We start from the raw sequence: 54,390 nt of genomic DNA, 5'->3' as shown, positions 1-54,390 counted from the left end.
CAGCCGCTGCGGGCTGCGCCTGCTCGTTGAACACCGGGATGTTGCCCAGGGTGTGGAAATGCTCCCAGGCGATCCCCTGCGGGTCCGTGATCCAGTGCTTTTCGCTGCGTGCATAGCAGCAGGTGGTCTCGCCCTCGTCCTGGAGCGCGAAATCGGCGGCCTCGGCGCGGGCCTTCAGTTCGGCCAGTTCCTCGGCGTTGTCGGTCTGGATCCCCAGGTGGTCGATGCCGGCGGCGTGGCCGCGCGTGGAGATCGCGAAGTTCACCGGCGGGTCCTGCAGCATCCACTTGGCGTAGTCGGCCTCGCGGCGCGCGGGCTCGGCCGCGAACAGCTTCGAATAGAAGCCGATGCTCTTGTCCAGGTCGGCGACATGCAGGTGGACGTGGAAGCGCTTCATGGGGATTCCTTCGTTTTCAGCAGTTGGTGCAGCCGGGAATGGCCAGTTGCTCGCAGCCCGCGCCCAGGCAGCAGTGCGCCGCCAGGTAGTCCATCAGCTCGGACATGCGTTCCAGCGAGGCACGGTAGATCAGGTTGCGCCCCTCCCGCTCCTGGCTGACCATGCCGGCGTGGACGAGCTCCTTGAGGTGGAAGGACAGCGTGGAGGCCGCGATGCCCAGCATCTGCGCCAGTTCGCCCGGGTTCATGCCCTGCGGCCCGGCGCCGACCATCGCCCGGAACACGCGCAGGCGCAGCGGTTGCGCCAGGGCGGCCAGCGCGGCGACGGCATCCTTTTCTTCCATGATTCGACTTTAGTCGAATGATCGAAGCGTGTCCAGCGCCGGGGGCGCGACGGGCTTCGGCACAATCGAGGCCATGACCCGGATCGACACCCTCGTGCAACGCCTGCGCCGCGCCGGCGCCGGCCCCGAGCACGAACGCCGCATCCTGCGCCTCTGGACCAACGCCCTGCCCATGGACAGCGGCAAGCGCCGGATCGAGGACTTCCTGCCCGCTTCCCTGCGCGCCGAGCTTCCGGCGCTCGAGCGCGACCTGGCCGGCCTCGCCCGCGTGGTCTCGGCGCATCCCGGCGCCGACGGCTCCGAGCGGCTGCTGGTGGAACTGGCGGACGGCCAGACGGTGGAAAGCGTGCTGCTGCCGCGCGACGGCCTGTGCATCTCCTCGCAGGTGGGCTGCGCCGTGGGCTGCCAGTTCTGCATGACCGGCCGCACCGGGCTGCTGCGGCAGCTGGGAAGCGCGGAGATGGTGGCGCAGGTCGCCCTCGGCCGCTCGCGCCGCGCGGTGAAGAAGGTGGTCTTCATGGGCATGGGCGAGCCGGCGCACAACCTCGATGCGGTGCTGGAGGCGATCGATTTGCTCGGCACCGCCGGCAACATCGGCCACAAGAGCCTGGTGTTCTCCACCGTCGGCGACCCGCGCGTGTTCGAGCGGCTGCCGCGCGAGCGCGTCAAGCCCGCCCTGGCCCTGTCGCTGCACACCACCAAGGCAGACCTGCGCGAGCGACTGCTGCCGCGCGCGCCGCGCATGACGCCCGAGGAGCTGGTCGAAGCGGCCGACGCGTATGCCCGCGCCACCGGTTACCCGATCCAGTACCAGTGGACGCTGCTGGAAGGCGTGAACGACGGCGAGGACGAACTCGAAGGCATCGTACGGCTGCTGGCCGGCCGCTACGGCGTGCTGAACATGATCCCGTTCAATCGCGTCGACGGCATCGCCTTCCGCCGCCCGAGCCGGGAGCGCGCGGCGGAGATCGCCCGCACGCTGCACCGGCGCGGGATCCTCACCAAGCTGCGGCAGTCGGCGGGGCAGGATGTGGAGGGCGGCTGCGGGCAGTTGCGGGCGCGCACGCTGCGCCTCGTGCCGGCGCCTGCCACGGCCTGAGCGTCCTGGCGCACCTGTCGCCCGCCGGCAACAGGGCCGGCCCGCCTGGCGGACAGGTCCTTGCGTGCCATCAATAGGCCCCCTCCCTGCGGCGCGCACACTCGGCGTGTCGGGCCCGTCCGGGTCCGGCCGGCCCCCAACACAACGGCATGACGCCGAAAAGCCTCCAGTTCAAAGTCAGCCTCTACCTGACCCTCGTGCTCGGGGCGGCCATGGTGCTGCTGATCGTGCTGCTGGTGCGGCAGGAACGCGGCGAGCAGTTGCGCACCATGGTCACTCACATGTCGCAGCTCTCGCAGGTCATCGAGCGCAGCACCCGCTATGCGATGCTGCTGGACGAGCCGGACATCGTCGACAAGATCATCGAGGACATCGGCAAGCAGGAAGGCATCAACCGCGTGCGCGTGCTGCGCAAGAACGGCACGATCGCGCACTCCAACGTGGCGGGCGAGGTCGGCCAGCACATCGACAAGGACGCCGAGCACTGCTCGCAATGCCATGAAGGCACGAAGAAGGTACTGGGCGACTCCCCGCACGCGATCAAGTGGCGCATCTTCGACACGCCGGACCGCCACCAGCTGCTCGGCAACATGGAGGTGATCCGCAACGAGCCCTCCTGCGCCAGCGCCTCGTGCCACGCCCACCCGGCCAGCCAGTCGGTGCTGGGCGTGGTGGACATCACCTACTCGCTCGACGAATTCAACAGCACGATGAAGGACCACGTGCTGAAGATGGTCGCGTTCTCGGTCGGCTTCGTGCTGCTGGTCGCGATCAGCGCCGGCTGGCTGCTGCGCCGCCTGATCTACCGGCCGCTGCGCGACCTGGCGCGCGGGGCGGAGCGCATCGCCTCGGGCGATTTCGGCCAGCCGATCCCGGTGCGCGGGGACGACGAATTCGGGCGGCTGGCAGCCTCGACCAACGTGATGATGGCCGCCGTCAGCAAGTCGCACAAGGAACTGCAGGACTGGGTCGACACGCTGGAGGAAAAGGTCAAGGAGCGCACCGAGGAACTGCGGCTGGCCGAGGCCGAGGTCGCCCGCGGCGAGAAGCTGGCCTCCATCGGCCAGCTCGCGGCCGGCATCGCCCACGAACTGAACAACCCGCTGACCGGCGTGCTCACCTTCACGTCCCTGATGCGGCAGAAGGCCCCCGCCGGCAGCCAGGACGCCGAGGACCTGGACCTCGTGATCCGGGAGACGCGCCGCTGCGCCAGCATCATCCGCCGCCTGCTGGACTTCGCGCGCGAGAAGCCGCCGGAGAAGTCGGTGGTGAACCTCAACGACATCGCGCAGGAGACCGTGCGCTTCGTCGAGCGCTCGGCGGCGCTGCAGCAGGTCGACATCCTGATGGAGCCGGATCCCGACCTGCCGCCGCTGCACGCCGACGCCGACCTGATCAAGCAGGTGCTGATGAACCTGCTGGTGAACGCGCAGCAGGCCATCGACGGGCCCGGGCGCATCACCGTGCGCACCCGGCTGCACCCCGCGCGCAGGTTGCCGCTGCGCTCCGAACCCGAGCCGGTGGTGGAGCTTTCCGTCACCGACACCGGCTGCGGCATCGAGAAAGCCAACCTGCAGCGCATCTTCGATCCCTTCTACACGTCCAAGGAAGTCGGCAAGGGCACCGGCCTGGGCCTGTCCGTCAGCTACGGCATCGTCAAGGCCCACGGCGGCCAGATCGAGGTCGAGAGCGCGGTCGGCGCCGGCAGCACCTTCCGCATCTTCCTGCCGGCCGCCCTGCCCGTGCGCGAGCCGCACGGCACGCCGGAGACCACCGCATGAAAGCACGCATCCTGATCGTCGACGACGAGGACATCGTCCTGCGCAGTTGCACCCGCATCCTGGCGGGCGACCCCTACGAGGTGGAGTCCGTCCTCGATCCCTGGGAGGCGCTGCGGCGCATCGACGAGAACGGCTACGACGTCGTGGTGCTGGACATCATGATGCCCAACATCGACGGCCTGCAGGTGCTGCAGCACGTCAAGGAGCGGCACCCCGACATGGACGTGATCATGATGACCGGCCTGTCGCAGATCCAGACCGCGGTCAAGGCGATGAAGCTGGGCGCCTTCGACTACCTGCCCAAGCCCTTCGACCCGGACGAACTGAAGATGGTGGTGGACCGCGCGATCGAGCGGCAGCGGCTGCTGCGCGAGAACCGCACCCTGAAGTCGGAGGCCGGCTCCAAGTACCGCTTCGAGAACATCGTCGGCGCGAGCCCGCAGATGCAGGCGGTGTACCGTCTGATCGCCCAGTGCGCGCCGACCAACTGCACGGTGCTCGTCACCGGCGAGAGCGGCACCGGCAAGGAGATGGTGGCGCGGGCCATCCACTACAACAGTTTGCGCCGCGACCAGCCCTTCGTGCCGGTGGACTGCAACACGCTGTCGGAGAACCTGCTGGAAAGCGAGCTGTTCGGCCACGTGAAGGGCGCCTTCACCGGCGCCGTGGCGCACAAGCGCGGCATGTTCGAGATGGCCAACAACGGCACGCTGTTCCTCGACGAGCTGGGCAACATTCCGCTGTCCACCCAGGCCAAGCTGCTGCGGGTGCTGCAGGAGCACGAGTTCAAGGCGGTCGGCGACACGCGCACGCAGGCGACCAACGTGCGCATCCTGGCCGCGACCAACTCGGACCTCAAGGCGATGGTGGCCGACGGCAGCTTCCGCGAGGACCTGTACTACCGCATCAACGTGTTCCCGATCCACGTGCCGCCGCTGCGCGAGCGCCGCGACGACATCCCCGCCCTGGCCTTCCACTTCCTCAAGGCCTTCTGCGAGGAGCTGGGCCGGCCGGTGCCCAGGATCTCCGACGGCGCGATGAGCCTGCTCGTGAACCACGCCTGGCCGGGCAACGTGCGCGAGCTGCAGAACGCGATCCAGCGCGCGGTGATCCTGGCCTCCGACGACATGATCCGGCAGGCGCATCTCGCCAGCATCCTGGACAGCGCGCCCAAGAGCGAGCTGGAGGTTCCGCGCACCGCGGAGGAACTCAAGCACATCAAGAAGCTCGCGCGCGAGCGGTCGGTGGAGGACATCGAGAAGCTGTTCGTGCAGGAGACCCTCAAGCGCAACGTGTGGAACGTCACGCGCAGCGCCGAGGCGGCGGGCATGCAGCGGGCCAACTTCCAGGCGCTGATGAAGAAGTACAACATCCGCGTGCGGGACACCGAGCCCCACGCGGACCAGGAACAGCCCGAGTAGCTCCCTCCCCGTCCTTCCAACGAGAAAGGGGCCCTGCCGCCGACCCCCGTCGCGGCTGGGCCCCGAAAGATCCTGGCGGCCTTACCCTACTGCGCCAGGACCCACTGCACCAGATTCTTGATCTGGGCAGTGTCCTTCGTGGCGACGGCCTTGTGTTCTTCTTCGCTGCCGTCGTCCAGCTTCACCTTCGGGCTCTTCGTCACGAATTCCACCAGCTTGGCTTCCGCGTCCGCCTTGCCCTTGTACTTGGCCGCGACCTTCTGGTAGGCCGGGCCCTTCTTCGCCTTGTCGACCGAGTGGCACTTGGTGCACCCGTTGTCCTTGGTCAGCTTCACCGCCGCGTCCGTGTCGACGCCTGCCGTGGCCGGCAGCGCGAACGCGCACAGGACGGCCGCAGCAGCCGCGCAGGTCTTCAACTTCATCTCTCTCTCCTTGCTAAAAGTCATGGTTGCGAAAAAGCGGTGTCCTTCACGACGCCACCGGCGCCGCGGGCTCCTCCTCGACGTCCTCGTAGCCGGTGACCATCGCCTTGATGTGCGCCGTGGGCGTGTGCCCCAGGGTCGCCAGGTAGGGATGGAAGAACAGGTAGAAGACGAAGAAGATGAAGATCAGCACGTGCACCGTGGAGACGACGCGGATGCCGCCCACCATGTCCACCACCGCCTGGAAGCGCTTGATGTCCCACATCAGGATGCCGGTGGCGAACTGCAGCGGCAGCAGGAACAGCATCAGGATCTGGTACAGCGTGCGCTGCAGCGGGTTGAACTTGTGGTACGGGTCGATCCGGTGCGGGTTGTGCTCGCCGCGGAACATGCCCCAGCCGTAGTACTTCGCCTGCTCGAACGAGGCCTGCGTGAGCTTCACGATGTTGAATTCGGGGTGGTAGGCCTGGTTGCGGTCGGAGAACAGGTAGAACAGCAGCCAGATGCAGAAGTTGGCGATCAGCGCGAAGCCGACCCAGTTGTGCAGCGTCACCGCGGTGCCGAACGACATGTAGTCGAACAGGTCGAGGTAGCGGACCTGCACACCCGTCACGATCAGCCCGATGAACAGGATGACGTTGGTCCAGTGCCAGAAGCGCACCGGCAGGGGATGGACATAGACCTTGCTCATGGTGATCTCCTCAATCGGTGTCGGACGTGTTGCGCTCGGCGGCGGCCTTGCGCCGGCGCTCGCTCAGCAGCTTCATGGTCAGGTGCGCGCCGGGCAGCAGCACGCCGCCGGCCAGGGCCATCAGCAGCAGCACGTCGAGGATCTTGATGCGCGTTCCGCCGACGGCGTAGAAGCCGCTCACGGAGCCGATCGATTCGGCGGAGCTCAGGATGCCCTGCGTGGCGCCCTTGCGCACCGGGCGGCCGTCCGCGCCGACCATGCTGACCGTCACGGCCTGGAAGGCGGCGGCACCCTGCTTGTGGCAAGTGGCGCAATCCTTCACCGCCTTGCCCTTGGCGGCGAGCGCGTGGGCTTCGACGCCGGTCTGCACCTCGAGGCGGCCGCGCACGAAGCTGCGCTTGTCCCAGCCGTTGCCGCGGCTCAGGTCCTGCAGCAGGCTCCAGAGGGCCCGGCCGTCCAGGCCGTTGTCGGTGCTGGTCAGGGTCACGAACTGCGGCACGCCGATCTTCTCGGCGGCGGGCTTCTGCTCCCCCTTGCCTTCGTAGATGCGCAGGTCGACCCGCCGCGCCGCGGTCGGGTTGTGGCACGCGCCGCAGGAGACGGCTTCGAGGTGGTGCTCCGCGTTGGGCAGCCACTTGGCGTGCGAGGTCGCGACTTCCTTGTGGCAGGAGACGCACTGGCCGCGCAGGTGGTCACCGACGGTGGCCGCCTTCACGTCGTGCGTGCGGTGGCAGTCCTTGCATTCGAGGTTCTCGCCGTCCGTGCCGTGCACGCTAGCGGTGAAGGCCTTGGAGATGTCCTTGTGGCACTCCTGGCACAGCACGTTGTCCGCCGGGTTGGCGTCCTTGAGCGACTTCGTGGCGTGCGGGTTGTGGCAGTTCGCGCACAGCGGCGCCTTGGCGCTGCCGGCCTTGACGAGCGCCCAGTGCACGCTGTCGTCGTACTTCTTCATCGTCTTCTGGTGGCAGTCGCGGCAGGTCTCGGTCGCCTCCACCGCGTGGCTGCGCTTGCTGGCCATCTTCTGCTCGTTGCCGGCCTTGCCGTGCGTGGCCGTGTCGATCTGCGAGTGGCAGCCTTCGCAGCCTTCGCGCGCATGCTTCGAAGCCGCGAACGCGTCGGCGGCGATGTACAGCGACAGGGTCTCGCCGTTGCCCAGCGTCTTGCGCGCACCGGGCTTGGCATGGCACTCCAGGCAGGCCTGGTCTTCCTTGGACAGCTTGGAGTCGGCCGGGTCGGCGGCATGCGCCGGCCCCGCCACCAGCGAGAAGGCCAGTGCCAGGGCCGCTGCCGCGTAGGCGGCGAGCTTCGATCCTTGACTGATTTTCATGGGTCCTCCGGGGGTCGTATCAATGTGTCGAGGGGTCCTCAGCTCGCCCGCTCGAACACGGTCTTCATTCCGATCCAGGCCAGCGCGGCGAGTCCGACGAAGGGCGCCACCACGATCCAGGCCAGGCCGAGGAACGGGGCCGCGACGATGCCGACAGCGACCTTGGCCGCGCCCGCAACACCGCGGTTCGGGGTTTCGGTGGCCACCGGGGCCATCGCCTCGGGCGCCGCGACGGCCGCTTCGGCCACCGGTGCCGCGGCGGGCGCGGCTTGCGCTGCCTCTTGCGCGGGCGCCTCGGCCTTCTTGCCCTTCACCGCCACCCAGGCCAGCATCCCGAGGCCGACGAAGGGCAGCAGCACCGCATACAGCAGGCCGATGAAGGGCGCGGCGAGGAACAGGGCCATGTTCCTGAGCATCCGCAAGGCGCTGAACTTCGCCGGCGCTTCGGCGGCAGGCGCCGCGAAGGTCACGGGGGCGGCGAGGGTAGCCGCCGGTGCCGCTTGCTCGCGCGGCGCCGTCACGCCTTCCATCACGGTGCGCACGGCCTTCTCGGCGCTGTCCTCGATCATCTCGGGCGACAGCGGCTTGTTCAGGAATTCGCTCACGCCGCAGGCGCGGGCCCGCGCCTCGCTGGCGGGGGAGCCGTAGCCGGTGACGATCACCACCGGCGTCCAGGGTTGGGCGGCGCGGATCTTCTCGGCCACCTGCAGTCCGTCCATGCCGGGCATGCGCAGGTCCGTGAACACCGCGTCGAATTTCTCGGCCTTCAGCTTGTCGAGGGCCACCTGGCCGTTTTCCGCGGCTACCACGAGGTAGCCCTTGCCGGAGAGGACGCGCTTGAAGCTCGCTCCCACCACCGGATCGTCGTCGACGACGAGAAGTTTGCGCAGTGCTGTCATGATGATTCCCCTAGTGAATCGGGTTGGACTGAACCGTGGAGGCCTTGCCCGCGGCGTCGTCGTGCAGGGCCCAGAGCTTGTGCAACATGGCGGCGTTGGCCGCGGCGATCACCTGCGCCGGCCCCACGGGCTTGGTCAGGTAGTCGTAGGCACCGAGCGAGACGGCTTCCTTGGCGGAAGCGAGGGTGGGATAGCCGGTGATGATGATCACCTCGCTGTCCGGCCACTTCGCCTTGAGCTCGCGCAGCACTTCCAGTCCGTCCATGCCCGGCATGCGCAGGTCCAGCAGCACGAGGTCGAAGGGTTCTTCTTCCATCGCCTTGTCGACCTGTTCCCAGGTCCACACTGCCTTCACCTGGCAATCGGCGCTGGCCAGGATGCGCATGTAGCTGAGGCGGACGACTTCTTCGTCGTCGACGATCAGGATCCTGGTGGCGGGCTTCATGGTGCGCTTGCCGGTTGGTTTGCTTGCCTTTCTCACAGCATCAGTCGTGCCACGTGCCGTGCGCGTGGCGTTTCTCCTTTCATGACAGGCACTTGCGATTCGAGGGGGGCTTGCGTGCGGCCCGCGCGGGAGGGCGCGAAGTACAGGCGGGATATGCACCCCGCCCGACGCGGCCACAGGATCTGCAATGGAATCAAGGACTTCCGCGGCGGCGCGGGTGCTGCCCGCAGACATGCACCCTGCTGCGCGTGCATGCCGTCGTTGCGAGAGGTCCCGTTGTTCCACGCCTGACATCGTCGCGCCGTGGTTGCGCAATGGACAGGCGCGCGTGCGCAGGGTGAAGGAACGTTGACGGTCATCAAGGGCCCATGCGGCGCAAGGGCATCATTCGCTCACCCTCGGGACTGACCCTTAGGCCGAAAGCAATCTTGAGGCACGTCAACGTTGCCGCGGCGCGCCGGGGGTTTACTGCGAGCGCAGCGAACTACAAGAAAAGCAGGAGACAAAGTCCCGAACCGCGCCCGCTTCGAGCGGGCCTTGCCGCGCCCTGCTGCGGCCGCACCGCTGCGTGTGGAGAGTGCACATGGTCCGCATCGCGCAAGACACCGGCACGGCGTCCTCCTGCTGCGCCAACGCCCCGACGCAGTGGCACTGCCCCGACTGCGGCCGCATCAGCGTGGGCTTCGCCTTCCCGTACGGACGCTGCCCGCATTGCGGCGGCCAGATGGCGCTGCTGCACGAGCCGCGGCGGCTCGGGCCGGACCAGACCGCGCAGGACGCCGTGCGGCTCGCCTTCGAGATCGAACTCGGCGGTCGCGCCTTCTACCAGCGCGCCGCCGCCGAGAGCGAGGACGCCGACATGCGCGCGCTGTTCGAGCGCTTCGCCGTGATGGAAGGCGGGCACATGGAGACCCTGAGCGGGCGCTACCGCGTCGAGGTGCCGCCGCCCTCGCCTGCGTTCCGCGTCGAGCTCGCCGCGCTGTTCGCGCACGTGGAGCACCGCCCGCGCGATCCCGAGAACCTGTTCCGCATCGCCATCGCGCTGGAGGAGCGCGCCGCCGCCTTCTTCCGCATGCGCGCGGCGGTCGCGCCGGCCGGCTCCTCCGAGCAGCACCTGTACCTGGAGCTCGCCGCCGAGGAGCGCGAGCACGCGGAGCTGCTGGCGAAAGCCTACGAGGAGTGGCGCGCGCGCCAGCCTTCGGTGGAGGCACCGCCGGCGCCGCAGGCGCCCGCCGCGCAGGCGCAGGATCGGCTCAACGCCGCGGCCCTGCTGCTGGCCGCGGGCGAAGCCGAGCGTACGGCGCTGGTCTGCGGCGAGCAGCACCTGACCTACGCGCAACTGCGCGAGCGCGTCGCCCGCGCGGCTGGCGCCTGGAAGGCGCGCGGCCTGCGCCCCGGCGACCGCGTCGCGATCAAGCTGCCGGACGGCATCGACTGGGTGGTGGCCTTCCTCGGCACGATCTGGGCCGGCGGCGTCGCGGTCGCCGTGAACCCGCAGATCCCGCCGGCCGAATGGAGCTACATCCTCGACGAGGCCGGCTTCGCGATCATCCTCGCGGAGCACGCCGACGACACGCCGGCGCCGTGGAACAGCCGCGTGATCCTGCTGGAGCCGGGGCGGCACGAGGTGACGGCGGCCGAGCCGCTGCCGCCGCAGGAGGTGGAGGACGAAACGCCGGCCTTCTGGTGCCATTCCTCCGGCACCTCGGGCAAGCCCAAGGCCGTGGTGCACCGCCACCGCTTCGCGCGCGAGATCGAGCGCGTCTCGCGCGAGCGGCTCGGCATCACCGCGGACGACCGCCTGTTCGCCACCTCGCGCCTGTTCTTCTCCTATCCCCAGACCAACAGCCTGTTCGCCGGCCTGAAGATCGGCGCCACGGTCATCCTCGATCCGCAGTGGCCCACCGCCGCCTCCGCCGCGGAAACGGTGCAACGGCAGCGCCCCACCGTGTTCTTCAGCGTCCCTTCGCTGTATCGCAACCTGCTGCATGCGGGGCTCGCGCCGGCGCTGGCCGCGGCGGGCGTGCACAAGTGCGTGTCGGCGGGCGAGACCTTGCCGGCGAGCCTGCGCGAAGCGTGGCGCAAGGCGACGGGGCTCGAGATGGTGGACGGCTACGGCGCCTCCGAAACGCTGGTGCTGGTGCTGACGGCCAAGGGCGACGACGACGGCCTGCAACCCTCGCCCGGCGTGGACGTGCACCCGCTCGATCCCGAAGCGGCGATCGCGGGCCTGCCGACGCGACTGAGCTTCCACGTCTCGACGCTCGCGCGCGGCTACCTGGATCGGCCCGCGGCGCAGGCGCAGTCCTTCCGCGGCGGCGCCTTCTGTCCCGCCGACCTGTTCGTGCACACGCAGGGCGGCGGCTGGCGCTTCGCGGGCCGCGAGGATTCCCTCGTGAAGATCCGCGGCCGCTGGGTGAACCTGGTGGAACTGGAGGAGAAGATGTCCGCCGGCGTGGCGGGGCTGCTCGAGGCGGCGGCCATCTGCGTGCCGGACGAGGATGGCGTCGATTCGGTGGTGCTGTTCTACGCCGCCAGGCCGGGCGAAGCCGCGCTGGCGGAAAAGGCGCTGCGCGAGCGGGCCGCCAGCCTGCGGCCGCACGAGCGCCCGCGTTCCTTCCACGAGGTGCCTGCCCTGCCCCGCACGGCCACCGGCAAGCTGCTGCGGCGCAAGCTGGCCGACGCCTTCGTCAACGGCGTCGCGGCCGCGTAGGCTGGCCCCGCGGCAGCGGGGGAAGGTGAGCAGCGCGAACCCCAGCTTGGCGCTGGCGATCGCTGGGGTTCGCGGGGCTCACCGCCAGCCTACCCAAAGCTGGTCTAACGCCCCTCGACCTTCAGGATCGCCAGCTTCGCTCCGGGAGGCAGCGCCGCCTGCAGCGCGAGCACGGCCGCCTGCGCCGACTGCTGCTTCGGATCGAGCACGAAGGACACGGCCGAGGGCGCGGCGGACACGCGCACGCTTTTCGGTTCGACCCCGCGCAGGCGCGCGGCGGCCTGCCGTGCCCGCTGCACGTCGGGCAGGCCCGCCAGCTCGCAATACACCACCACCCGGCCGCGGGCGAGCGCGTCCTGCACCGAGCGGTAGTCGTAGGTGGCCGCCACCTTGTCTTCGGCGCAGATGCCGCAGGCCTGCGCCTGCGCGGCCGCGACGAGCAGGAGGGCGGCGGCCAGCGCGGGCTTCATCGCCTGGCCCCGGAGGCGCCGCTGGCGGGCCCGCTGGCGGATGCGGCCGGCGGGGTCGCCGCGCCGGCCGGCGCGCTCGCGCCCGGCGTGGCGGCCGCCGCCGTCCTGGTCGGCTGGATGTTCGCGTCGGCCCACTTGAAGTACTCGATGTAGCCCTTGATCTCCTCGTCGCTCAGGCCCTGGTTCGGCATCGGGATCTTCCAGCGTTCCAGCAGCGCCTTGGCCGTGGGATCGGTCTGCAGCATCTGCTCGGGCGACTTGAGCCAGCGCGTGAGCCAGGCCGTGTCGTGCCGCCTGGTCGTGCCCAGCAGGTCGGGGCCCAGCTTGTCGCCGCCGCCCAGCGAATGGCAGGCGAGGCACTTGGACTGGAAGGCGAGCTGCGCGCGCTGCGCGATCGGGTCCGTGGGCACCAGGGTGGTGGCCGGGATGTTGTGGTGCTCGGGGTCGCCGCCCGGCACGCTGCCGGCGGCGATGAAGCCGATCGCGCCCTGCGAGGCATTGGCGAAATGGTGGTCCACCATCACGTAGTTGCCGGCCTCGGGCACGACGAACTCCACGATGGCGCTGTTCGACGAGCCGAGCAGCACCGTCTGCGAGCCGCGCAGCTGGTTGTCCGGGTTGCCCTCCAGCCAGACGCGGTCGAAGATGGTGCCCACCACGTGGAAGCTGGAGGTGTTGGACGGCCCCACGTTCAGCACGAACAGGCGCACGCGCTCGCCCGGGTTGGACGCCAGCGGCTTGTCCACCATGCCGTTGTAGCGACCGTTGAAGACGGTGTAGGTCGGTGCCTTGGTCCGCACGCGCTCGCCGTCCAGCACGTACAGCGGCGCGCCGTCCACCTTGCGCTTGTCCGGGTCGAGCTTCGTATAGAACTCGCTCTGGATCACGGCGTACTCGCGCTCCACCTTGGTCGGATAGCCGCCGCGCGGCTCCACGATCATCATCCCGTACATGCCCGAGGCGATGTGCTCCAGCACCATGGGCGTGCCGCAGTGGTACATGAACACGCCCGGATAGTTGGCCGTGAACTCGAAGGAGATCGTCTGCCCCGGGGCGATCGACTTGTACTTGTCCTGCGGCGACACCATCGCCGAGTGGAAGTCCATCGAGTGCATCATCGGCGCCGCGTGCACGCCCACGCCCGGCATCACCTCGTCGGAGCGGTTGGTCATGGTGAACTTGATGCGGTCGCCCACGCGCGCGCGGATCACGGGACCGGGCACCTGGTCGCCGAAGGTCCAGGCGCTGAACTTCACGCCGGGCGCGATCTCGATGATCTTGTGCGTGGTGTCCAGCCGCACCTCCTTGACCGGCGACGGGTCCAGTGGCTTGACGGCGGCATCCAGGCTCAGGGCGTTGCCGAGCGCGAAGGAGCCGGTGTGACGTTCGGCGGACAGCACCGAGGGCGTGGGCTTGAGGTCCATCCTGGAGACGTCGTAGCTGTCGGCGGGACCGTTGCCGGCCGCGGCCGGTGCCGGGGCGGGCGCGGACGCGGCGGTGATGGCGGGTCGCTCCGGCACGCGCTCGCTGCAGGCGGCGAGCAGGACGAGGCCGGCGAGGGCCAGGGAAGGCAAACGTGGCTGCATGGATACGTCTTTCTCGTGCAAGGGCGCGCGGCGAGTCTAGCGAGCCTCGGCACTTTCGGGGTGCGATGCCCTCCTCACAGCACGGCCGTAGTGTCCTTGCGCGAAAACGCGAGCGACACTCGCGTGCCGAATGGATCCTTTCGTGTCACAGGCGGCTGCCCATAATGGGCGGATGACGACTCCGTTCGCGCTCGAAGAGGCCACCATCGCCAGCGTGCACGCCGGCTTTCGCACCGGCGGCCTCAGCGCCGTCGAACTCGTGCAGGCCTGCCTGGCGCGCATCGAGGCCTACGACCGCCGCGGCCCGGCCCTGCGCTCGCTGCTCACCGTCAACCCGCGCGCGCTCGACGAGGCCGCGCGGCTGGATGCGCAGTGGCGCGCGGACGCGCGCAACACCGGCCCGCTGCACGGCATCCCGGTGATCCTCAAGGACAACTTCGACACGCACGACCTGCCCACCACCGGCGGCAGCGTGGCGATGCGCCACTCGCAGCCCCGGCGCGATGCCTTCACCGTGGAACGGCTGCGGGCGGCCGGCGCGCTGGTGCTGGCCAAGGCCAACCTGCAGGAGTTCGCGCGCGGCGGCATCTCGATCAGCAGCCTGGGCGGCCAGACGCTCAATCCCTACGACCTCACGCGCACGCCCGGCGGCTCCAGCGGCGGCACCGGCGCGGCGATCGCGGCGAACTTCGCGCTGCTGGGCACCGGCAGCGACACGGGCCAGTCGATCCGCTCGCCTGCGTCGGCCTGCTGCCTGGTTGGCGTGCGGCCCACGCGCGGCCTCGTCAGCCGCTCGGGGCTGATGCCCAACAGCTTCACGCAGGACGAAGCCGGCCCCATTGCGCGCACCGTGGAGGATGCCGCGCGCATGCTGGACGTGATGGCGGGCTGGGACCCGCGCGATGCGGTCACCGCGCTGGGCATCGGCAAGGCGCCGGCGAGCTACGCGGCGGGCCTGCATGCCGACGCGCTGCGCGGCGCGCGCATCGGGCTGCTGGAAAACCTCTGCGGCGGGGAAGAGCGGCATGCCCCGGTCCAGGCCGTGATGGAGCAGGTGCTGCACGTGATGGAGGCGCAGGGCGCGACGGTGCTGCGCCTGCGCATCCCCGGGCTGGAGGAACTCACGGCGCACGTCAGCACGGACCGCTGGGAGGCGCGCGCGGCGTGCGAGCGATACTTCGCCGGGCTGGGCGCGGAGGCGCCCGTCACCAGCTTCCGCCAGCTGGTGGAGACCCGGACCGCGACGCCGGAGGTCCAGCAGGCGATGGAGGCCGAACTCGCGATCGAGGACGGCCTCGCGCAGCCGGACTACCTGCGGCGCCTGGCCAACCGCGACCGCCTGCGCGTGCTGCTCGCCTCGCGGATGGCGGAACTACGCCTCGACGCCCTGCTCTACCCGCTGCAACGCATCCTGGTGGTGCCCACCGGCCACACCGAGCAGGCCGAGCGCAACGGCGTGCTCTCGCACGGCACCGGCTTTCCGGCCGTGACCTTTCCGGGGGGCTTCTCGCGGCCGACGGCGACGGCGCCGCTGGGCGTGCCGGTCGGGGCGGAACTGCTCGCCACGGATTTCACCGAGGCGAAGCTGCTGGCCTATGCCTACGCGTTCGAGCAGGCGGCGCGGGTGCGCCAGCCGCCGCTCAGCACGCCGCCACTGTGACGCGCGGCGCGGCCACTTCGCGGCCGATCATCGCGCGGGCATAGAAGTAATTGAGGCGGGCCCGGTCGCTCAGGGCGTCGAGGTCGACGCGGCCGCGGGCATCGCAGGGAAACACGAAGGCCAGGCCTTCCTGCAGGAGGGAACGGAAGCGCAGCAGGTGCGGTCCTTCGATCGCATCGGGCATCACGGTACTCCGGGGGAAAAAGGTGCGCGGGGGGTCCCGCGCACCGTCAAGGGCAGGCGCCCGCGCGGGCGCCCCGGGGAGACATCAGAAGAAGCCCAGCGCCTTCGGGCTGTAGCTCACGAGCAGGTTCTTGGTCTGCTGGTAGTGGTCCAGCATGACCTTGTGGGTCTCGCGGCCGATGCCCGACTCCTTGTAGCCGCCGAAGGCGGCGTGGGCCGGGTAGGCGTGGTAGCAGTTGGTCCACACGCGGCCGGCCTGGATGGCGCGGCCCATGCGGTAGGCGCGGCTGCCGTCGCGCGTCCACACGCCGGCGCCCAGGCCGTACGGCGTGTCGTTGGCGATCGCGAGCGCCTCCGCTTCGTCCTTGAAGGTGGTCACGGCCAGCACCGGGCCGAAGATCTCCTCCTGGAAGATGCGCATCTTGTTGTGGCCCTTGAACATCGTCGGCTGGATGTAGTAGCCCTCGACCAGGTCGCCCGGCAGCTTCGCGCGGTCGCCGCCGACCAGCACCTCGGCGCCCTCTTCCCGGCCCAGCTTCAGGTAGGACTGGATCTTGTCCATCTGCTGCAGCGAGGCCTGCGCGCCCATCATGGTCGTGGTATCCAGCGGGCTGCCCTGCTTGATGGCCTTCACGCGCTTGATCGCGCGCTCCATGAAGCGGTCGTACATCGACTCCTGGATCAGCGCGCGCGACGGGCAGGTGCAGACCTCGCCCTGGTTGAACGCGAACAGCACCAGGCCCTCGATGGCCTTGTCGAGGAACTCGTCGTCGGCCGCAGCGACATCGTCGAAGAAGATGTTGGGCGACTTGCCGCCCAGTTCCAGCGTGGCGGGGATCAGGTTGTTGGCGGCGGCCTGGGCAATGGCCCGGCCGGTGGCCGTGGAACCCGTGAAGGCCAGCTTGGCGATGCGCTTGCTCGTGGCCAGCGGCATGCCGGCTTCCTTGCCGTAGCCGTTGACCACGTTGATCACGCCGGGGGGCAGCAGGTCGGCGATGACTTCCATCAGCACCAGGATGGAAACCGGCGTGGACTCGGCGGGCTTGAGCACCACGCAGTTGCCGGCGGCCAGCGCCGGGGCGAGCTTCCACGCGGCCATCAGCACCGGGAAGTTCCACGGGATGATCTGGCCGACCACGCCCAGCGGCTCCTGGAAGTGGTACGCCACCGTGTCCTGGTCGATCTGGCTCAGCGTGCCTTCCTGCGAGCGCAGGCAGCCGGCGAAATAGCGGAAATGGTCGGAGGACAGCGGGATGTCGGCCGCCAGCGTCTCGCGGATCGGCTTGCCGTTGTCCACCGTCTCGGCATAGGCCAGCTTCTCGAGGTTGGCGTCGATGCGGTCGGCGATCTTCAGCAGGATGTTGGCGCGCTCGGCGGCCGACACGCGGCCCCAGGCGGGCGCGGCGGCATGGGCGGCGTCGAGCGCGCGCTCGATGTCCTCGCCGGTGGAACGCGCGGCCTGCGTGAAGGGCTGGCCGTTGATGGGCGTCAGCACGTCGAAGTACTGGCCGCGCACGGGGGCGACGAACTTGCCGCCGATGAAGTTGTCGTAGCGGCTCTTGAAGGCGACGGGGGCGCCGGCGGCGCCTGGCTTGGCATAGATCACGGTTGTCTCCGGTGGTGGATGAAAGAAGCGCCCTTGCGCCTCCGTGCATCGGATTGCAGGCGCCGTGCCACCATGGGGTGTCGGCGCAGAATGGCTGCAAGGCTGCAGAAAGCCGCCCGGCTTACGGTGCGCAACGTGCAGGGACGGTGCAGTCGTGGCAGCCCCCTGTGTCAGAACGGAACAAGTCGCCCCGGAATCCGGCGAAAGGGCCTGGTCGGTGCCTCCACAATGCGCAGCAGGAGACAAACCATGCGTACGCAAGAGATCGCACAGCGACCGCCGCGCAGCGGGCTGCGGCTGGCCCGGCGCCAGCTGCTCGAAAAGGGTGAACTGCCGCGGGAGCTGGTCGGCGCGGAGCTGGCGCGTTCGTGGCAACGCAGCCTGCAGGCCGGGCTGCAGCCGGCGGGACGCATGCCGGGCGCGCCGCATGCATCCGGGGCACAGCTGGCCCGGGCGCTGGAACAGCAGCGCGAACTGGTGGCGCACGCCCGCCCCGTCATGGAGTTCCTGGCCGAACAGACCGAGGGCACCGACAGCATGGTGATCCTGGCCGGCGCCGACGGCGTCGTGCTGCAGGCCCTGGGCGACCTGCACTTCGTGAGCCGGGCCGAGCGTGTCGCGCTGCGTCCGGGCGCGACGTGGGCGGAGCAGTACCGCGGCACCAACGCCATCGGCACCGCGCTGGCCGAACAGCAGGCGATCGTCGTCCACTCCGAGGAACACTACCTCGAACGCAACGCCTTCCTGACCTGCGCGGCGGCGCCGATCCTGGCGCCGGGCGGGCAGTTGCTGGGCGTGCTGGATGTCTCCGGCGACCACCGCGGCTACCACCCGCACACCATCGGGCTGGTGCGCTCGGCGGTCCGCATGATCGAGCACCGCCTGTTCGAGACCCACCACGACGTGCGCCACTGGCACGGCCTGGTGCTGCGCCTGCATGCGCAGCCCGAAGGCATAGGCACGCTCACCGAAGGCCTGCTGGCCGTGCGCGAGGACGGCGCCCTGGCCGGCGCCAACCGGGCGGCCCTGCGGATGCTGGGGCTGGAATGGCCGCAGCTCGCGCGCTGCCGCGTGGAGGACGTGCTGGCCGAGCCGGTGCACCTGCTGATGGACTGGTTCCGGCGCTCGCCCTCGGTGCCGCGCATCGTGCACGGGCACGGCGGCACGGCACTGTGGGTGCGGGTGGAGGCGGGGCGACCCTTATCGTCGCTGCGCGCCGGCGCACCGCCCACGGTGGTGGAGGAGGCCGCGCCGGTCGACGCCCTCGCGGCGCTGGACACGGGCGACCTCGCGATGCGCTCGACGCTGGCCCGCGCGCGCAAGCTCGCGCCCAGTGCCATCCCGCTGCTGGTGCAGGGCGAATCCGGGGCGGGCAAGGAGGTGCTGGCCCGCGCCATGCACGAATCCGGTCCGCGCCGCGGCCAGGCTTTCGTCGCGGTCAACTGCGCCGCCCTGCCCGAAACCCTGATCGAGGCCGAGCTGTTCGGCTACGAACGCGGCGCCTTCACCGGCGCGGCGCGCGAAGGCGCGACGGGGCGCATCCGCGAGGCGCACGGCGGCACCCTCTTCCTCGACGAGATCGGCGACATGCCCATGGCGCTGCAGACGCGCCTGCTGCGCGTGCTGCAGGACCGGCAGGTCACGCCGCTGGGCGGCGGCAAGCCGGTCGCGGTGGACTTCTGGCTGATCTGCGCGACGCACCGCGACCTGCGCGCGCAGATCGAGGCCGGGCGCTTCCGCGAGGACCTGTTCTACCGCCTCAACGGCTTCACGCTGAAGGTGCCGGCGCTGCGGGCGCGCAGCGACCTGCAGGCGCTGCTGGAGCGGGAGCTCGCGCAACTGCTGCCCGGGCGCGACGTGCAGGTGGAAGAATCCGTGCTCGCTGCCATGCGCGCCTATGCGTGGCCCGGCAACCTGCGGCAGCTGGCCAGCACGCTGCGCACCGCCTGCGCCCTGCTCGATGCGCAGGAGAGCGTGATCGGCTGGCACCACCTGTGCGACGACTTCGCGGAGCAGCTGCGCGCACTCGAAGCGGTGGCCCCGGCGCCCGTGCCGGAAGCCGAGGACCTGCGCAGCATCTCGCGCGGCGCGATCCGGCGCGCCCTCGCGGAAGCGGGCGGGAACGTATCGGAAGCGGCGCGCCGGCTGGGGATCAGCCGCAACACGCTGTACCGGCGCCTGGGCGAAGAGCCCGCTGGCTCCTCTCCCGCCGCCCGGGACGAGTAGGCTGGCGGTGAGCGCCGCAGGCCGCGAACCCCAGCGCCGGGGTTCACGCGCTGCGCGGTTCACCCCTGCCTACGCGCGAACCCGCAGCCGCAGGCGCATGTGCATCGTGTGGTCCGCATCCATGTGCACTTCGAAGCCTTCTTCGCGCGCGAGCACCGCCATCCCCTGGTTCTCCGGCAGGCACTGGCCGAACACTTCGGCCGTGCCGCGCTTGCGCAGGTAGGTCAGCAGCTTGTCCATGAGCATGCGGCCCAGGCCGCGGTGCTGCCAATCGGAGGCCACCTGCACGGCAAACTCGGCCTCGTGGTTGTCGGGATCGCAGATCGCCCGGACCTCGCCCGCCATGCGCTCGCCGTCCAGCGCGACGAAGGTCATCTCGCGCTCGTAGTCGATCTGGCAATAGCGCGCGAGCTCCGAGCGCGGGATCTCGCGGCGCGCGAGGAAGAAGCGCAGCCGCATGTCCGAGGGCGTGGCCTGCGCATAGAAGGCCTCGAGCCGCTCGCCGTCCTCGGGCCGGATCGGCCGCACGCGCAGTTGCTGTCCCTGCAGCACCCACGTCTCCTCCAGTTCGGCCGGATACGGCCGCAGCGCCAGACGGCTGCCCTCGCCCGGCACCGGCTGGCGCACGCGGATGCGCGCATCCAGGGCGATCACGCCGTCGGAATCGGCCAGCAGCGGATTGATGTCCAGTTCGGCAAGCTCCGGCAGGTCGCAGGCGAGCTGCGAAACCCGCAGCAAGGCATCGATCAGCGCGGGCTCGCGGATGGCCGCGCGGCCGCGGTAGCCGCCCAGCAGCGCGCCCACGCGCGTGCGCGCGACCAGGTCACGGGCGAGCGTGGCGTTCAGCGGCGGCAGGTCGAGCGCGCGGTCCTTGCGGATTTCCACCGCGGTGCCGCCGGCGCCGAACAGCACCACCGGGCCGAAGATCGGGTCGTCCGCGATGCCCAGGATCAGCTCGTGCCCCTCGGGGCGGCGCAGCATGGCCTGCACGCTGAAGCCGAGCACCTGCGCCAGCGGGTGCGTGCGCGCCACGGCGTCGCGCATGCGCAGCGCCGCCGCGCGCACTTCCGCGGGCGATCCGAGGTTCAGGGCCACGCCGCCGACGTCGGACTTGTGCAGGATCTGCGGCGACAGGATCTTCAGTGCCACGGGGTAGCCGATCTCGTCGGCCGCGCGCGCCGCCTCTTCGGCGTCGCGCGCCCGCTGCGTGCGCACCGTGCGGATGCCGTAGGCCTCCAGCACCTTCTTCGCCTGCACTTCGTCCAGCCATTCGCGCCCGTTCGCCAGCGCCTCGCGCAGCAGCGCGCGGGCCGCGGCCTTGTCCACCCGCAGTTCCGCCAGCTCGGAGGGCGGCAGCTGCAGCAGCGCCTGCTGGTTGCGGTGGTAGTGCACCAGTTGCAGCCAGCCGGCCACCGCGTGTTCCGGCGTCGCGTAGCCGCTGAGGCCGGCCAGGGCGAAGGCCTCGCGCGCGGGCCGCACGCTCAGGCCGCCCAGCCAGCAGCTCAGGACCGGCTTCGGCGCGTCGCGCAGCACCGGCACGCAGGCGGCAGCGATGTCGGCCGCCGGCACGATCGCGCTCGGTGCATGCATGAACAGCACGCCATCGACTTCGGGCGCCGCCAGCAGCACGCGCAGGGCTTCGGTGTAGCGCTGCACGGGCGCGTCGCCGATCAGGTCCACCGGGTTGGCGTGCGACCAGGTGGCGGGCAGCAGCGCGTCCAGCTTGCCCATGGTTTCGTCGGACAGCGTGGCCAGTTGCCCCTGGCCGAGGGCCAGGGCATCGGCGGCCAGCACGCCGGCGCCACCGCCGTTGGTGACGATGGCCAATCGCTCGCCGCGCCACGGCCGCGGACGCGCCAGCGTTTCCGCGGCATCGAACAGGCCTTCCAGCGTGTCGACGCGCAGCATGCCGGCGCGGCGCACTGCGGCGTCGAACACCGTGTCCGAGCCCGCCAGCGCACCCGTGTGCGAGGCCGCCGCACGGGCGCCTTCCGGCGCGCGGCCGGCCTTCACGACGATCACCGGCTTGTTGCGCGCGGCGGCACGCGCGGCCGACATGAACTTGCGCGCGTGCTTGACGGACTCGATGTACATCAGCACGGCGCGGGTGCTGTAGTCGCTGGCCAGGTAGTCCAGCACGTCGCCGAAATCCACGTCCACGCTGTCGCCCAGCGAGATGAAATGCGAGAAGCCGATGCGGTGCGCGTTCGCCCAGTCCAGCATCGCGGTGGCGAGCGCGCCCGACTGCGAGACGAACGCCAGCGGGCCCGGCGCTGCCGTGCCGGGGGCGAAGCTGGCATTGAGGTGCAGGCCCGGCACCAGCGCACCGACGCAGTTGGGGCCCAGGATGCGCACCAGGTTCGGCCTGGCCGCCGCCAGCATCTGCTGCTCGTAGCTGGGCGCGCCCTCGCGTGCGCGCTCCTTGAGGCCGGCGGTCAGCACCATCACGGCGCGGGTTCCCTTGCGGGCGAAGTCCTCCACCAGCTGCGGCACCGCGGCCGCCGGCGTGCAGATGATCGCCAGGTCGGGCACCGCCGGCAGGTCGTCGACCGAGGCCAGCACCTCGACGCCCTCCACCTCGCCCACATGCCGGTTCACGCCCCAGACGGGCCCCGCGAAGCCTGCCTCGCGCAGGTTGTGGAGCACGATCGCGCCGAGGTTGCGCTCGCGCGTGGAAACACCGGCCACGGCGACCGACCGGGGGGCGAACAGGGCATCGAGATGGCGGACGGACATGAAGGAATCGGCTTTCCGGTGTGCAATGCTGCGGTGCAGCAAGATTAGGCGCTGCGGCGCCCCATCCATTGCTCCAGATCAAGACGCGTGCCAGCCTGCTGTCCAGAATCGCCCTGAGGTTCCCCGTCCCGCCCCGCCGCCATGCCAGATTTCGTCGCCATGCCTGTCACGAAGCAGCTTGCCGCCAAGCTGCGGCAGCGCAACGCCGAACTGCGTGCGTTGCTGCAACAGCACGCGGGCGCGGCGGTCGGCGCCAGCGAGAATCCGCCCGACGTGCTGGACTTCAAGGACGTGGCCGCCGAGGACCGGCAGGCCATCATCGACGAGGCCACGCTGGCGAACGCCACCGCCGAACTGCACCAGATCAGCGCGGCCCTGCGGCGCGTGGACGACGGCAGCTACGGCGAGTGCCTGGACTGCGGCGAGCCGATCGACGAGCGCCGCCTGTTCGCCATGCCCGCCACGCCGTTCTGCACCGCCTGCCAGGCGATCCACGAGCGGCCGGCGATGCCGCGGCGCTAGCGGCTGCCGCGCCGCGGCGCTCCGGTTCACTCCTGGAACACGTTCGTGCCCGGCGCCGGCACCACTTTGCCGTCGAAGCGCACGTCGGGCACCTTGCGTGCCGGCACGTTGCCGCTGCCATGGTGGTGCAGCCAGGCGTTCCAGCAGGCCCACCAGGAGCCGCGCTCCTGCTGCGCGGTGGCGTACCAGGCCTGCGGGTCCGCCGGTGCCGCTTCGTCGAGCGAGTGGTCGGCCCAGCGGTAGGTTGCCTTCGGATTGGCGAGCGAGCCGTTCGCCGGGTTGACGACGCCCACGTTGTGGCCACCGGCGGTCAGCACGAAGCGCGCCGGCGCATGGGCCAGGCGCAGCACCTTGAACACCGAAGGCCAGGGCGAGACGTGGTCGCGCTCGGTGCCCAGCACGAACATCGGCACGCGGATGGAGCGCAGGCTGATCGGCAGGCCGCGGAAGCGGTACTCGCCGTCGGCCAGCTGGTTTTCCATGTACAGCCGCCGCAGGTATTCGCCGTGCATGCGCGCCGGCATGCGCGTGGCATCCGCGTTCCAGGCCCGCAGCGCGTTCATGGGCGTCTCGGCGCCCATCAGGTATTCGTGCAGCAGCTTGGACCACACCAGGTCCTTGGAATTGATCAACTGGAAGGCGCCCGCCATGCGGCGGCCATCGAGGTAGCCGGATTCGGCCATCAGGTCCTCGAGGAAGGCGACCTGGCTCTCGTCCATGAACAGGCCCAGTTCGCCCGGGTCCTGGAAGTCCACCTGCCCGGCGATGATGTTCACCGTCTTGAGCGGATGCTCCTTGCGGGCACCGAACACCGCGGCGCCCATCGCGAGCAGCGTGCCGCCCAGGCAGTAACCCGCAGCGTGGATGGTGGTGCCGGGGCACAGGCGCTGCACCGCGGCCACCGTGTCCAGCACGCCGGCGTCGAGGTAGTCGTCCAGCCCGATGTCGCGGTCGGCCGCGTCCGGGTTGCGCCACGACACGATGAACACCGTGTGGCCCTGGTCCACCAGGTACTTCACCAGCGAGTCCTGCGGCGTCAGGTCGAGGATGTAGTACTTCATGATCCACGACGGCACGATCAGCACCGGCTCCTTGCGCACCTTGGCCGTGGTCGGCTCGTACTGGAGCAGTTCGACCAGCCCGTTGCGATGCACCACCTTGCCCGGGGTGAGGGCCACCGCCTCGCCGGGGCGGAACGCCTCGACGCCGCGCGGCGGCCCGCCGGCCGACACCGCGAGCGCGTCGCGCCACCAGTTGGCGAAGCCGTGCATGAAGTTCATGCCGCCCTTGCGCGCGGTCTCGCGCAGCACCTGCGGATTGAGGACCGGCGAGTTGGAGGGCGACAGCATGTCGAGCCACTGGCGCACGGTGAAGGCGGCGACCTCCTCGTGGTGCCGCGACACGCCCCGGATGTCGGTGGTGGCCTCGCCCCACCATTGCTGCGTGAGCAGGAAGGCCTGCGCCAGCGCGTTGTAGGGGGGCAACTGCCACTCGGCATGCGTGAAGCGCTTGTCGTCCGGCGGCGGCTCGACGCAGTGCGGCGTGTCGGGCTTCCACGTGCTGCGCGCCACGTAGTTCAGCCAGCTCGCCGCCTTGATCAGGGCACTGGTGGACAGCGCCGCCTGCTTCGAGGGCAGCACCGCCAGGTGCGTGAGCCAGTCGACGTGCGCGAGCGCGACGGAGGCGGGCGAGATGCCGTTGGCCATCTTCACCAGGGCCGTCTTCAGGGGGAGGTCCAGCGGATCGGGACGGGGGGTGTAGGTACCGTTCATTGATGCTGCCATGTCCAGATGGTCGAGCTTCGATGGAACGCTGAACTTGCCGCAGGTCAAAGACGCGTTCCCTTACGATGCACGCATGTTGCCGACCAGCATGCGCGCGATGGCCGTCGATGCCGCGAGTCACCGCCTGCGCGAAGTGCGCAAGCCGGTGCCCGTGCCCGCCGCGCACGAGGTGCTCGTGCGGGTGCGCGCCTGTGGCGTCTGCCGCACGGACCTGCACGTGATCGACGGCGAGTTGCCGCCGCACCGCGCCGGCGTGGTGCCGGGGCACGAGGTCGTCGGCGAAGTCGTGGCCTGTGGCGCCAATGCCGCACGCTTCGCGCCCGGAGCCCGCATCGGCATTCCGTGGCTGGGGCGCGCGTGCGGCCGGTGCCCCTACTGCCGCATGCAGCGCGAGAACCTGTGCGACGCGCCGCTGTTCACCGGCTACGACCGCGATGGCGGCTACGCCGAGTACGCGCTGGCGGACGAGCGCTTCTGCTTCGCGCTGCCCGCGCCCCTCGACGACCTGCACGCCGCGCCGCTGCTGTGCGCGGGCCTGATCGGCTTTCGCACCTGGCGGCTGGCCGGCGGCACCGCTGCCCGCCGCATCGGCCTGTGGGGCTTCGGCGCCGCGGCCCACATCGTGTGCCAGCTCGCGGTGGGACAAGGCCAGGAGGTCTGCGCGTTCACGCGGCCCGGCGATGCCGCGGGCCAGGCGTTCGCGCGCAGCCTCGGCGCGGCGTGGGCGGGCAGCAGCGCCGACAAGCCGCCGCACGAGCTGGATGCCGCGCTGATCTTCGCGCCCGCGGGGCCGCTCGTGCCCGCCGCGCTCGCCACGGTCCGCAAGGGTGGCGTGGTGGTGTGCGGCGGCATCCACATGAGCGACATCCCCGCCTTCCCCTATGCGCTGCTCTGGGGCGAGCGCGCAGTGCGATCGGTGGCCAACCTCACGCGCGCCGACGGCGAGGACTTCTTCGCCCTGCTCGAACGCGTGCCGGTGCGCACGCACGTGCAGTCCTTCGCACTAGCGGATGCGAATGCCGCGATCGAGGCCGTGCGCGCGGGCCGGCTCGAAGGCGCGGCCGTGCTCGTCCCCTGACCCCGCTGTTGCGAAAGATCAAGGTGGCCCCCCGAGGGCTGCCTACATTGGGTCCATGGCCCCGGTCCTGCGTGCGCATGCGCTGTCCAAGGTCTACGGCAGCGGCGACTCCGCCGTGCACGCACTGCGCTCCGTGGACCTGGAGGTCGCACGCGGCGAATTCGTCGTGCTGCTGGGCGCCTCCGGCAGCGGCAAGTCCACCCTGCTGAACATCCTGGGCGGGCTGGACGTGCCCACCTCCGGCGAGCTGTTCTTCGAGGACCACGCACTGCATGGCGCCAGCGACGAGGCGCTCACCACCTACCGGCGCGAGCACGTCGGCTTCGTGTTCCAGTTCTACAACCTGATCCCCAGCCTCACCGTGGCGGAGAACGTGGCGCTGGTGACCGACATCGCGACGGACCCCATGCCCGTCGACGAGGCGGTGGACCTCGTGGGCCTCTCGCCGCGCCGCAACCACTTTCCCTCGCAGCTCTCGGGCGGCGAGCAGCAGCGGGTCGCCATCGCGCGCGCCATCGCCAAGCGCCCGCAGCTGCTGCTGTGCGACGAGCCGACCGGCGCGCTCGACTACGCCACCGGCAAGCTGGTGCTGGAAGTGATCGCGCGGATCAACATCGAACTGGGCACCACCGCGATGGTGATCACGCACAACGCCGCGATCGCCGGGATGGCGGACCGCGTCCTGCGCGTGTCCGACGGCCGCATCGCCAGCGAGGAGCGGCCCGCCCGGAGGCTGACCCCGGCCGAACTGGCATGGTGAAGCGATGAACGCGCTGGATCGCAAGGTGCTGCGTGACCTGCGGCTGCTGTGGAGCCAGGCCGTCACGATCGCGCTGGTGGTGGCCAGCGGCATCGGCGGCTTCATCGCGACGCTCTCCGCCGTCGATTCGCTGGCGGGCGCCCGCGACGCCTTCTATGCCTCCGGCCATTTCGCCGATGCCTTCGTGCTGGTCAAGCGGGCGCCCGACGCGCTGGCCGAGCGGATCGCCGAAGTGCCCGGCGTGGTGGACGTGCAGACCGCGGTGGAGGCGGTGGCCCGCGTGAGCGTGCCCGGCACGGTCGACCCGGTGATCGGGCAGCTGATCGGCCTGGACGCGCGCCGGCCGCTGCGCCTGAACCAGGTGCAGCTGCAAGGCGGCCGCTGGCCCGAGGCCGGCACGCGCGTCGGCGGCGAACTCGAGGCGGTGGTGACTGCGTCCTTCGCCGACGCGCATCGCCTGAAGCCCGGCAACGCCGTGTCGGCGCTCGTGAACGGCAAGCGCCGCACGCTGCGCATCACCGGCACCGCGCTGTCGCCCGAATACATCTTCGGCGGCATCATGGGGCTGCCGGACATGCGCGCCTTCGGCGTCTTCTGGGTCGACCACGACGAACTGGCGGCGGCGATGGACATGCGCGGCGCCTTCAACCGCGTGGCGCTCAAGCTCGCGCCCTCCGCTTCCGAGCCGGCGGTGCTCGATGCGGTGACGCGGCGCCTGCGCGGCCTGGGCGGAACGCCCGCACACGGCCGCGACGAGCAGGGTTCGCACGCGATGCTGGACAACGAGATCCGCGAGCAGCGCGTGCTGGGCACCGTGCTGCCGGCGATCTTCCTCGCCGTGGCCGGCTTCCTGCTGCACGTGGTCACGGCGCGGCTGGTCGCGACGCAGCGCGAACAGGTGGCGGCGCTCAAGGCGCTCGGCTACCGCGACGGCGCGATCGCCCTGCACTACCTGAAGCTGGTCGCGCCCATGGTCCTGGGCGGCTATGCCCTGGGCCTGCTGCTGGGGCGCTGGATGGGCGGGATGCTGACCGGCCTCTACGCCGAGCTGTTCCGCTTCCCGAGCTTCGAGCACCAGGTGCCGGCGTCGCTGGCACTGGTCGGCTTGGGCATCGTGGCGGTCACCGCGATGCTGGGCACGCTCACGGCGATAGTCTCCACCGTGCGCCTGTCGCCCGCGGAGGCGATGCGTCCCCCCGCGCCCGGGCGGTACCGGCGCGCGCTGCTGGAACGCGTGCCGTGGCTGCCGGTCACGCCCGCGGTGCGCATGATCGTGCGCAACCTCGAGCGGCGGCCCCTGCGCGCGGCGCTCACCATCGGCGGCATCGCCGCGTCGGTGGCCATCGTGATCATGGGCAACTTCTTCCGCGACGCCATCGAGGCGATCGTCGCGACGCAGTTCGAGCACGGCATGCGCGGCGACGTGATCGTGTGGATGACCGAGCCGGTGGACGCAGCCGCGGCGCGCGAGCTGGCGCGCCTGCCCGGCGTGCTGCAGGTCGAGTCCGGCCGGCGGCTGCAGGTGCGCTTCAGCCACGGCCACCGCAGCGCGAAGGGGCTGGTGGACGGGCATCCGCCGGTGGCCCTGCTGCAGCGCGTGGTCGACGTGCGCCAGCGTGCGGCCGAAGCCCCGCCGGACGGCCTGCTGATGACCGACCGCCTCGCCGACAAGCTGCACCTGAAACCCGGCGACACGGTGGACGTCGAAGTGCGCGAAGGCGCACGCGAGGTCGTGCCCATGGTGCTGCGCGCCACCGTGAGCGACATGATGGGCCTCAACGCCTTCATCCAGCGCGATGCGCTGAACCGGATGCTGGGCGACGGCGACCTCGCCAACTTCTTCAGCCTGCGCGTGGCCGGCGCCGACCTGCCGCGGGTGCTGGAGGCGACGCAGGGCCTGCCCAAGGTGGCCGGCGCCTTCAGCAAGGCGACGATGCTGCGCAACATGGACGAGATCAGCGCCCGCAACGTGCGCATCATGAGCTCCATCCTCACCGCATTCGCGGCGGTGATCGCGGTGGGCGTGGTCTACAACAACGCGCGCATCGCGCTGGCCGAGCGAAGCTGGGAGCTGGCCAGCCTGCGCGTGCTGGGCTTCACGCGGGCCGAGGTGTCGCTGCTGCTGCTGGGCGAGCTCGCGATCGGCATCGCCATCGCGCTGCCGGTCGGCATGCTGCTCGGATGGTCGCTCACCCACGCCATCGTGGACCTGATGCGCACCGACCAGTTCCTGTTTCCGGTGGTGATCCAGCCCCGCACGTACGCCTGGGCGGCGATCTGCGTGGTGGCCGCGGGCGTGGCCAGTGCGCTGGTCGTGCGCCGGCGCATCGACCGCCTCGACATGGTCGCCGCCCTCAAGACCCGGGAGTAAGCCATGCTCCAGAAAAGAACGATCGTCCTCGCGGCCGCCGGCCTGGCTGCCGCCGCCCTGCTCGCCTGGGCGTTCTCGCCCCGCCCGGTCACCGTGGAGACCGCACCGATCCTGCAGGGGCGCTACGAACAGTCCATCGAGGAAGACGGCCGCACGCGGCTGAAGGACCGCTACACGGTCTCCGCCCCGGTGGCCGCGCGCGTCATGCGCATCACCCTGCGCGAAGGCGACCACGTGTCGGCCGGGGAGCCCGTGGCGGTGCTGATGCCGGTGATGTCGGCGATGGTGGACGAGCGCAGCACGCGCGAGGCGACGGCCCGCCACCAGGCCGCCGTCGCCAACGTGGCGCGGGCCACGGCGCGCATCGCCCGCACGCAGGTGGCGGCCGAGGAGGCGCAGCTCGAACTGCACCGCACGGAGAAGCTGGCCCGCGAGGGCTTCCTCGCGCCCTCGCGGCTGGACAGCGCGCGGCTGGGCCTTTCGGCGGCCAGGCGCGAAGTGGAAGTGGCGCGGGCGGAGCGCGAGACGGCGGTGCACGAGCAGGCGCAGGCCGCCGCGGCGCTGCTGCCGGTGACGGGCAGCGTGCAGGCCGGCCGGCCGCTCACGGTGCGCTCGCCGGTGGACGGCGTGGTGCTCAGGATCCCGCAGGCGAGCGAAGCCACGGTGGCGCCCGGTGCGGCGCTGCTGGACATCGGCGATCCCGCCCGCATGGAGGTGATCGCCGAACTGCTCACCACCGACGCCGTGCAGGCCCACCCCGGCGGCGCGGCGATCGTGGAACGCTGGGGCGGCCCGCCGGTCGCGGCCCGCGTGCGGCTGGTCGAACCCGCGGCCTTCACCAAGGTGTCCGCGCTGGGCATCGAGGAGCAGCGCGTGAAGGTGGTGGTGGACCTCGACGCGCCGCCGCAGGCGTGGCGCGCGATGGGCGACGGCTTCCGGGTCACGCTGCGCATCCTCACGCAGCAGGTGGACCAGGCGGTGCTCGTGCCCGTGGGCGCGCTGTTTCCGATCGGCGACGGCGGCATGGGCGTGTTCCGCGTGGTGGATGGGCGCGCGAAGTTGCAGCCGGTGGAACTGGGCGGGCGCAACGGCAACGAGGCCTGGGTGCGCAGCGGCGCCAAGCCCGGCGAGAGCGTCATCCTCTATCCGCCGCCGAGCGTGAGCGACGGGCAGCGCGTGCAGGCGCGCCGGCCCTGACGCCATGGACGCCACCGCATCGCGCGCCCTCGTGCAGGCCCTGGCCCGCCGCCTCGGCGGGCAACTGATCGAGACGCACATCTCCTGGGTGCTGCTCGCGGGCGAGTTCGCGTACAAGGTCAAGAAGCCGCTGCGGCTGCCCTTCGTGGACTACTCCACGCCCGAGCGCCGGCGCGCCTTCTGCGAGGAGGAAGTCCGGCTGAACCGGCGGCTCGCGCCCGGCCTGTACCTGGGCGTGGCGCGCATCACCGGCTCGATCGACGCCCCGGACATCGACGGCAGCGGCGCGGCGCTGGAGCACGCGGTGCGCATGCGGCGCTTTCCGCCCGGGGCCCTGCTGAGCGAACAGGCCGCGCGCGGCACGCTGGACGCGCCCCTGGTGGACCGGCTGGCGCAACGCCTGGCCGCCTTCCATGCCGAGGCCCCGCGCTGCACGCCCGGCCCGACCGACCTGCGTTCGCGCGCGCTGGCCGCGCTGCAGGGCGCCCGCGGCCTCTGGCCCGCGCCGCAGCAGGCGCAGCTGGCCCGCTGGATCGACGAAGAGGCGGAGACGGTGCTGCCGCTGTGGCACGCGCGCGCCGCTGCCGGCCACGTGCGCGAAGGCCATGGCGACCTGCACCTGGCCAACCTGCTCACGCTGGACGGAGAGGTGATGGCGTTCGACGCGGTGGAGTTCGACCCGTCGCTGCGCCGCATCGACGTGATCGAGGACATCGCGTTCACCGTCATGGACCTGTCCGCGCAGGACCTGCCCGGGCTTGCCTGGCGGCTGCTGGATGGCTGGCTGCAGCACACGGGCGAGTACGAGGGCGTGCCGGGCCTGCGCCTGTGCCTGGCCTACCGGGCGCTGGTGCGCGCCCTGGCCTGCCATCTGCGCGAGCCGCACGGTGCCGACGCGCAGCGCTACGCGCGCGCGGCGCTGGGCTGGAGCGCGCCCGCGGCACCGAAGCTGTGGATCACCCACGGCCTGCCCGGCTCGGGCAAGAGCTGGCAGTCGCAGCGGCTGCTTCAGGACAGCGGGGCGGTCCGCATCCGCTCGGACGTGGAGCGCAAGCGCCTGCACGGACTGGCGCCCCTGGCGCGCTCGCGCGAGCAGGGCCTGGACCTCTACACGCCCGAGGCCACGGGGCAGACCTATGCGCGCCTGCTCACGCTGGCGGGCCCGCTGCTGGCTGCCGGCTGGCCCGTGGTGCTCGATGCGGCCTTCCTGCGGCGCGCCGAGCGCGACGAGGCGCGCGCGCTGGCCCGCACCTGGGACGTGCCTCTTGAAATCGTCGATTGCGAGGCACCGCTCGAAGTGCTGCGCGACCGGCTGCGAGCGCGGGTGGACGACCCGTCCGAAGCCGACCTCTCCGTGCTGGAGCGGCTCGCCGCCGCCCGCGAGCCGCTCGGGGACGACGAGCGAACCTAGCGCGCCGACGCCTGCCGCTGCACCTCGTCGCGCTTCATCCGCAGGTAGGCGTCGCGCTCCACTTCGTGCAGCTGGCGCGGATAGCGCTCCGTGGCGTCGAACCAGGCACGCAGCCGCTTTTCGAGCTGCTGGCCCGGCGGCAGGGCGAGCGAGTCCAGGTAGGCGTCGATCGCGAGGTAGTAGCGCATCGTGTTGCGCTCCACCACGCCGCGCAGGCCGTCCACGAACTCCTCCTGCCCGGCGCGGCCCACGCGGGTGAAGCCGACCTTGTCGCGGCCGATGGTGCCCAGGTACAGCTGCATGGCCAGGCGGCTGGCGCCCCCGTAGCCCATGCCGTAGCCCAGGTGCAGGAAGGTGCGGCCCCCCGGCAGCGGCACCGCTTCGGCGAACAGGCGGTAGTCGCGCGTGTCGTAGGGCCCGTCGGGCGCGTCCATCTGCACCGCCAGGTAGTCGGGGCGCGCCTGCGGCGCCCGCCAGGCGAAATCGAGCAGCGAGGCCGACTGCACCGCCTGCGGCTCCTTGCGCCCCACCCGCAGCTGCACGCGCGGGACGCCCTCCATCTCGGCGCGGCGGCAGTACTTCGTGTTCAGGTGCAGGATCAGGATCTCGCACCACTGGGCAGGGTCCGACAGCGCGCCGGACACGGCCCCGAAGGGATGCTCCAGCACCGCGTAGACATCGCCCTCGATGCGGCGCGGCGGCTCGTCCGACTGCAGCACCAGCGGTCCCCCGAAAGCATTACCGGCAAGCTGAGGCGCCAGGCTCGCATGGCGCGCGGCCAGCGCCGCCGGGCCCAGCAGGCCCGCCGCCTGGACGGCGAAGGACAGCAGCAGCGACGAAAGAGCCGCCGCGAATGCGCGAAACGTCTTCATGGCCTCCAATCTTGCGCGCCTGCCGCGCCCGTGCTTGACCGGCGTCAAGCCCGCAGCACCCGGGCGGCAGCAGATTCGGCGCACCGATCCCACGAATGATGCCCCAATGAGCCTCGCCCCCCCTTGCCTCTTCGCCATGCAGGCCAGCCGCGCCTGGGGCGAAGCCGTCGCCGCCCAGCTGGGCGTCCAGCTTTCGCCGCACGAGGAGCGGGCCTTCGAGGACGGCGAACACAAGACGCGGCCGCTCGCCAGCGTGCGCGGGCGCGACGTGTTCGTGCTGCAGTCGCTGCACGGCGACACCGCGCAGGGCGTCAACGACAAGCTGTGCCGGCTGCTGTTCTTCATCGGCGCGCTCAAGGATGCCTCGGCCGGCACGGTCACCGCCGTCGTGCCCTACATGCCCTACGCGCGCAAGGACCGCAAGACGAAGGTGCGCGACCCCGTCACCACGCGCTACGTCGCCGCGCTGTTCGAGGCGGTGGGCACCGACCGCGTGGTGACGCTGGACGTGCACAACCTCGCCGCCTACCAGAACGCCTTCCGCTGCCGCACCGAGCACCTCGAGGCGGCGGGCATGTTCGCGCGGCACTTCGCGCAGCACCTGGGCGAGCGGGGCGCGGTGGTGGTGGCGCCGGGCGCCGCCGACATCAAGCGCATCGAGCAGTTCCGCCGCCGCCTGTCCTCCGCGCTGCACCGGCCGGTGGGCGCGGCCTTCGCCGACGAGGCCCGCGGCGAGATGGACACGGGCGGCGAACTGATCGTGGGGGATGTCAAGGGCCGCTGCGTGATCGTGATCGACGACCGCATCGGCACCGGCACCACGCTGGCCCGCACGGCGCGCGCCTGCCGCGCGCAGGGCGCCGCCGAAGTGCACGCGGCGGCCACGCACGGCCTGTTCGTCGGCAACGCCGCCGACCTGCTGGCCGACGACGCCGTGAGCAGCATCGTGGTCACGGACACGGTGCCGCCGTTCCGGTTGCCCCCGGGCCCCGTGCGCGACAAGCTGCGGGTGCTGCCCACGGCTGCCCTGTTCGCGGCCGCGATCTCGCGCATGCACACGGATGCTTCGCTCACGGAGCTGATGGAGGGCTAGGCCTGGCGGCAGCCAGCAGCGCGATCACCTCGTCGTCCTCGAGCTGCGGGAACGAGGCATAGAACTGCCCCACGGCCGCGAAGCCCGCCGGCGCGGCCAGGCACACGACCTCGTCGCAGTACTTGCCGACCAGCCGCACCGCATCGGGCGAGGCGACCGGCACCGCGCACACCAGGCGCGCCGGACCGCGCTCACGCACCGCGTGCAGCGCCGCCACCATCGTCGCCCCGGTAGCCAGCCCGTCGTCGACCACGATCACCACGCGCCCCGCCGCGTCGGCCGGGCCGCGTCCCGGCGTATAGAGCTGCCGGCGCCGGGCGAGCTCCTGCAGCTGGTCTTCCTTCTGTTCCTCGAGGTACGCCGCGGTGGCGCCCACGGCTGCCGCATGCGGCGCCACGTAGGTCCAGCCGGCCTCGTCGACGGCGCCCACGGCGAATTCCGGCGAGCCGGGTGCATGCAGCTTGCGCACCAGCACGAGGTCGAGGTCGCCCGCCAGGCGCTGCGCGAGCACAGCGCCGATGGGCACCGCGCCGCGCGGGATCGCGAGCACGAGCGGGTGCGTGCCGCGCAAGGGCGCCAGCGCATCGGCCAGTCGTTCGGCGGCTTGCTGTCGGTCCCTGAACATGCGTGGTCCCCGGGCCCGTCCGGGCCGCGGGGTGGCTATGTTGCGCCTCTTTCTTGAGGAAGCGCAAGCCCGGCCCTGCGCCCGTGCGTCATCTTCGGGTTGTGGCAACGCTCAGGAGGATCCGGTCCATGGCCACCATCCCGTCCGACCCGCTCATGGACACCATGCAACTGCCGACGCCACGGCTGCAGGGGACCCTCACGCTCGAGGCGGCGCTGAAGAAGCGCCACAGCACGCGCGAATACCTGCCCGACGCATTGACGCTGGAGCAGGTGTCGGCCGTGCTGTGGGCCGGCTTCGGCGTGAACCGCCCGGGCAGCTGGGGCCGCACGGCCCCGACCGCGTGGGACGCGCAGGAGATCCTGGTGTACGCGATCCTGCCCCAGGGGGCCTGGTGCTACGACGCGCGCGAGCACCGGCTGGTGCGCGTGCGCACCGGCGACCTGCGGGGGCTGACGGGCACGCAGGACTTCGTCGCCGTGGCGCCCCTGAACCTGGTGTACGTGATCGACCAGCAGCACCTGGCGGCCGCGGGCGGCATCGATCCCGAGGAGCACGGCATGCTTGCCGGCGCGGACGTCGGCTGCATCGTCGAGAACATCTACCTGTACTGCGCGGGCGCGGGGCTCGCCACCGTGGTGCGCGGCCAGATCGACCGCCGCGCGCTCGGCGAGGCCCTGGGGCTCAAGCCGCACCAGCGCGTGGCGCTGGCGCAATCCGTCGGCTTCGCGCGCCCGGCCGCCACGCATTGAACACGCACAACGATTTGCCAGCAGAAGAAGGAAGGACACGCATGAAACTGCCACTCGACCTGCGATTCATCGGGATGGCGCCGTCGCAGGCGCTGGAAGACGCGGTGAAGGGCAAGGTGGCCCAGCTCGACCGCTTAGGATCCGACGTCATCGCCTGCCGCGTCACGATCGAGCAGGAGCACAAGCACGCGCAGCAGGGGCGGCCCTTCGCCGTGCGCATCGACGTGACCCTGCCGGGGCAGCAGGTCGCGGTCAACCGCGTGCAGGACGAGGACGCCTATGTCGCCCTGCGCGATGCCTTCGACGCCGCGCGGCGCCAGGTGGAGGAAACCGTGCGCATCCGCCGCGGCGAGGTCAAGCAGCACGCGGGCGACGCCGGCTGATCGCCCCGGGGGCGACTCTCGCCACGCAAGGCCGGCGGCAACGCCGGCCTTGGTCGTTTCAGGCCGCCGACAGGCCCGTTTCGGAGCACTGCACCGCGGTGCTGCGCGGCTGCAGGAAGTCCCCGAACGCGCGCACGCGCCCGGCGCCGCCCTCGCCTTCCAGCTCCGAGGCCGTGAAGGTGGCGTTGTGGATCGGCGCATGCCCCAGCAGCTGCGCGACCTCGGGCACTGCGCTCACCGCGTCCTCCGACTTCAGGATCGAGACGATCGCCACGCGCCGCATCTGCTCGCGGTGGTGGCTCAGGAAGGCGCGCATGGCGGCGGGTACGTGGCCGGCCAGCATCGGCGTGACGATCACGATGGTGCGGAAATCGCCCGGCTCGGGGCCCTGGTAGGCGATCGGCGCGTCGCGGTGCAGCAGCGAGTCGAGCAGCGGCCGCAGCACGCCGGGCGTCTCGGGGTGGGAGCGCAGGTCGTGGATCTCGCCCACCGGCCAGCCATGCTCCGCGTTGAGCTGCCGCGCGACGTCCCGCGCCAACCCCGTCTCCGAGTAGACCACCACGAGCATGCTGTCCATGTGCCTGTTCCTTTCGTACTGCAGCAGCGATTCTTCGGTCCCGGCAGCGCACGAACCTTGAGCTGCATCAACGGCAGGCGGCAGCCGCGGCGCGATCTTGTCCAGGGTGGGAGGCGCACGCGCAAGGAGGGCTCGATGAAGGACGACTCGCAACTGCAATCCGACATCCAGGCCGAACTGGCCTGGGATCCCGGCGTCAATGCCGATCGCGTGGTGGTGGGGGTGCGCGACGGGGTGGTCACCCTCTCCGGCGTGGTCGACACCTGCCTGCAGAAGCGCGCGGCGGAACTCGCCGTGCGAAGGGTGTCCGGACCGCGCGGGCTGGCGCTCGAGCTGCAGGTGCAGCTGCCGCCGGAACTCAGGCGCAGCGACACCGAGATCGCGCAGGCCGCGCTGCATGCGCTGGACTGGCATTCGCACGTGCCGGAGGACAGCGTGGACGTGCGGGTGGAGGACGGCTGGGTCACGCTGACCGGCGAGGTGGACTGGAGCTACCAGTCCGCGAGCGCGGAGCAGTGCGTGCATCCGCTCATGGGGGTGCGCGGCGTGACCAACGCCATCCGCCTGCGCCGCCGCGCGGACCCGGAGCAGCTGCGCGACGAGATCGCCGCCGCCTTCGCCCGGCGCGCCCAGCGCGACGCGAGCCACATCGCGATCGAGGTCGAGGGCAGCGTGGTGACGCTCACCGGCCGGGTCACGTCCCTGGCCGAGCACGACGCCGCCATCGGCACCGCCTTCGCCGCGAAAGGCGTCACGCGCGTGGTCGACCGCTTGCAGGTGGGCTGAGGTACGCTAGGCGGGGTCATGAACACGACGATCCTGGCCCTCCCCGGCGCCGAGAACCTCGCGCAGACGCTCGCGTCGCTGCTGCATTGCCCGGCCAGCATGCTGGAGGTGCACCGCTTCCCCGATGGCGAAGGCCTGGTGCGGCTGCGCACCGGCGTGGAAGGCCAGCGCGTGCTGCTGGCCGCCCACCTGGACCACCCCGACGACAAGACGCTGCCCCTGCTGTTCGCCGCCGACGCGGCGCGGGACCTCGGCGCGGCCGAGATCGGGCTGGTCGCCCCCTACCTGCCCTACATGCGGCAGGACGACCGCTTCCACCCCGGCGAGGCCATCACCTCGCGCACCTATGCCCGGGTGCTGTCCGCGGCCGTGGACTTCATCGTGACCGTGGACCCGCACCTGCACCGCATAGCCTCGCTGGATGCGATCTACGCGACGCGCACCGGGGTGGTGGCGGCGGCGCCGGCCATCGCCGAATGGCTGGCCCGCGAAGTGCCCCAGCCGCTGCTGGTGGGCCCGGACAGCGAAAGCGAGCAGTGGGTGGCCGACGTCGCCGGCCGCATGGGCGTGCCCTACGTGGTGATGACCAAGGAAAGGCGCGGCGACCGCGACGTGCAGGTGCGCATGCCGCACGGGGCGAGCTGCGAAGGGCGGGTGCCGGTGCTGCTGGACGACATCGCCTCCAGCGGCCACACGCTGGCGATGGCGGCGCACGTGCTGCGCGGCGCCGGCTGGGGCCGGCCGCTTTGCATCGCGGTGCATGCGCTGCTGGACAGGAACGGGCTCGACCTCCTGCACCACGCCGGCATCGCCCGCGTGGTCAGCTGCGACACGATTCCGCACCCCACCAATGCCATCGCCCTCGGACCGTGGCTGGCCGAGGGCGTGCGAGGGTTCCTGGGGGACTGAAGCCCCGCGCGCCGCTTACTGGACGCGCGTCTCGAAGGCCTGCGTCAGCCCGTCGAGGTCGATGATGCGCACGTGCTTCTTGTCCACTTCCAGCAGGCGCTGCTGCTGGAACGCCGAGAAGGTGCGGCTGACGGTTTCCAGCTTCATGCCCAGGTAGCTGCCGATCTCGGCGCGCGACATGCGCAGGTGGAACTCGCTGGCCGAGTAGCCGCGGGCCTTCATCCGCTGGGAGATGTTCAGCAGGAAGGCGGCCAGGCGCTCTTCCGCGTTCATCGAGCCGAGCAGCATCATCAGGCTGTGCTCGCGCACGATCTCGCGGCTCATGAGGCGCGAGATCACGTGCTGCAGGTCGGGGCTGACCGTGGCCAGCTCGCTCAGGTGGGAATAGGGGATGGCGCAGATCTCGGCATCCTCCAGGGCCACGGCGGCACTGGCGTGCTTGCCGGAAGCCAGGCCGTCCAGGCCCATCAGCTCGCCGGCCATCTGGAAGCCGGTGACCTGCTCGCGGCCGTCCTTGAGCGTCAGCACCGACTTGAAGGTGCCGCTGCGCACCGCGTAGATGAACTGGAACTTCTCGCCCTCGTGGTACAGCGCCTGGCCTTCCTTGACGCGGCGGCGGGCGAACATGAGGCTGTCGAGGCGCTGCACGTCGCTGCCGGTCAGGCCGCAGGGCAGGCACAGGTCCTTGAGGTGGCAGGTGGAGCAGAGGGTCTTGAGCGGGGCGGGCGCGGCGTCGCTGTTGGCGGCGGAGCGGGCGCGGGGGACGATCTGCACCGGGAGGGTGATGGTCTGTTCGGCAGGGGTCGCGCTGGCGCGGGGGGTGGCGGTCTGCATGGTAAGGCCCTCTTTCATTTTCGTGTGACTCTCGCCTCAGTGGACGCGGCGGCCGGCGGTGGCCACGGCTTGCGCCAGCTGGTCGAATTCGGTGCTCTTGTCGAGGAAGCGCACGGCGCCCTCCCCGAGGTAGCGCTTGCGGTAAGCGGGTGCGGAGTTGTTGCTGAACACCACGAAGGCCACGGCGGGGTCCTGGGACCGGATGGCCTTGAGCACCTGCAGGCCGCTGCCGCCTTCGAGCTGCACGTCCAGCACGACGACGTCCGGGTGCGAGCTGAGGATGCCTTCGATGCAAGAGTCGGGAGTGGCGCCTTCCCCCACGATCGCCATCTGGGCGTTCGCCAGCAGGGCGTTGACGCGCTGGCGGATCTGCTGCGAGTCGTCCGCGAGGAACACCTTCAGGGAACCGTTCGAATCCATGGCCGTGACTATCGCGCGGGCGCCCTCCCGCGGACATCGGCAACGGCTGAATTGCTGGCTCGGACGAGTCCGAATCCGGCTCGGGCGCGCGCCGAGGCACCCTAGGAATCGTCCTAGAACGACGACAGGCGGTCGAGTTGATGCGGCGCAAAGGGAAATGCCGCAAAGGGACCAAGATGGGTGAGAAGACCCACGCACCCAAAGGAGCTCGTATGTACAAGCGCATCCTCGTCCCGGTGGACGGCAGCGAAACCTCCAACCGTGCCGTGGTCGCCGCCCTGCAGATGGCGCGCGAGAACGGCGGCCGCATCCGGCTGGTTCACGCGCTGGATGAACTGGCCTACCTGTCCGGCTACGAATACAGCGCCGACCTGCTCAAGGCCGCGCGCGACCAGGGCTCGCGCGTGCTCGAAGACGCGCAGGTCATGGCCAAGTCGGCCGGCGTCCCCGCCGACGGCAAGCTGGTCGAGACGGCCGGCCGGCGCCTGGGCGAACTGGTGGCCGAAGAGGCCCGCAACTGGGAAGCCGACCTGGTGGTCGTGGGCACGCACGGCCGGCGCGGCATGAGCCGCATCCTGCTGGGAAGCGGCGCCGAGCAGGTCCTGCGGCTGGCGCCGGTGCCCGTGCTGGCGGTGCGCACGCCGCATGCACCGCACTGACCGTGCGGGCGGGCGCCAGCGCCCGCCCCTCACCCGGACCTGCTGGTATTCCCTGTCATACGAAGGCTCGCGGGCCGCAGGCCGGTGCGGACAATGAGCGCTTCCGTTTACATCAAAGTCCCTCGCAAGTGGCGTTTTCGTGAAATCCGGCACGATCGGGCCTTGCAAGCTGGCGACAATGGGAATAATTTTGATCCCCACGGCGCCACCGGTTTTGCGTGGCAGGGACTTTTCAGAAATGCGTTGGTTCAAAGGCGGTCTTCGTAACAGCGTGTACGGTCTCCTGGGCAATCCCGTTGCCCAGAGCGACTCCACCTTGGAAAACAAGACGGAAGACATCCGCGAGGCGATGCTCGAACTCCTCGGCGAAGGCGCGACGAAGCAGTTCGCGAACGTCACCCGCCGCATCCGTTACGCCAACGACATCCAGGCGCTCTGGTATCTGCGCGGCGACCTGATGGCCGCGCTGGCCACCACGCTCGGCGAATCGGCGGCGCGCCAGCAGGTGCAGCGCATCACGCAGATGTTCCAGGGCATGCTGCCCGGAAGCCTGAATTCGCGTCCGAGCCCGCTCATGGGGTGAGGGCTGCGGCCTGAAGAAGAAAAGCGCGGGTCTCCCGCGCTTTTTTCATGGGCGGCGCCCCGCACCCGGCGTCAATGCAGGTGCCCCCACAGCAGGAACGCATCCCGCCCCTCCGCTGCCAGCGTCACCTTGGCGCCCACCGGCAGGCAGACCTTCGTCGGCACATGGCCGAAGGGCAGCCCCGTGAGCACGGGCGCCTTCACCTGCGTGCGCAGCCAGTCGATCACCGTCTTGAGCTTGAAGCCCTTGTCGTGGGAGTACGGCACCCAGTTCGTGAACTGCCCGAACAGGATGGCCTTCTGCTTTTGCAGCACGCCCGCATAGAGCAGCTGCGTCAGCATGCGCTCGATGCGATAGGGATGCTCGCTCACGTCCTCCAGGAACAGGATCCCGCCCTTGACCTGGGGCATCCACGGCGTGCCCGTGAGCGCGGCGACCATCGCCAGGTTGCCGCCCCACAGCACGCCCCTGGCCTGCAGCGGCTGGTCGAGCGCTTGCCCGCGCGGAAGCTGCCAGCCCGTGCCCTCGCCCTGCCCCGCCACCAGGTCCTCGAAGCAGGCCTGCATGATCTCGTCGGGTGGCGCCTCCACGCCGAAGTCCTCGCCCACGGCGGGCCCCGACCACGTGACGCGGCCGGTTTCGGCCAGCACCGCGTTCTGGAAGGCCGTGAAGTCGCTCAGGCCCACGAACTGCATGCCGCGGTCGATCGCCTTGGCCACCGCCTTGTATGGCAGCGCGGGCAGCAGCCGCGTGAGGCCGTAGCCGCCGCGCGTGATGATGGCGACGTCCGCGCCGCTGGCGGCCGCGCGCCCGATCGCCGCGAGCCGCGTCGCGTCGTCGCCGGCGAACCGCATGTGGGTCGCGAACGCGGCAGGATCGACCTCGACGTCGTGGCCCAGGGCCTTCAGCCGCGCGATGCCGCGCTTGACGGCGGCCTTGTTGCGCACGGCGCTCGAGGGGGAAAAGATGTAGATGCGCTTTTTCGTCACGGGCGGAAGTATCCCACCGCCCTGTGCGCGATCGCCTCGCCGTGCTCCTGCACGAAATGGCCGGCCTGCGGCAGCACCATCGCCTCGGGGCAGCCGCGGATCTGTGCGCGCAGCGCCTCCATCACCGGCACGCCCAGCACGGGGTCCTGCGCGCCGATGGCCATGAGGCTGCGCCCCTGCCATTGCCGCGCGAGGAAGTCGCGCGCCTGGCGCGAGATCGCCGCGCCCGGCGCGTCGGGCGCATCCGGCACCATCGCCGGGAAGGCGCGCAGGGCCGCGCGATGCCCGCTGTCCGGGAAGGGCGCGTTGTAGGCCGCGCACTCCTGCGGCGTCAGGTGCGGGTTGCCGCGGGCGAACAGGCGCGCGACGTCGAAGTCCGGGTTCTTCGCGCACATCTCGCGCCAGGCGAGGAAGCCCGGGCTGAGCGGCGCGTCGCCCGTGCCCAGCGTGGTGTTCATCACCAGCAGGCCCCGATAACGCTCGGGCGCTTCCATGGGCAGCGTGAGCCCCAGCAGCCCGCCCCAGTCCTGCACCACCAGCACGATGTCCGCCAGGTCCAGCCGCTCCACGAATTCCAGCAGCACCTGCCGGTGCCATTCGAATCCGTGCGCAGTCGCGCGCTTGGGCTTGTCGCTCCTGCCGAAGCCGACCAGGTCCGGGGCCACCACGCGTCCCCCTGCCTGCAGGAACACCGGGATCATCCGGCGGTACACGTAGCTCCAGGAAGGATTGCCATGCAGGCACAACCACGTGAGCGGCGCGTCGCGCGGGCCCTCGTCCAGGTAATGCATGCGCAGGCCCGCCAGCGCCGGCAGGTCGTTCACGTAGTGCGCTGGCCACGGGTAGTCCGGCAGTCCGGCGAAGCGGTCCTCGGGCGTGCGCAGCGCGTCCTCGCGCAGGGGCTGGGCGTTCATGCGGGTCTCCTGCCGGCGGGCGCGGAAGAATTCGGACAGCAGCGCGCCGCATTCGTCGGCCAGCACGCCGCCGGCGACCCGGGTCTGGTGGTTGAGGCGCGCCTGCGCGAACAGGTCGAGCACCGAGCCGGCGGCGCCGGTCTTGGGGTCGGGTGCGGCATAGACGACGCGGGCGAGCCGCGCATGCAGCATCGCGCCGGTGCACATGGCGCAGGGCTCCAGCGTGACGAACAGCTCGCAGCCGTCGAGGCGGTAGTTGCCCAGCGCCTGCGCCGCTTCGCGCAGCGCGCGGATCTCGGCGTGCGCGGTGGGATCGTGCTGCGTGACCGGCGCGTTGTGGCCGCGGCCGACGATCGCATCGCCGTGGACGACGACGGCGCCCACCGGCACTTCACCCGCCGCGGCGGCCAGGCGCGCCTGCGCGAGCGCTTCGCGCATGCAGGCAGCGTCGCGCGCCGCTCCGGCGGGCGGCAGCTTCACTTGCCTTCGTCGGGCAGCGCGCGCGGCTGCTGCATAGCGCCCTGCACCGCCTGCTCGAACTGCTGCACCTGCTGCTTCGGCGTGCCGGTGGGCGCCGCGACCCCCGCGGGGGCGTTGGCCGGCGGCGGCGGGGCCACGCCCGAGGAAAGCTGCTTCCTGGCCAGCATGCCCACGATCAGCACCACCAGCAACAGCCCCAGCACGCTGAAGATCGCCCGCATCACGCTCCTCCCAATCCGAGCCGCTGCATCCACTGCGCGAGCTCGCGTTCGTCCTCGTTGCCGGCCGCGTAGGTCTCGCGCATGCGCGCGTGCGACTCGGGCCGGTGCTGGTTGACCTTGAGCTTGCAGGCCCATTCCAGCACTTCCAGTTCCAGGCCGACGATGCCGGCCAGCATCTTGTGCGTGTAGTCCTCGGGCAGCGCCTGCCACTGCGCGGCGTACGCCGGCTCGTGGTCGGCGATCAGCTTCTTCAGCAGCGCGTCCTTCGCTTCGGCCGTATCGAGCAGGTGCGCGCGCACCTTGCAGTGCACGGTCAGGTAGTTCCAGCTCGGCACGCGCTGCAGGTCCGGATAGATGGCGGGCGACTGGTAGGCATGCGGCCCCATGAACAGGGCCAGGCCCTGCGGCCAGGCCTGCAGGTGGCGCCAGTGCGGATTCGGTTTCGCGCAGTGACCGAGCAGCACGAAGCGGCCATCGCGCTCTTCCAGGTGCAGCGGCAGGTGCGTGACGAAGGGGAAGCCCTGGTCGTCGGTGGAGACGAGCGTCGCGAAAGGATGCCGCCGCATCAGCTCCGCCGCGATGGCGGGATCGTTGGAGCGGAACTGGGGGGGCTGGTACATGGCCGGATTATCGCGCCGGAGCGCGCCCGCAGCCCCGGGGCGCCCCCACCCCGGCCCTCCCCCGGAGGGGAGGGAGGAAGATCATTCCCACTCGATGGTGGCGGGCGGCTTGCTGCTCACGTCGTAGGTCACGCGGTTGATGCCGCGCACCTCGTTGATGATGCGGCTGGAGACCTTCTTCAGCAGCACGTAGGGCAGTTCCGCCCAGTCGGCCGTCATGAAGTCGCTGGTCTGCACCGCGCGCAGCGCCACCACGTAGTCGTAGGTGCGGCCGTCGCCCATCACGCCCACGCTCTTGACCGGCAGGAAGACGGCGAAGGCCTGGCTGGTGAGCTCGTACCAGGTCTTGCCGCTCGCCTCGTCGCGGAAGTTGCGCAGTTCCTGGATGAAGATGTCGTCGGCGCGGCGCAGGAGGTCCGCATATTCGCGCCTGACCTCGCCGAGGATGCGCACGCCCAGGCCCGGGCCCGGGAAGGGATGGCGATAGACCATCTCCGGCGGCAGGCCCAGGGCCACGCCCAGCTCGCGCACTTCGTCCTTGAACAGGTCGCGCAGCGGCTCCAGCAGCTTCAGGCCGAGCTGCTCCGGCAGGCCGCCCACGTTGTGGTGGCTCTTGATCGTGACGGCCTTCTTGCTCTTGGCGCCGCCCGACTCGATCACGTCGGGATAGATCGTGCCCTGCGCCAGCCAGGCGACATGGCGCGCATGCGATTCCTTGATCTTCGCCGCTTCGGCCTTGAACACGTCGACGAACAGGCCGCCGATGATCTTGCGCTTGCGCTCGGGGTCGCTCACGCCCGCCAGCCGGCCCAGGAACAGGTCGGCGGCATCCACGCGCAGCACCTTCGCGTGCAGCTTGCCGGCGAACATGTCCATCACCATGTCGCCCTCGTTCAGGCGCAGCAGCCCGTGGTCCACGAAGACGCAGGTGAGCTGGTCGCCGATGGCGCGGTGGATCAGTGCCGCGGCCACGGAGGAATCGACGCCGCCCGACAGGCCCAGGATCACTTCCTCGTCGCCCACCTCCCGCCGGATCGCCTCCACGGCTTCGGCGATGTGGTCGCGCATCACCCAGTCGGGCCGTGCCTTGCAGATCCCGAGCACGAAGCGCTCCAGCATCGCGCGGCCCTGCAGCGTGTGCGTGACCTCGGGGTGGAACTGCACGGCGTAGTAGCCGCGGGCCTCGTCCGCCATGCCGGCGATCGGGCAGCTCTCGGTGGAGGCCATCAGCTTGAAGCCGGGCGGCATCTCCACGACCTTGTCGCCGTGGGACATCCAGACGTTCAGCATGCCGTGGCCTTCGGGCGTGGTGAAGTCCGCGATGTCGCGCAGGAGTTCGGTGTGGCCGCGCGCGCGCACCGCGGCGAAGCCGAACTCGCGCTTGTGGCCGGCCTCGACCTTGCCCCCGAGCTGCTGCGCCATGGTCTGCATGCCGTAGCAGATGCCCAGCACCGGCACGCCCAGCTCGAACACGGCCTGGGGCGCGCGGTCGGTCGTCTCCTCGTACACGCTCGCGTGGCTGCCGGAGAGGATCACGCCCTTGAGCCTGCCGTCGGCCGCGTATTCGCGCACCCACGCGTCGCCCACGTCGCAGGGATGGACTTCGGAATAGACGTGCGCTTCGCGCACGCGCCGCGCGATCAGCTGCGTGACCTGGGAGCCGAAGTCGAGGATGAGGATCTTGTCGTGTTGCATCTTTACATCGGATGTCGTATCCGCTGGCGTGAACGGGCCCACTCCACGGCCGCGCGAATGTCGTCCTCGGTCACACCGAGTTGCTCGAGTTTTCGGCGCACCTGCTCGGCCACGGATGGTGCTCGGCGGCCTGGCTCACTCCGCCCGGTAGTTCGGCGCTTCCTTCGTGATCTGCACGTCGTGCACATGGCTCTCGCGCATGCCCGCCGCCGTGATCTGGACGAACTCGGCGCGCTGGCGCAGGTCCTCGATCGAGGCGCAGCCGCAGTAGCCCATGGCCGCCCGCACGCCGCCGGAAAGCTGGTAGACGATGGTGACCATCGAGCCCTTGTAGGGCACGCGGCCCTCGATGCCTTCCGGCACCAGCTTGTCGGTGTTGGGGTTGGCGCTGGTCGCTTCCTGGAAGTAGCGGTCCGCGCTGCCCTGCTGCATGGCGCCGATGGAGCCCATGCCGCGGTAGCTCTTGTAGCTGCGGCCCTGGTACAGGACGATCTCGCCCGGCGCCTCCTCGGTGCCGGCGAACATGCCGCCCATCATCACGGTGCTGGCGCCCGCGGCGATCGCCTTGGCGATGTCGCCGGAATAGCGGATGCCGCCGTCCGCGATCAGCGGCACGCCGCTGCCGGCCAGCGCCGTGGCCACGTTGTCGATGGCCGTGATCTGCGGCACGCCGACGCCCGCGACGATGCGGGTGGTGCAGATCGAGCCGGGGCCGATGCCGACCTTCACCGCATCGGCGCCGGCTTCCACCAGCGCGCGGGCGGCCGAGCCGGTGGCGATGTTGCCGCCGACCACGTCGACCTGCGGATAGTTCTGCTTGACCCAGCGCACGCGATCGATCACGCCCTTGCTGTGGCCGTGCGCCGTGTCCACCACGACCACGTCGACGCCGGCCCGCACCAGGCATTCCACGCGTTCCTCGGTGCCCTCGCCCACCCCGACCGCCGCGCCCACGCGCAGGCGGCCGCTCGCATCGCGAGCCGCGCTCGGGAAGCTGGTCTGCTTGGTGATGTCCTTGACGGTGATGAGGCCCTTGAGCTCGAAGGCATCGTTGATCACCAGCAGGCGTTCCAGCCGGTGCTTGTTCAACAGCGCCTTCGCGTCGACCAGGCTGGTGCCCTCGCGCACCGTGATCAGCTTGTCGCGCGGGGTCATGATCTGGCTCACCGGCACCTCGTAGCGCGTCTCGAAGCGCAGGTCGCGGCCGGTGACGATGCCCACCACCTTGCCCGCATCGAGCACCGGGAAGCCGGAGATCCCCAACTGCTCCTGCAGGGCCATCACCTGGCGCACCGTGTGCTGCGGCGTGATCACGACGGGATCGCGCAGGACGCCGGACTCGTAGCGCTTGACGCGCGCCACTTCGGCGGCCTGCTGCTGCGGCGTGAGGTTCTTGTGGACGATGCCGATCCCGCCTTCCTGCGCGATGGCGATGGCCAGGCGCGCCTCCGTCACCGTGTCCATGGCGGCGGACACGAGGGGCAGGTTCAGGTGGATGTTGCGGGAGAACTGCGTCGCGAGGGATGTGTCCTTGGGCAGGACCTGGGAGAACGCCGGCACCAGCAACACGTCGTCGAAGGTGAGCGCTTTTCCGAGAAGGCGCATGGGAAGGGCTCCAAAAAAAGGATTGTACCCGCGTGCACTTTTGCACGGCCGGCGTGGGGCTGCCACGCCACGCTCACCCGTGCGGCCGGCGACGCGGCCGGGTTGCCGAGCTACACTGGCCCGATGAACGCCGTCCGCATCGCCCTGCTCTCGCTCCTGTGCCTCGCGCCCCTCGCGGCGTCAGCCGAATGGCAATGGCTGGACAAGGACGGCCGCCGGGTCTTCAGCGACCAGGCGCCGCCGTCCGACATCGCGCCGAACCGCATCCTCAAGCAGCCTGGCATGCGCAACGCCAGCGCGCCGACGGAAGCCACGGCTGCGGCAACCCCGGCCAGCGGCGCCCGCGCGGCCACGGACGCGGCGGCCAGGCCCTCCGGCAAGGACAAGCTGCTGGAAGAAAGGCGCAGGCAGGCCGAGGCCGCCGAAGCGGAGAAGAAGAAGCTCGAGGAAGCCAAGGTCGCCGCCATCCGCGCCGACAACTGCACGCGCGCGCGATCGGGCAAGGGCACCCTCGAGTCGGGCCAGCGCATCGCCATCGTGAACGACAAGGGCGAGCGCGACATCATGGACGACAACCGGCGCGCCGCGGAGATCAAGCGCCTGGACGACATCATCGCGCGCGAGTGCCGCGCGGACCGTCAGTAACCGGGCTTGCCTCCGGGCCGGCGCTGGGCGAACAGGCCCGCGGCGCGCGCCCCCTGCTGGCGGAAACGCTCGCGCCGCGCCACCTTCGGATCGACGCGCAGCAGCCGGTAGATCTCGACGCGATCGCCTTCGTGCAGCGGCTGCTGCGGGCCGCAGCGGCGGCCCCACACACCCAGTTCCCCCTCGCCCGGCGCCCGGCCGCCCGCAGCGGCCGCGAACCCGCTTGCGCGCACCGCGTCGGCGACCGTGGCCCCGCCGGGAAGTTCGAGCGGCCACTCCAGCACTTCGCGCGCCGAGGGCGACCAGCAGACGATCACGCGGGGCATCAGCCGTAGACCTGTTCGGCCCGCTTGACGAAGGAATCGACCAGGGTGCCCGCGATCTTGTCGAACACCGGGCCGATCATCGCGGACAGCGCCGCGCTCTTGAAGCTGTATTGCATCTCCAGCGTGACCTTGCAGGCGCGCTGGCCGGCCTCGCCCAGGGGCTGGAATTTCCAGGTGCCATCGAGGTTGGAGAACGGTCCGTCCACCAGCTTGATGCGCACTTCCCGCCCCGGCACGTGGTAGTTGCGCGTGGTGAAGGTCTGGTGGATGCCGCCGAAGGCCAGGCCCATTTCCGCCTTCATGCCATCGGGCTCGAGCGCCACCACGCGCGAGCGGTCGCACCAGGGCAGGAACTCGCAGTACTTGGCGACATCGGTGACCAGCCCGAACATCTCTTCGGCGCTGTACCAGATCAGCACGGACTTGTGGATGGTTTTCATGGAGAATTGCGGTCCCGCACGGCCATTGTAGAGAGCCCGTGCCGGCCTCACCTGTCAGTTCATGGCGACCAAGAAAGAAACCCCCGCGCGCATCGCAGACAACAAGAAGGCCGCCTACAACTACTTCTTCGAGGAGCGGTTCGAGGCGGGGATCGTGCTCGAAGGCTGGGAGGTGAAGGCGATGCGCGAGGGCAAGGCGCAGCTCACCGACGGCTACGTCGTGATCCGCGACGGCGAGCTGTTCCTCATCGGCTGCCAGATCAACCCCCTGAAGACGGCCTCCACCCACGTCAAGCCGGAGGCGGCGCGCACCAAGAAGCTGCTGATGCACAAGGACGAGATCCGGCGGCTGGTGGGCAAGGTGGAGCAGAAGGGCCACACCCTCGTGCCCATCCAGCTGTACTGGAAGAACGGCCGCGCCAAGGTGGAAATCGCGCTGGCGAAGGGCAAGGCCACGCACGACAAGCGCGACGTGATCAAGGACCGCGAAGGAAAGCGCGAGGTGGAACGCGCCATGAAGGAGCGGCACCGCTGAGCCCCCGCCAATTTGGGCGGGGACAGGAATAAACCGCGGCGCGCGGACGTTCATGAGGGTGAAAACCACCCCAAAAGGAGAACGATCATGCGCTTTGCCTCCCTCGTCGCCCCGCTGGCCTGCGCCGTCATGCTGGCCGCCTGCGGCTCCATGTCGATGTCGTCGTCCGCGCCCGCGAAGCTCGCCGACGGCGTCTTCGTCGGCCCCAACGGAATGACGCTCTACACCTTCGACCGCGACACCATGGGCTCGGGCAAGTCGGTGTGCAACGGCCCCTGCGCGACCAACTGGCCGCCGCTGATGGCCAGCGCCAGCGACAAGGGCTCCGGCGACTGGAGCGTCGTGGTGCGCGACGACGGCTCCCGCCAGTGGGCCTACAAGGGCAAGCCCGTGTACTTCTGGGCCAAGGACACCAAGCCCGGCGACCGCACCGGCGACAACGTGAACAACGTGTGGCATCTCGCCCGCCCCTGAGGTGTTCGTCCCGATGCGCCGCGCCGCGGCGATGGGCTAGGCTAGCGCATGAGCACTCCCACGGCGTCCCACAGCCTCGTCGGCCACATCCCGGACCTGCGGCGCTACGCGCGTTCGCTGACCGGCGATGCCTGGGCGGCCGACGACCTGGTGCAGGACACGCTGGAGCGCGCCTGCGAACGCTGGCAGCTCTGGTCCGCGGGCAGCGACCTGCGGGCCTGGCTGTTCACGCTGATGCACAACCTGTTCGTCGACGGCGCGCGCCGGGCCGTGCGACAGGGGGGCCAGCACGTGGACCTCGATGACGTCGCGGCCGACCTCGCCGCGCCCGCCGAGAGCCCCGAGTACGCCCTGGACCTCCAGCGCTGCCTGCTGCGGCTGCCGCCGGAACAGCGCGAGGTGCTGCTGCTCGTGACCCTGCAGGACCTGCGCTACGAGGATGTCGCGCGCATCACGGGGGTGCCCATGGGCACCGTGATGTCGCGCCTGTCGCGGGCCCGCAGCCGGCTGCGCGAGTTGATGGAGGGCGGCGCCGCGGCGGCTGCCCGCGGCCCCGCGCTGCGCCGCCTGAAGTGATGGAACGACCATGAAGGACTCAAGCTACCCGATGGCCGAGGATCCCGAGCTGCACGCCTACGTGGACGGCCGCCTCGACCCCCTGCAGCAGGCCGCGGTGGAAGCCCGCCTGGCCGGCGATGCGGCGCTCGCGCGCCAGGTCCATGCCTGGAAGGCGCAGCGCCTCGCCCTGCGCGACATGCATGCCGACGTGCTGCAGCAGCCCGTGCCCCCGCACCTGCTGCAGGCCGCGCAGGTGCTCGATCACCGCAGCAACCGCTTCGTGCAGTGGCAGCGCTGGGGCGGCATGGCGGCGTCCATCCTCGTGGCCTTCCTGGCAGGCTGGGCCGGCCACTACCAGTGGCAGGAACGCGTCACCACGGTGGCCACGGGTTCGCGCGCCACGGGGCAGTTCGTGCGGCAGGCGTCGGTCGCCTACTCGGTGTACGTGCCCGAGGTGCGGCATCCCGTGGAAGTCGAGGCCGCGCAGCAGCAGCACCTGGTGCAGTGGCTCTCCAAGCGGCTGAACCGGCCGCTGAAGCTTCCGAGCCTCACGCCCGCGGGCTACGAGCTGGTGGGCGGGCGGCTGCTGCCCGGCGACAGCGGCGCGCGCGCCCAGTTCATGTACCAGAACGCCAATGGCGAGCGCGTGACGCTCTACGTGGGCGCCGTGGAAGGCGCCCCCGGCAAGGGCATGGGCGAAACCGCCTTCCGCTTCACCAACGAGGCGGGCGTCGCGAGCTTCTACTGGGTCGAGAACGGCTTCGGCTACGCCATCTCGGGCAAGCTGCCGCGGCCGGCCATGCTGGTGCTGGCGGAGTCGGTGTACCGGCAGTTGTGACCGCATTGCGGTCTTGGCGGGCTGCGTCTCCGTAGGCTGGTGGTGGAGCGATAGCGAAACCCCAGCGCTCGCGGCGCTCGCGCATCGCTGGGGTTCCTTCGTCACCGCCAGCCTACCGGCCTCTCCCCGACTGCCTATGCCAGCCCGCGCAGCGGATGCGCATGCGCCGGCCACGGGCTGTCGAAGAACGCCCGCACCATCTCCGGCGTGACGTCCTCGATGGCCGGCGGATTCCACTTCGGCGCGTGGTCCTTGTCGATGGCCAGCGCCCGGATCCCCTCGAAGGTCTCGCTCGCCGCGCCCGGGCGCAGCTGGAAGCAGTGGCGGATCATGTCGCGTTCCATGCGCAGGTCCTGCGCCAGCGTCAGGTGGCGCGCGCGGCGCAGGTGTTCCAGCGTGACGTGCAGCATCAGCGGCGAACGCTGGCGCAGCAAGGCCGCCGTGTGCGCGGCCCACTCCGAGCCGTCGGCTTCCAGGGCGGCCACGATTTCGGCCACGGTGTTCCGCCCGAAGAAGCGGTCGATCTCCGCGCGCCGGCTGGCGAGTTCCAGTCCCGGCGCGGCCGGAGGTTGCCGCAGCCGCTCGCACAGCTGCTCGAACGCCGGCGCATCCGCCAGGCTGTCCCACACGAACGCCAGTTCCGCCGAGGCGAGCACGCCGTCCGCGAGGCGCGCGGCCAGCGCGTCGGCCCAGCCGATCGCGTGGCCGGTGAGCGCGAGGTACTCGCCGATGCGCCCCGGGCAGCGCGCGAGGAACCAGCCGCCGCCCACGTCCGGGAACAGGCCGATGTTGGTCTCGGGCATCGCCATCTTCGTGCGCTCGGTGACGATGCGCAGGCTGGTGTCGCCGCCGTGGGCGGAGATGCCCATGCCGCCGCCCATCACGATGCCGTCGAGGAACACGATGTACGGCTTCGGGTAGCCGTGCACGAGGTGGTTGAGCGTGTATTCCTCGGTGAAGAAGTCCTCCAGCCGCGGATCGCCCGCCAGCACCGCCTGGTGGAAGAAGCGGATGTCGCCGCCGGCACAGAAGGCGCCGAAGGGGCCGTCCCGGCCCATGCCGCGCACGGCGACGCGCTCCACGCGATCGTCGTCGCGCCATTCCAGCAATGCGGCGGACAGGTCGCGGATCATGTCCAGCGAGAGCGCGTTGAGCGCCTTCGGCCGGTTCAGCGTGAGGAAGCCCGCGCTGCCGCGCACTTCGGCGATCACGTCGCTCATTCGAAATCCTCCCCCGGGCTTGTCCGCTGCGCGGCCTTCGCCTCCCCCCTCCGCAAGCGGAGGGGGCGAGCGCCTTCGGGCGGCCGTGCGGTGCTCATGCCCGCTGCCTCCACCCCACCACTTCATTGACCACCAGCGCGCCGATCACGAGCGCCCCGCCGGCAAGGACGGCCTGGCTGGGAATCTCGTCCGCCCCGACCCAGGCCAGCACGATGCCGAAGATCACCTCCAGCAGGGCCAGCAGCGCGATCTCGGGCGCCTGGAGCACGCGCGCGCAGACGACCGCCAGCGCGCACGGGATCGCCAGTTGCACCAGCCCCAGCAGGGCAAGCAGGCTCACGTCGTGCGCCGACGCGCGCAGGGGCATCGCCAGCGGCAACGTGACGAGCGAGGAGATCGCCGCCCCCAGCAGCACGGCCGGCACGAGGTCGACGTTGCGGCCCTGCGCGTGCGCGCGCTGCGAGATCGTCCAGTTGATGCCGCTGGCGAGCGGCACGCACAGGGCGACCAGCGTGCCGGCGAGCTGGCCGCCATCGAGCTCGGCGCCGTACATCCACGCGATGCCGCCGCCGGCGACGAGGATCGCGAGCCAGGTGCGCGCGGGGATGCGGTGGCCGATGAAGATGCGCGCGATCAGCGCGGTGAGGAAGGGGCCGATCGCCATGGTGACCAGCACGTTGGCCACGCTGGTGAGCGTGAGGGCCACCATGAAGGCCGTGAACATGACGCTCCAGCACAGCCCCGACATCCACAGCGGCCAGCCGCCGGTGCGCAGCTTGCCGAACACCGCCCGGCCCTGGAAGAACGGCAGGATGACGAGCAGCGACAGCACGGTGAAGAAGCTGCGCCAGAACGTCACCTCGAAACTGCGCGCCTGTTCCAGGTGCCGCGTGATCACGCCCGCGATCGACCACATGAGGGTCACGGCGACCATGAGGAATACCGCTTTGGTGTGAGTCAGCTTCATTGTTGTTCTGGGGCGCCGTAGAAAACAAGATACCGGACGCAGAGGACGCAAAGGGTACGCAGAAGACGCAAAAAAGAAATCTTTCGATGGATGTTCTTTTGCGTCCTCTGCGTACCCTTCGCGTCCTCTGCGTCCGGCTGTCCGGATGTCCGGCTGTTCAACAGCCCGCGATCTTACGCGGCGCGGCTTACGCCGCTTCGCGCAGGGCGCGCTTGCGCTCGTGCTCTTTCAGGTAGCGCTTGCGCAGGCGGATCGACTTCGGCGTGATTTCGACCAGTTCGTCGTCCTCGATGAACTCCACGCCGTATTCCAGCGTGAGGTCGATCGGCGGCGTGACCTTGATCGCGTCTTCCTTGCCGGAGACGCGGAAGTTCGTCAGCTGCTTGGTGCGGGTGGCATTGACCACCAGGTCGTTGTCGCGGTTGTGCACCCCGACGATCATGCCCTCGTACACCGGGTCGTTCGCCTTGACGAACATGCGGCCGCGGTCGTCCAGCTTGCCCAGCGCGTAGGTGAAGATCTCGCCGTCGTCCATGGAGATCAGCACGCCGTTCTTGCGGCTGGCGATCTCGCCCTTGTAGGGCTCCCAGCCGTCGAAGATGCTGGCGATCAGGCCCGAGCCGCGCGTGAGGTTCATGAACTCGTTGGAGAAGCCGATCAGGCCCCGCGCCGGGATGCGGTACTCCAGGCGCACCCGGCCGCGGCCGTCCGGCTCCATGTTCACCAGCTCGCCCTTGCGTTCGCCCAGCGCCTGCATCACGCCGCCCTGGTGCTGGTCCTCGATGTCCACCGTGACCAGTTCCACCGGCTCGCAGCGCTGGCCGTCGATCTCGCGGAACAGCACGCGCGGCTTCGACACGGCCAGCTCGTAGCCTTCGCGGCGCATGTTCTCCACCAGGATGGTCAGGTGCAGCTCGCCCCGGCCCATCACCTGGAACACGCCTTCCTCGCCGGTCTCGTTCACGCGCAGGGCCACGTTGGACTGCAGTTCCTTCTGCAGCCGGTCCCAGATCTGGCGGCTGGTCACGAACTTGCCCTCGCGCCCCGCCAGCGGCGAGGTGTTGACGCAGAAGTTCATCGTCAGCGTCGGCTCGTCGACCTTCAGCATGGGCAGCGGCTGCGGGTTGAGCGGATCGGTGAGCGTCACGCCGATGCCGATGTCCTCGATGCCGTTGATCAGCACGATGTCGCCGGGGCCGCACTCCTTGACCTGCACGCGCGTCAGGCCCTCGAAGGTCAGCACCTGGTTGACGCGGCCGCGCCGCTGCCTGCCGTCCGGGCCTTCCATCACCAGCACGTCCATCATCGGACGGATCGTGCCCTGGTTGACGCGGCCCACGCCGATGCGGCCCACGAAGCTGGAGTAGTCCAGCGCGGAGATCTGCAGCTGCAGCGGCGCCTCGGGGTCGCCCTCGTGCTGCGGCACGTGCGCCAGGATGGTGTCGAACAGGGCCGACATGTCGGGGCCCCACTTCTCGCCGGGAGCGCCTTCCTGCAGCGAGGACCAGCCGTTGATGCCGGAGGCGTAGACCACCGGGAAATCGAGCTGTTCGTCGGTGGCGCCGAGCTTGTCGAACAGGTCGAAGGCGGCGTTGACCACCTTGTCCGGGTTCGCGCCCGGCTTGTCCACCTTGTTCACGACCACGATCGGGCGCAGGCCCAGGGCCAGCGCCTTCTTGGTCACGAAGCGCGTCTGCGGCATCGGGCCTTCCTGGGCGTCGATCAGCAGCAGCACGCCGTCGACCATCGACAGCGCGCGCTCCACCTCGCCGCCGAAGTCCGCGTGGCCGGGGGTGTCGACGATGTTGATGTGCGTGCCCTTCCAGCTCACGGCGCAGTTCTTGGCCAGGATGGTGATGCCGCGCTCGCGCTCGATGGCGTTGTTGTCCATCACGGTGTCGACCACCTTCTCGTGCTCGGCGAAGGTGCCGGACTGCCTCAGCAGCTGGTCGACCATGGTGGTCTTGCCGTGGTCGACGTGGGCGATGATGGCGATGTTGCGGATTTGCGTAGTCATACGTTCTCTGGCTCGGCCACGCCGAGGATTTGCTGGATTTCGATCGGGCTCAGCAGGCGAGTCGGAATCAACTCTCCGGCGTGGACGTGTGCGGTGCCCAGGAGGACCGGCACACTCCTCCCCCCTCCGGGGGGAGGTTGGGTGGGGGGCGCTTCGGCCCGGGAGGGGGGGGGGGGGGGGGGGGGGGGGGGGGGGGGGGGGGGGGGGGGGGGCGGCGCGCCGGGG

The 54,390-nt window shown here is 70.6% G+C and carries 53 protein-coding genes (1 of these 53 only partly in view); 24 read left to right on the top strand and 29 right to left on the bottom strand.

Translation table 11 applies throughout. The features are described from left to right. Both WG923_RS12970 and WG923_RS12965 read right to left on the bottom strand, forming a co-directional pair. Nucleotides 1-397: the 5' portion of an ArsI/CadI family heavy metal resistance metalloenzyme gene (locus WG923_RS12970; protein WP_340351390.1), read on the bottom strand. Its footprint begins 68 nt before the window's first position; 397 of the gene's 465 nt are visible here — the first part of the coding sequence; the start codon lies at nt 395-397; its stop codon lies beyond the left edge, outside the window. A 16-nt stretch (nt 398-413) separates the two neighbouring features. After that, nucleotides 414-740, bottom strand: coding sequence for an ArsR/SmtB family transcription factor (locus WG923_RS12965; RefSeq protein ID WP_340351389.1), 327 nt, complete (start codon nt 738-740; stop codon nt 414-416). Nucleotides 741-813: 73 nt separating this feature from the next. On the opposite strand from WG923_RS12965, the gene WG923_RS12960 reads away from it, so the two are divergent. From WG923_RS12960 to WG923_RS12950, 3 genes are all read left to right on the top strand, one after another. Next, entirely contained in the window at nt 814-1,839 is a 1,026-nt protein-coding gene (locus tag WG923_RS12960; protein WP_340351388.1) for an RNA methyltransferase, read from the top strand. Between the two features lie 149 nt (nt 1,840-1,988). Then, entirely contained in the window at nt 1,989-3,620 is a 1,632-nt protein-coding gene (locus WG923_RS12955) for a sensor histidine kinase (protein ID WP_340351387.1), read from the top strand. Beyond that, complete coding sequence (locus WG923_RS12950; RefSeq protein ID WP_340351386.1) at nt 3,617-5,041, top strand: sigma-54-dependent transcriptional regulator; 1,425 nt, start codon at nt 3,617-3,619, stop codon at nt 5,039-5,041. The genes WG923_RS12955 and WG923_RS12950 overlap by 4 nt, the downstream gene beginning before the upstream one ends. A gap of 86 nt (nt 5,042-5,127) precedes the next feature. On the opposite strand, the gene WG923_RS12945 is transcribed toward WG923_RS12950, so the two are convergent. From WG923_RS12945 to WG923_RS12925, 5 genes are read right to left on the bottom strand one after another with little or no spacing between them, the layout of a single operon-like run. Next, nucleotides 5,128-5,463: a c-type cytochrome gene (locus tag WG923_RS12945; protein ID WP_340351385.1), complete on the bottom strand. Its 336-nt coding sequence runs from the start codon at nt 5,461-5,463 to the stop codon at nt 5,128-5,130. A gap of 46 nt (nt 5,464-5,509) precedes the next feature. Next, complete coding sequence (locus WG923_RS12940; protein WP_340351384.1) at nt 5,510-6,154, bottom strand: cytochrome b/b6 domain-containing protein; 645 nt, start codon at nt 6,152-6,154, stop codon at nt 5,510-5,512. Nucleotides 6,155-6,164: 10 nt separating this feature from the next. Further along, nucleotides 6,165-7,481: a cytochrome c3 family protein gene (locus tag WG923_RS12935; RefSeq protein ID WP_340351383.1), complete on the bottom strand. Its 1,317-nt coding sequence runs from the start codon at nt 7,479-7,481 to the stop codon at nt 6,165-6,167. A gap of 38 nt (nt 7,482-7,519) precedes the next feature. Then, complete coding sequence (locus WG923_RS12930) at nt 7,520-8,380, bottom strand: response regulator (protein WP_340351382.1); 861 nt, start codon at nt 8,378-8,380, stop codon at nt 7,520-7,522. Nucleotides 8,381-8,390: 10 nt separating this feature from the next. Beyond that, nucleotides 8,391-8,825: a response regulator gene (locus tag WG923_RS12925; protein WP_340351381.1), complete on the bottom strand. Its 435-nt coding sequence runs from the start codon at nt 8,823-8,825 to the stop codon at nt 8,391-8,393. A 583-nt stretch (nt 8,826-9,408) separates the two neighbouring features. On the opposite strand from WG923_RS12925, the gene WG923_RS12920 reads away from it, so the two are divergent. Beyond that, on the top strand, nt 9,409-11,538 hold the full coding sequence (locus WG923_RS12920; protein WP_340351380.1) for an AMP-binding protein: 2,130 nt from the start codon (nt 9,409-9,411) through the stop codon (nt 11,536-11,538). A 104-nt stretch (nt 11,539-11,642) separates the two neighbouring features. Here WG923_RS12920 and WG923_RS12915 read toward each other — a convergent pair whose 3' ends face one another. After that, nucleotides 11,643-12,008: a hypothetical protein gene (locus WG923_RS12915; RefSeq protein WP_340351379.1), complete on the bottom strand. Its 366-nt coding sequence runs from the start codon at nt 12,006-12,008 to the stop codon at nt 11,643-11,645. After that, nucleotides 12,005-13,594 carry a multicopper oxidase domain-containing protein gene (locus WG923_RS12910; RefSeq protein ID WP_340351378.1) on the bottom strand — a complete coding sequence of 530 codons (1,590 nt, stop codon included), beginning with the start codon at nt 13,592-13,594 and terminating at the stop codon, nt 12,005-12,007. The genes WG923_RS12915 and WG923_RS12910 overlap by 4 nt, the downstream gene beginning before the upstream one ends. A 172-nt stretch (nt 13,595-13,766) precedes the next feature. Between WG923_RS12910 and WG923_RS12905 the strand changes: the two genes are divergently transcribed. Further along, nucleotides 13,767-15,254, top strand: coding sequence for an amidase family protein (locus WG923_RS12905; protein ID WP_340351377.1), 1,488 nt, complete (start codon nt 13,767-13,769; stop codon nt 15,252-15,254). Here WG923_RS12905 and WG923_RS12900 read toward each other — a convergent pair. After that, on the bottom strand, nt 15,235-15,438 hold the full coding sequence (locus WG923_RS12900; protein ID WP_340351376.1) for a hypothetical protein: 204 nt from the start codon (nt 15,436-15,438) through the stop codon (nt 15,235-15,237). The genes WG923_RS12905 and WG923_RS12900 overlap by 20 nt on opposite strands. An 84-nt stretch (nt 15,439-15,522) precedes the next feature. After that, nucleotides 15,523-17,043 (bottom strand): acetaldehyde dehydrogenase ExaC, encoded by a 1,521-nt coding sequence (gene exaC / locus WG923_RS12895; protein WP_340351375.1) that lies wholly within the window; start codon nt 17,041-17,043, stop codon nt 15,523-15,525. A gap of 249 nt (nt 17,044-17,292) precedes the next feature. On the opposite strand from exaC, the gene WG923_RS12890 reads away from it, so the two are divergent. Then, nucleotides 17,293-19,269 carry a sigma-54-dependent Fis family transcriptional regulator gene (locus tag WG923_RS12890; RefSeq protein ID WP_340351374.1) on the top strand — a complete coding sequence of 659 codons (1,977 nt, stop codon included), beginning with the start codon at nt 17,293-17,295 and terminating at the stop codon, nt 19,267-19,269. A 69-nt stretch (nt 19,270-19,338) separates the two neighbouring features. Here the strand turns inward: WG923_RS12890 and WG923_RS12885 are convergent, their stop codons facing one another. Further along, nucleotides 19,339-22,005, bottom strand: coding sequence for a bifunctional acetate--CoA ligase family protein/GNAT family N-acetyltransferase (locus tag WG923_RS12885; RefSeq protein WP_340351373.1), 2,667 nt, complete (start codon nt 22,003-22,005; stop codon nt 19,339-19,341). A gap of 159 nt (nt 22,006-22,164) precedes the next feature. Here WG923_RS12885 and WG923_RS12880 point away from each other — a divergent pair, with 159 nt between their 5' ends. Next, complete coding sequence (locus tag WG923_RS12880) at nt 22,165-22,527, top strand: TraR/DksA family transcriptional regulator (RefSeq protein ID WP_340351372.1); 363 nt, start codon at nt 22,165-22,167, stop codon at nt 22,525-22,527. A gap of 26 nt (nt 22,528-22,553) precedes the next feature. Here the strand turns inward: WG923_RS12880 and WG923_RS12875 are convergent, their stop codons facing one another. Then, nucleotides 22,554-24,311 (bottom strand): PHA/PHB synthase family protein, encoded by a 1,758-nt coding sequence (locus WG923_RS12875; protein ID WP_340351371.1) that lies wholly within the window; start codon nt 24,309-24,311, stop codon nt 22,554-22,556. Nucleotides 24,312-24,399: 88 nt separating this feature from the next. Between WG923_RS12875 and WG923_RS12870 the strand changes: the two genes are divergently transcribed. Genes WG923_RS12870 through WG923_RS12850 form a run of 5 tightly spaced genes read left to right on the top strand, consistent with a single transcriptional unit; the run spans nt 24,400 to nt 31,128 of the window. Further along, nucleotides 24,400-25,389, top strand: a complete 990-nt coding sequence (locus WG923_RS12870; RefSeq protein ID WP_445322928.1) for a zinc-dependent alcohol dehydrogenase family protein — start codon at nt 24,400-24,402, stop codon at nt 25,387-25,389. 55 nt (nt 25,390-25,444) lie between these two features. Further along, nucleotides 25,445-26,149, top strand: a complete 705-nt coding sequence (locus tag WG923_RS12865) for an ABC transporter ATP-binding protein (RefSeq protein WP_340351369.1) — start codon at nt 25,445-25,447, stop codon at nt 26,147-26,149. Nucleotides 26,150-26,153: 4 nt separating this feature from the next. Continuing rightward, complete coding sequence (locus tag WG923_RS12860) at nt 26,154-28,520, top strand: ABC transporter permease (protein WP_340351368.1); 2,367 nt, start codon at nt 26,154-26,156, stop codon at nt 28,518-28,520. Nucleotides 28,521-28,523: 3 nt separating this feature from the next. Continuing rightward, nucleotides 28,524-29,717 (top strand): efflux RND transporter periplasmic adaptor subunit, encoded by a 1,194-nt coding sequence (locus tag WG923_RS12855; protein WP_340351367.1) that lies wholly within the window; start codon nt 28,524-28,526, stop codon nt 29,715-29,717. 4 nt (nt 29,718-29,721) lie between these two features. Beyond that, entirely contained in the window at nt 29,722-31,128 is a 1,407-nt protein-coding gene (locus WG923_RS12850; protein WP_340351366.1) for a bifunctional aminoglycoside phosphotransferase/ATP-binding protein, read from the top strand. On the opposite strand, the gene WG923_RS12845 is transcribed toward WG923_RS12850, so the two are convergent. Then, nucleotides 31,125-32,000 carry a hypothetical protein gene (locus WG923_RS12845; protein WP_340351365.1) on the bottom strand — a complete coding sequence of 292 codons (876 nt, stop codon included), beginning with the start codon at nt 31,998-32,000 and terminating at the stop codon, nt 31,125-31,127. The two genes, WG923_RS12850 and WG923_RS12845, sit on opposite strands and share 4 nt — an antisense overlap. Before the next feature lie 106 nt (nt 32,001-32,106). On the opposite strand from WG923_RS12845, the gene WG923_RS12840 reads away from it, so the two are divergent. Then, nucleotides 32,107-33,093, top strand: a complete 987-nt coding sequence (locus tag WG923_RS12840) for a ribose-phosphate diphosphokinase (RefSeq protein WP_340351364.1) — start codon at nt 32,107-32,109, stop codon at nt 33,091-33,093. Here the strand turns inward: WG923_RS12840 and WG923_RS12835 are convergent. Then, nucleotides 33,071-33,718, bottom strand: a complete 648-nt coding sequence (locus tag WG923_RS12835) for a phosphoribosyltransferase (protein ID WP_340351363.1) — start codon at nt 33,716-33,718, stop codon at nt 33,071-33,073. The two genes, WG923_RS12840 and WG923_RS12835, sit on opposite strands and share 23 nt — an antisense overlap. Before the next feature lie 128 nt (nt 33,719-33,846). On the opposite strand from WG923_RS12835, the gene WG923_RS12830 reads away from it, so the two are divergent. Beyond that, the gene (locus tag WG923_RS12830) at nt 33,847-34,470 is read left to right on the top strand and encodes a nitroreductase family protein (protein ID WP_340351362.1); all 624 of its coding nucleotides are present in this window, start codon (nt 33,847-33,849) and stop codon (nt 34,468-34,470) included. Nucleotides 34,471-34,511: 41 nt separating this feature from the next. After that, complete coding sequence (locus tag WG923_RS12825; RefSeq protein ID WP_340351361.1) at nt 34,512-34,853, top strand: HPF/RaiA family ribosome-associated protein; 342 nt, start codon at nt 34,512-34,514, stop codon at nt 34,851-34,853. A 58-nt stretch (nt 34,854-34,911) separates the two neighbouring features. Here the strand turns inward: WG923_RS12825 and WG923_RS12820 are convergent, their stop codons facing one another. After that, nucleotides 34,912-35,430: a flavodoxin gene (locus WG923_RS12820; RefSeq protein ID WP_340351360.1), complete on the bottom strand. Its 519-nt coding sequence runs from the start codon at nt 35,428-35,430 to the stop codon at nt 34,912-34,914. 135 nt (nt 35,431-35,565) lie between these two features. On the opposite strand from WG923_RS12820, the gene WG923_RS12815 reads away from it, so the two are divergent. Both WG923_RS12815 and WG923_RS12810 read left to right on the top strand, forming a co-directional pair. Beyond that, nucleotides 35,566-36,216, top strand: a complete 651-nt coding sequence (locus tag WG923_RS12815) for a BON domain-containing protein (RefSeq protein WP_340351359.1) — start codon at nt 35,566-35,568, stop codon at nt 36,214-36,216. An 18-nt stretch (nt 36,217-36,234) separates the two neighbouring features. After that, complete coding sequence (locus WG923_RS12810; RefSeq protein WP_340351358.1) at nt 36,235-37,125, top strand: ribose-phosphate pyrophosphokinase; 891 nt, start codon at nt 36,235-36,237, stop codon at nt 37,123-37,125. Between the two features lie 15 nt (nt 37,126-37,140). Here WG923_RS12810 and fnr read toward each other — a convergent pair whose 3' ends face one another. Both fnr and WG923_RS12800 read right to left on the bottom strand, forming a co-directional pair. Further along, the gene (fnr, locus tag WG923_RS12805; RefSeq protein WP_340351357.1) at nt 37,141-37,959 is read right to left on the bottom strand and encodes a fumarate/nitrate reduction transcriptional regulator Fnr; all 819 of its coding nucleotides are present in this window, start codon (nt 37,957-37,959) and stop codon (nt 37,141-37,143) included. 36 nt (nt 37,960-37,995) lie between these two features. Beyond that, a complete protein-coding gene (locus WG923_RS12800; RefSeq protein ID WP_340351356.1) occupies nt 37,996-38,379 on the bottom strand; it encodes a response regulator in 384 nt (127 codons plus the stop codon). A 212-nt stretch (nt 38,380-38,591) separates the two neighbouring features. Here WG923_RS12800 and WG923_RS12795 point away from each other — a divergent pair, with 212 nt between their 5' ends. Together WG923_RS12795 and WG923_RS12790 are read left to right on the top strand one after the other, a co-directional pair. Then, nucleotides 38,592-39,038, top strand: coding sequence for a universal stress protein (locus WG923_RS12795; protein ID WP_340351355.1), 447 nt, complete (start codon nt 38,592-38,594; stop codon nt 39,036-39,038). Between the two features lie 139 nt (nt 39,039-39,177). Next, nucleotides 39,178-39,621: a hypothetical protein gene (locus tag WG923_RS12790; RefSeq protein ID WP_340351354.1), complete on the top strand. Its 444-nt coding sequence runs from the start codon at nt 39,178-39,180 to the stop codon at nt 39,619-39,621. A gap of 71 nt (nt 39,622-39,692) precedes the next feature. Here the strand turns inward: WG923_RS12790 and WG923_RS12785 are convergent, their stop codons facing one another. From WG923_RS12785 to guaB, 6 genes are all read right to left on the bottom strand, one after another. Then, nucleotides 39,693-40,610 (bottom strand): LD-carboxypeptidase, encoded by a 918-nt coding sequence (locus tag WG923_RS12785; protein WP_340351353.1) that lies wholly within the window; start codon nt 40,608-40,610, stop codon nt 39,693-39,695. Continuing rightward, the gene (gene tadA / locus WG923_RS12780) at nt 40,607-41,962 is read right to left on the bottom strand and encodes a tRNA adenosine(34) deaminase TadA (protein ID WP_340351590.1); all 1,356 of its coding nucleotides are present in this window, start codon (nt 41,960-41,962) and stop codon (nt 40,607-40,609) included. The genes WG923_RS12785 and tadA overlap by 4 nt, the downstream gene beginning before the upstream one ends. A gap of 38 nt (nt 41,963-42,000) precedes the next feature. Then, nucleotides 42,001-42,225 carry a hypothetical protein gene (locus tag WG923_RS12775; RefSeq protein ID WP_340351352.1) on the bottom strand — a complete coding sequence of 75 codons (225 nt, stop codon included), beginning with the start codon at nt 42,223-42,225 and terminating at the stop codon, nt 42,001-42,003. Next, a complete protein-coding gene (locus tag WG923_RS12770) occupies nt 42,225-42,845 on the bottom strand; it encodes an FMN-binding negative transcriptional regulator (RefSeq protein WP_340351351.1) in 621 nt (206 codons plus the stop codon). Before WG923_RS12770 ends, WG923_RS12775 begins: the two co-directional genes overlap by 1 nt. Before the next feature lie 81 nt (nt 42,846-42,926). Continuing rightward, complete coding sequence (gene guaA / locus WG923_RS12765) at nt 42,927-44,540, bottom strand: glutamine-hydrolyzing GMP synthase (protein ID WP_340351350.1); 1,614 nt, start codon at nt 44,538-44,540, stop codon at nt 42,927-42,929. A 135-nt stretch (nt 44,541-44,675) separates the two neighbouring features. After that, nucleotides 44,676-46,145 (bottom strand): IMP dehydrogenase, encoded by a 1,470-nt coding sequence (gene guaB / locus WG923_RS12760; RefSeq protein ID WP_340351349.1) that lies wholly within the window; start codon nt 46,143-46,145, stop codon nt 44,676-44,678. Between the two features lie 123 nt (nt 46,146-46,268). Between guaB and WG923_RS12755 the strand changes: the two genes are divergently transcribed. Continuing rightward, on the top strand, nt 46,269-46,790 hold the full coding sequence (locus WG923_RS12755; protein ID WP_340351348.1) for a DUF4124 domain-containing protein: 522 nt from the start codon (nt 46,269-46,271) through the stop codon (nt 46,788-46,790). Here WG923_RS12755 and WG923_RS12750 read toward each other — a convergent pair. Beyond that, nucleotides 46,784-47,116, bottom strand: a complete 333-nt coding sequence (locus WG923_RS12750; RefSeq protein WP_340351347.1) for an RnfH family protein — start codon at nt 47,114-47,116, stop codon at nt 46,784-46,786. The two genes, WG923_RS12755 and WG923_RS12750, sit on opposite strands and share 7 nt — an antisense overlap. Continuing rightward, nucleotides 47,116-47,556, bottom strand: a complete 441-nt coding sequence (locus tag WG923_RS12745; RefSeq protein WP_340351346.1) for a type II toxin-antitoxin system RatA family toxin — start codon at nt 47,554-47,556, stop codon at nt 47,116-47,118. Before WG923_RS12745 ends, WG923_RS12750 begins: the two co-directional genes overlap by 1 nt. A gap of 61 nt (nt 47,557-47,617) precedes the next feature. On the opposite strand from WG923_RS12745, the gene smpB reads away from it, so the two are divergent. The 4 genes from smpB (at nt 47,618) to WG923_RS12725 (ending at nt 49,961) form a co-directional block, all read left to right on the top strand. Further along, nucleotides 47,618-48,091, top strand: a complete 474-nt coding sequence (smpB, locus tag WG923_RS12740) for an SsrA-binding protein SmpB (RefSeq protein WP_340351345.1) — start codon at nt 47,618-47,620, stop codon at nt 48,089-48,091. A gap of 84 nt (nt 48,092-48,175) precedes the next feature. After that, entirely contained in the window at nt 48,176-48,565 is a 390-nt protein-coding gene (locus WG923_RS12735) for a COG4315 family predicted lipoprotein (RefSeq protein ID WP_340351589.1), read from the top strand. Nucleotides 48,566-48,613: 48 nt separating this feature from the next. Next, nucleotides 48,614-49,141, top strand: a complete 528-nt coding sequence (locus WG923_RS12730; RefSeq protein WP_340351344.1) for a sigma-70 family RNA polymerase sigma factor — start codon at nt 48,614-48,616, stop codon at nt 49,139-49,141. Between the two features lie 10 nt (nt 49,142-49,151). Next, nucleotides 49,152-49,961: an anti-sigma factor family protein gene (locus tag WG923_RS12725; protein ID WP_340351343.1), complete on the top strand. Its 810-nt coding sequence runs from the start codon at nt 49,152-49,154 to the stop codon at nt 49,959-49,961. Nucleotides 49,962-50,095: 134 nt separating this feature from the next. On the opposite strand, the gene WG923_RS12720 is transcribed toward WG923_RS12725, so the two are convergent. The 3 genes from WG923_RS12720 to typA all read right to left on the bottom strand — a co-directional run bounded on the left by WG923_RS12720 (nt 50,096) and on the right by typA (nt 54,165). Continuing rightward, nucleotides 50,096-51,181 carry an enoyl-CoA hydratase/isomerase family protein gene (locus WG923_RS12720; protein ID WP_340351342.1) on the bottom strand — a complete coding sequence of 362 codons (1,086 nt, stop codon included), beginning with the start codon at nt 51,179-51,181 and terminating at the stop codon, nt 50,096-50,098. Nucleotides 51,182-51,275: 94 nt separating this feature from the next. Continuing rightward, nucleotides 51,276-52,148 carry a DMT family transporter gene (locus tag WG923_RS12715; protein ID WP_340351341.1) on the bottom strand — a complete coding sequence of 291 codons (873 nt, stop codon included), beginning with the start codon at nt 52,146-52,148 and terminating at the stop codon, nt 51,276-51,278. Between the two features lie 187 nt (nt 52,149-52,335). Next, the gene (gene typA, locus WG923_RS12710) at nt 52,336-54,165 is read right to left on the bottom strand and encodes a translational GTPase TypA (protein WP_340351340.1); all 1,830 of its coding nucleotides are present in this window, start codon (nt 54,163-54,165) and stop codon (nt 52,336-52,338) included. Nucleotides 54,166-54,390 lie beyond the last annotated feature (225 nt).

This window comes from Ramlibacter sp. AN1133 (assembly GCF_037890035.1).
Lineage (GTDB): Bacteria > Pseudomonadota > Gammaproteobacteria > Burkholderiales > Burkholderiaceae_C > Ramlibacter.
Note: the sequence above shows the minus strand (reverse complement) of the source record. Positions and strands in the feature narration are given on the sequence as shown.

Bases quoted from the DNA above. Each gene is read 5' to 3' on its own strand.
- WG923_RS12965 (WP_340351389.1), bottom strand. From the start codon at position 740: ATGGAAGAAAAGGATGCCGTCGCCGCGCTGGCCGCCCTGGCGCAACCG.
- WG923_RS12960 (WP_340351388.1), top strand. From the start codon at position 814: ATGACCCGGATCGACACCCTCGTGCAACGCCTGCGCCGCGCCGGCGCC.
- WG923_RS12955 (WP_340351387.1), top strand. From the start codon at position 1,989: ATGACGCCGAAAAGCCTCCAGTTCAAAGTCAGCCTCTACCTGACCCTC.
- WG923_RS12950 (WP_340351386.1), top strand. From the start codon at position 3,617: ATGAAAGCACGCATCCTGATCGTCGACGACGAGGACATCGTCCTGCGC.
- WG923_RS12945 (WP_340351385.1), bottom strand. From the start codon at position 5,463: ATGAAGTTGAAGACCTGCGCGGCTGCTGCGGCCGTCCTGTGCGCGTTC.
- WG923_RS12940 (WP_340351384.1), bottom strand. From the start codon at position 6,154: ATGAGCAAGGTCTATGTCCATCCCCTGCCGGTGCGCTTCTGGCACTGG.
- WG923_RS12935 (WP_340351383.1), bottom strand. From the start codon at position 7,481: ATGAAAATCAGTCAAGGATCGAAGCTCGCCGCCTACGCGGCAGCGGCC.
- WG923_RS12930 (WP_340351382.1), bottom strand. From the start codon at position 8,380: ATGACAGCACTGCGCAAACTTCTCGTCGTCGACGACGATCCGGTGGTG.
- WG923_RS12925 (WP_340351381.1), bottom strand. From the start codon at position 8,825: ATGAAGCCCGCCACCAGGATCCTGATCGTCGACGACGAAGAAGTCGTC.
- WG923_RS12920 (WP_340351380.1), top strand. From the start codon at position 9,409: ATGGTCCGCATCGCGCAAGACACCGGCACGGCGTCCTCCTGCTGCGCC.
- WG923_RS12915 (WP_340351379.1), bottom strand. From the start codon at position 12,008: ATGAAGCCCGCGCTGGCCGCCGCCCTCCTGCTCGTCGCGGCCGCGCAG.
- WG923_RS12910 (WP_340351378.1), bottom strand. From the start codon at position 13,594: ATGCAGCCACGTTTGCCTTCCCTGGCCCTCGCCGGCCTCGTCCTGCTC.
- WG923_RS12905 (WP_340351377.1), top strand. From the start codon at position 13,767: ATGACGACTCCGTTCGCGCTCGAAGAGGCCACCATCGCCAGCGTGCAC.
- WG923_RS12900 (WP_340351376.1), bottom strand. From the start codon at position 15,438: ATGCCCGATGCGATCGAAGGACCGCACCTGCTGCGCTTCCGTTCCCTC.
- WG923_RS12890 (WP_340351374.1), top strand. From the start codon at position 17,293: ATGCGTACGCAAGAGATCGCACAGCGACCGCCGCGCAGCGGGCTGCGG.
- WG923_RS12885 (WP_340351373.1), bottom strand. From the start codon at position 22,005: ATGTCCGTCCGCCATCTCGATGCCCTGTTCGCCCCCCGGTCGGTCGCC.
- WG923_RS12880 (WP_340351372.1), top strand. From the start codon at position 22,165: ATGCCTGTCACGAAGCAGCTTGCCGCCAAGCTGCGGCAGCGCAACGCC.
- WG923_RS12875 (WP_340351371.1), bottom strand. From the start codon at position 24,311: ATGGCAGCATCAATGAACGGTACCTACACCCCCCGTCCCGATCCGCTG.
- WG923_RS12870 (WP_445322928.1), top strand. From the start codon at position 24,400: ATGCGCGCGATGGCCGTCGATGCCGCGAGTCACCGCCTGCGCGAAGTG.
- WG923_RS12865 (WP_340351369.1), top strand. From the start codon at position 25,445: ATGGCCCCGGTCCTGCGTGCGCATGCGCTGTCCAAGGTCTACGGCAGC.
- WG923_RS12860 (WP_340351368.1), top strand. From the start codon at position 26,154: ATGAACGCGCTGGATCGCAAGGTGCTGCGTGACCTGCGGCTGCTGTGG.
- WG923_RS12855 (WP_340351367.1), top strand. From the start codon at position 28,524: ATGCTCCAGAAAAGAACGATCGTCCTCGCGGCCGCCGGCCTGGCTGCC.
- WG923_RS12850 (WP_340351366.1), top strand. From the start codon at position 29,722: ATGGACGCCACCGCATCGCGCGCCCTCGTGCAGGCCCTGGCCCGCCGC.
- WG923_RS12845 (WP_340351365.1), bottom strand. From the start codon at position 32,000: ATGAAGACGTTTCGCGCATTCGCGGCGGCTCTTTCGTCGCTGCTGCTG.
- WG923_RS12840 (WP_340351364.1), top strand. From the start codon at position 32,107: ATGAGCCTCGCCCCCCCTTGCCTCTTCGCCATGCAGGCCAGCCGCGCC.
- WG923_RS12835 (WP_340351363.1), bottom strand. From the start codon at position 33,718: ATGTTCAGGGACCGACAGCAAGCCGCCGAACGACTGGCCGATGCGCTG.
- WG923_RS12830 (WP_340351362.1), top strand. From the start codon at position 33,847: ATGGCCACCATCCCGTCCGACCCGCTCATGGACACCATGCAACTGCCG.
- WG923_RS12825 (WP_340351361.1), top strand. From the start codon at position 34,512: ATGAAACTGCCACTCGACCTGCGATTCATCGGGATGGCGCCGTCGCAG.
- WG923_RS12820 (WP_340351360.1), bottom strand. From the start codon at position 35,430: ATGGACAGCATGCTCGTGGTGGTCTACTCGGAGACGGGGTTGGCGCGG.
- WG923_RS12815 (WP_340351359.1), top strand. From the start codon at position 35,566: ATGAAGGACGACTCGCAACTGCAATCCGACATCCAGGCCGAACTGGCC.
- WG923_RS12810 (WP_340351358.1), top strand. From the start codon at position 36,235: ATGAACACGACGATCCTGGCCCTCCCCGGCGCCGAGAACCTCGCGCAG.
- fnr (WP_340351357.1), bottom strand. From the start codon at position 37,959: ATGCAGACCGCCACCCCCCGCGCCAGCGCGACCCCTGCCGAACAGACC.
- WG923_RS12800 (WP_340351356.1), bottom strand. From the start codon at position 38,379: ATGGATTCGAACGGTTCCCTGAAGGTGTTCCTCGCGGACGACTCGCAG.
- WG923_RS12795 (WP_340351355.1), top strand. From the start codon at position 38,592: ATGTACAAGCGCATCCTCGTCCCGGTGGACGGCAGCGAAACCTCCAAC.
- tadA (WP_340351590.1), bottom strand. From the start codon at position 41,962: ATGCGCGAAGCGCTCGCGCAGGCGCGCCTGGCCGCCGCGGCGGGTGAA.
- WG923_RS12775 (WP_340351352.1), bottom strand. From the start codon at position 42,225: ATGCGGGCGATCTTCAGCGTGCTGGGGCTGTTGCTGGTGGTGCTGATC.
- WG923_RS12770 (WP_340351351.1), bottom strand. From the start codon at position 42,845: ATGTACCAGCCCCCCCAGTTCCGCTCCAACGATCCCGCCATCGCGGCG.
- guaA (WP_340351350.1), bottom strand. From the start codon at position 44,540: ATGCAACACGACAAGATCCTCATCCTCGACTTCGGCTCCCAGGTCACG.
- guaB (WP_340351349.1), bottom strand. From the start codon at position 46,145: ATGCGCCTTCTCGGAAAAGCGCTCACCTTCGACGACGTGTTGCTGGTG.
- WG923_RS12755 (WP_340351348.1), top strand. From the start codon at position 46,269: ATGAACGCCGTCCGCATCGCCCTGCTCTCGCTCCTGTGCCTCGCGCCC.
- WG923_RS12750 (WP_340351347.1), bottom strand. From the start codon at position 47,116: ATGCCCCGCGTGATCGTCTGCTGGTCGCCCTCGGCGCGCGAAGTGCTG.
- WG923_RS12745 (WP_340351346.1), bottom strand. From the start codon at position 47,556: ATGAAAACCATCCACAAGTCCGTGCTGATCTGGTACAGCGCCGAAGAG.
- smpB (WP_340351345.1), top strand. From the start codon at position 47,618: ATGGCGACCAAGAAAGAAACCCCCGCGCGCATCGCAGACAACAAGAAG.
- WG923_RS12730 (WP_340351344.1), top strand. From the start codon at position 48,614: ATGAGCACTCCCACGGCGTCCCACAGCCTCGTCGGCCACATCCCGGAC.
- WG923_RS12725 (WP_340351343.1), top strand. From the start codon at position 49,152: ATGAAGGACTCAAGCTACCCGATGGCCGAGGATCCCGAGCTGCACGCC.
- WG923_RS12720 (WP_340351342.1), bottom strand. From the start codon at position 51,181: ATGAGCGACGTGATCGCCGAAGTGCGCGGCAGCGCGGGCTTCCTCACG.
- WG923_RS12715 (WP_340351341.1), bottom strand. From the start codon at position 52,148: ATGAAGCTGACTCACACCAAAGCGGTATTCCTCATGGTCGCCGTGACC.
- typA (WP_340351340.1), bottom strand. From the start codon at position 54,165: ATGACTACGCAAATCCGCAACATCGCCATCATCGCCCACGTCGACCAC.